Origin of the sequence: Algoriphagus antarcticus, from assembly GCF_002150685.1 — a bacterium.
Lineage (GTDB): Bacteria > Bacteroidota > Bacteroidia > Cytophagales > Cyclobacteriaceae > Algoriphagus > Algoriphagus antarcticus.
Genome location: NZ_MSSW01000065.1, coordinates 1 through 41,445 on the forward strand (window position 1 = coordinate 1; position 41,445 = coordinate 41,445).

Annotated in this window: 30 protein-coding genes, 1 tRNA gene and 3 pseudogenes; 10 read left to right on the top strand and 24 right to left on the bottom strand. The window is 39.4% G+C overall.

The genetic code is table 11. The annotated features are described in order from the left end of the window. Positions 1-337 precede the first annotated feature (337 nt). On the bottom strand, positions 338-1,135 hold the full coding sequence (locus tag BVH04_RS19875) for a hypothetical protein (RefSeq protein WP_086543222.1): 798 nt from the start codon (positions 1,133-1,135) through the stop codon (positions 338-340). Positions 1,136-1,189: 54 nt separating this feature from the next. Between BVH04_RS19875 and BVH04_RS19880 the strand changes: the two genes are divergently transcribed. Beyond that, complete coding sequence (locus tag BVH04_RS19880) at positions 1,190-2,314, top strand: hypothetical protein (RefSeq protein WP_086543223.1); 1,125 nt, start codon at positions 1,190-1,192, stop codon at positions 2,312-2,314. Next, positions 2,268-3,371 carry a T9SS type A sorting domain-containing protein gene (locus BVH04_RS19885; protein WP_086543224.1) on the top strand — a complete coding sequence of 368 codons (1,104 nt, stop codon included), beginning with the start codon at positions 2,268-2,270 and terminating at the stop codon, positions 3,369-3,371. Before BVH04_RS19880 ends, BVH04_RS19885 begins: the two co-directional genes overlap by 47 nt. A 123-nt stretch (positions 3,372-3,494) precedes the next feature. On the opposite strand, the gene BVH04_RS19890 is transcribed toward BVH04_RS19885, so the two are convergent. The 4 genes from BVH04_RS19890 to BVH04_RS19905 form a co-directional block, all read right to left on the bottom strand. Further along, entirely contained in the window at positions 3,495-3,686 is a 192-nt protein-coding gene (locus tag BVH04_RS19890; RefSeq protein ID WP_086543225.1) for a hypothetical protein, read from the bottom strand. Positions 3,687-3,929: 243 nt separating this feature from the next. Next, positions 3,930-4,901 (bottom strand): RhuM family protein, encoded by a 972-nt coding sequence (gene rhuM / locus BVH04_RS19895; protein WP_086543226.1) that lies wholly within the window; start codon positions 4,899-4,901, stop codon positions 3,930-3,932. A gap of 107 nt (positions 4,902-5,008) precedes the next feature. Beyond that, positions 5,009-6,223, bottom strand: a complete 1,215-nt coding sequence (locus BVH04_RS19900; protein ID WP_086543227.1) for a site-specific integrase — start codon at positions 6,221-6,223, stop codon at positions 5,009-5,011. A gap of 364 nt (positions 6,224-6,587) precedes the next feature. Then, positions 6,588-6,676: transfer RNA gene (locus tag BVH04_RS19905), tRNA-Ser, on the bottom strand. Between the two features lie 303 nt (positions 6,677-6,979). On the opposite strand from BVH04_RS19905, the gene BVH04_RS19910 reads away from it, so the two are divergent. After that, the gene (locus BVH04_RS19910) at positions 6,980-7,234 is read left to right on the top strand and encodes a hypothetical protein (protein ID WP_086543228.1); all 255 of its coding nucleotides are present in this window, start codon (positions 6,980-6,982) and stop codon (positions 7,232-7,234) included. A gap of 55 nt (positions 7,235-7,289) precedes the next feature. On the opposite strand, the gene BVH04_RS19915 is transcribed toward BVH04_RS19910, so the two are convergent. Continuing rightward, positions 7,290-8,501: an S-adenosylmethionine:tRNA ribosyltransferase-isomerase gene (locus BVH04_RS19915; RefSeq protein WP_086543229.1), complete on the bottom strand. Its 1,212-nt coding sequence runs from the start codon at positions 8,499-8,501 to the stop codon at positions 7,290-7,292. Between the two features lie 70 nt (positions 8,502-8,571). Between BVH04_RS19915 and BVH04_RS19920 the strand changes: the two genes are divergently transcribed. Next, the gene (locus BVH04_RS19920) at positions 8,572-9,654 is read left to right on the top strand and encodes an o-succinylbenzoate synthase (protein WP_086543230.1); all 1,083 of its coding nucleotides are present in this window, start codon (positions 8,572-8,574) and stop codon (positions 9,652-9,654) included. Here the strand turns inward: BVH04_RS19920 and BVH04_RS19925 are convergent. Continuing rightward, positions 9,651-10,790, bottom strand: a complete 1,140-nt coding sequence (locus BVH04_RS19925) for a lactonase family protein (protein WP_086543231.1) — start codon at positions 10,788-10,790, stop codon at positions 9,651-9,653. The genes BVH04_RS19920 and BVH04_RS19925 overlap by 4 nt on opposite strands. Before the next feature lie 174 nt (positions 10,791-10,964). Here BVH04_RS19925 and BVH04_RS19930 point away from each other — a divergent pair, with 174 nt between their 5' ends. Next, a complete protein-coding gene (locus BVH04_RS19930) occupies positions 10,965-13,502 on the top strand; it encodes a phosphoenolpyruvate carboxylase (RefSeq protein WP_086543232.1) in 2,538 nt (845 codons plus the stop codon). Between the two features lie 430 nt (positions 13,503-13,932). Here BVH04_RS19930 and BVH04_RS19935 read toward each other — a convergent pair whose 3' ends face one another. From BVH04_RS19935 to BVH04_RS19950, 4 genes are all read right to left on the bottom strand, one after another. Beyond that, a complete protein-coding gene (locus BVH04_RS19935; protein WP_086543247.1) occupies positions 13,933-16,566 on the bottom strand; it encodes a valine--tRNA ligase in 2,634 nt (877 codons plus the stop codon). Positions 16,567-17,049: 483 nt separating this feature from the next. Next, on the bottom strand, positions 17,050-18,195 hold the full coding sequence (locus BVH04_RS19940) for an ATP-binding protein (RefSeq protein WP_086543248.1): 1,146 nt from the start codon (positions 18,193-18,195) through the stop codon (positions 17,050-17,052). A gap of 187 nt (positions 18,196-18,382) precedes the next feature. Continuing rightward, positions 18,383-18,883: a GreA/GreB family elongation factor gene (locus BVH04_RS19945; protein WP_086543233.1), complete on the bottom strand. Its 501-nt coding sequence runs from the start codon at positions 18,881-18,883 to the stop codon at positions 18,383-18,385. 118 nt (positions 18,884-19,001) lie between these two features. Further along, positions 19,002-19,547, bottom strand: coding sequence for a DUF2867 domain-containing protein (locus BVH04_RS19950; RefSeq protein ID WP_086543234.1), 546 nt, complete (start codon positions 19,545-19,547; stop codon positions 19,002-19,004). Between the two features lie 541 nt (positions 19,548-20,088). Between BVH04_RS19950 and BVH04_RS19955 the strand changes: the two genes are divergently transcribed. Further along, a complete protein-coding gene (locus BVH04_RS19955) occupies positions 20,089-20,919 on the top strand; it encodes an alpha/beta fold hydrolase (RefSeq protein ID WP_086543235.1) in 831 nt (276 codons plus the stop codon). Positions 20,920-21,718: 799 nt separating this feature from the next. Here BVH04_RS19955 and BVH04_RS19960 read toward each other — a convergent pair. The 4 genes and pseudogenes from BVH04_RS19960 to BVH04_RS25225 all read right to left on the bottom strand — a co-directional run. Next, positions 21,719-22,642 carry a cation diffusion facilitator family transporter gene (locus BVH04_RS19960; RefSeq protein WP_086543236.1) on the bottom strand — a complete coding sequence of 308 codons (924 nt, stop codon included), beginning with the start codon at positions 22,640-22,642 and terminating at the stop codon, positions 21,719-21,721. 154 nt (positions 22,643-22,796) lie between these two features. Then, positions 22,797-23,678 carry a DUF1206 domain-containing protein gene (locus BVH04_RS19965; protein WP_086543237.1) on the bottom strand — a complete coding sequence of 294 codons (882 nt, stop codon included), beginning with the start codon at positions 23,676-23,678 and terminating at the stop codon, positions 22,797-22,799. A gap of 27 nt (positions 23,679-23,705) precedes the next feature. Then, positions 23,706-23,813: pseudogene (locus tag BVH04_RS25220) on the bottom strand (IS1595 family transposase); the annotation flags it as partial. A 26-nt stretch (positions 23,814-23,839) separates the two neighbouring features. Further along, positions 23,840-24,057, bottom strand: a pseudogene (locus tag BVH04_RS25225) (IS1595 family transposase); the annotation flags it as partial. Positions 24,058-24,440: 383 nt separating this feature from the next. Between BVH04_RS25225 and BVH04_RS19970 the strand changes: the two are divergent. The 3 genes from BVH04_RS19970 (at position 24,441) to BVH04_RS19980 (ending at position 27,140) form a co-directional block, all read left to right on the top strand. Beyond that, positions 24,441-26,297, top strand: coding sequence for a right-handed parallel beta-helix repeat-containing protein (locus tag BVH04_RS19970; RefSeq protein WP_140160626.1), 1,857 nt, complete (start codon positions 24,441-24,443; stop codon positions 26,295-26,297). Positions 26,298-26,494: 197 nt separating this feature from the next. Further along, positions 26,495-26,719: a hypothetical protein gene (locus BVH04_RS19975; RefSeq protein WP_086543239.1), complete on the top strand. Its 225-nt coding sequence runs from the start codon at positions 26,495-26,497 to the stop codon at positions 26,717-26,719. Positions 26,720-26,723: 4 nt separating this feature from the next. Next, on the top strand, positions 26,724-27,140 hold the full coding sequence (locus tag BVH04_RS19980) for a hypothetical protein (RefSeq protein WP_086543240.1): 417 nt from the start codon (positions 26,724-26,726) through the stop codon (positions 27,138-27,140). Between the two features lie 338 nt (positions 27,141-27,478). Here BVH04_RS19980 and BVH04_RS19985 read toward each other — a convergent pair whose 3' ends face one another. The 3 genes from BVH04_RS19985 to BVH04_RS19995 form a co-directional block, all read right to left on the bottom strand. Continuing rightward, complete coding sequence (locus BVH04_RS19985) at positions 27,479-28,906, bottom strand: serine hydrolase (RefSeq protein WP_086543241.1); 1,428 nt, start codon at positions 28,904-28,906, stop codon at positions 27,479-27,481. Positions 28,907-29,886: 980 nt separating this feature from the next. After that, positions 29,887-30,501: a DNA-3-methyladenine glycosylase family protein gene (locus tag BVH04_RS19990; RefSeq protein ID WP_086543242.1), complete on the bottom strand. Its 615-nt coding sequence runs from the start codon at positions 30,499-30,501 to the stop codon at positions 29,887-29,889. Between the two features lie 669 nt (positions 30,502-31,170). Further along, positions 31,171-31,641, bottom strand: a complete 471-nt coding sequence (locus BVH04_RS19995) for a hypothetical protein (protein WP_086543243.1) — start codon at positions 31,639-31,641, stop codon at positions 31,171-31,173. A 528-nt stretch (positions 31,642-32,169) separates the two neighbouring features. Between BVH04_RS19995 and BVH04_RS20000 the strand changes: the two genes are divergently transcribed. Then, complete coding sequence (locus tag BVH04_RS20000; protein WP_086543244.1) at positions 32,170-34,413, top strand: zinc metalloprotease; 2,244 nt, start codon at positions 32,170-32,172, stop codon at positions 34,411-34,413. A gap of 805 nt (positions 34,414-35,218) precedes the next feature. Here the strand turns inward: BVH04_RS20000 and BVH04_RS20005 are convergent. From BVH04_RS20005 to BVH04_RS20020, 6 genes and pseudogenes are all read right to left on the bottom strand, one after another. After that, the gene (locus tag BVH04_RS20005) at positions 35,219-36,490 is read right to left on the bottom strand and encodes an MFS transporter (protein ID WP_240510992.1); all 1,272 of its coding nucleotides are present in this window, start codon (positions 36,488-36,490) and stop codon (positions 35,219-35,221) included. A gap of 410 nt (positions 36,491-36,900) precedes the next feature. Then, positions 36,901-37,338, bottom strand: a complete 438-nt coding sequence (locus BVH04_RS26220) for a hypothetical protein (RefSeq protein ID WP_240510994.1) — start codon at positions 37,336-37,338, stop codon at positions 36,901-36,903. Between the two features lie 6 nt (positions 37,339-37,344). After that, a pseudogene (rhuM, locus tag BVH04_RS26225) lies at positions 37,345-37,458 on the bottom strand (RhuM family protein); the annotation flags it as partial. Next, complete coding sequence (locus BVH04_RS26230) at positions 37,430-37,708, bottom strand: hypothetical protein (protein ID WP_240510993.1); 279 nt, start codon at positions 37,706-37,708, stop codon at positions 37,430-37,432. The gene BVH04_RS26230 and the pseudogene rhuM (BVH04_RS26225), both read right to left, overlap by 29 nt. 230 nt (positions 37,709-37,938) lie before the next feature. After that, positions 37,939-38,433, bottom strand: coding sequence for a GNAT family N-acetyltransferase (locus tag BVH04_RS20015; RefSeq protein ID WP_086543245.1), 495 nt, complete (start codon positions 38,431-38,433; stop codon positions 37,939-37,941). A 274-nt stretch (positions 38,434-38,707) separates the two neighbouring features. Further along, positions 38,708-39,793 (bottom strand): Fic family protein, encoded by a 1,086-nt coding sequence (locus tag BVH04_RS20020; protein WP_086543246.1) that lies wholly within the window; start codon positions 39,791-39,793, stop codon positions 38,708-38,710. Between the last annotated feature and the right edge of the window lie 1,652 nt (positions 39,794-41,445).

Sequence of the window (41,445 nt, forward strand, 5' to 3'; positions counted from 1 at the left end):
TTGAGTACTTAAATATATGCATTTATCTGCTGACCACTGTAAATCTATATTTTAGGAACTTCATATTATCACGAAATGCCTATTCTTCAAAAGAAATATTTAAAGAATAGGCATTTGTGATTTTAGTCCAAATCGTGTTTCAAAAGAACGTGCTCAATTTTTTATAAACTTACAGCAAAATAAAAAACAAGATTTGCGCTGTACAAAAAACGTGTCGACTCATATCAACAACATATTTAACATCTACTATAGTGAATTGATGATATTCAAGTAACTATGTAAGTTTTTCTGATTCAATCGATGCTAAAATAAAACGAGTTAGTTACTTTTCTAAGTTCTATTGACCATCCCCATCTTTGTAATAATAAAATTCAGATCGATTCACTTGCTGAAATCCAAAATACGGATCGAATTCATCTTGTATCGAAAGCTTTCCTGATTGATCATAGTAATATCGAATTGCATCTTGAAAATCTCCTTCTAAGCTACCTCTTTCTCCTGATTTTTTTGCCGTTAATTTGTCTCCTGTATATTCATAAATCAAAAAATCTATTTTAGCGTCGTCTTGACCCAATGCTGATTTCCATTCGCTTCTTATTCGATTATTTTCATCGTATGTGTACACTTGTAATTCGGTATCGTTTTCGTTGGGGTATTCAATCCTTTCCAGTCTATTAAGAGAATCATAAACATAATTTGCTAATAACTTACGAGATTGGCTTGTAGTTTCTATAAAATGTTCTGTCAAAAGCCCCTTTGAATCATAAATATATTGCTGCGTTGATTGCCAAATCGGTTGTTGATTAGAGAAGTCGAAGTAATGGGAAATTTGAATTATTCCATTTTTAAAATGATTCAACCCAATTCCTACAGTGTCCTCATTTTGATCTTTAATAATGTGAATTGATAAATCACCTCCAGATGGATACACTATTTCTCTAGTCGAATGTATTTTATCAAAATCGCCCCCATAAGTTCTAACTAGGAATAGCTCACCTACTGGTTCATCATTAGGTTTACTAAGCAATTTTTCAAGTTCAAGCTCCAAATCATTAGGCAATGATTCATTTTCTTGAGCGATCTCACAACCCCAAAAAATAATGGCTATAACTAAAATTAAACTACAGTTTCTCATGGTTTTGGAAATTTTATTCTAAATTAGAAGAACTTACTTTTAAACGCAAATTTTATGAGAAAAACTTTACTTTCTGTATTTATTGTTTTGATAACAATATTTTCGGCATCCTCCCAGGTTAAAGTCGAAAAAGTAGAGGAATCTAGAATTCCTCAAAGATACTTTAGCGGGAAAATCACTTATACTCCTGAATTCCCTAACAAAGATGAAGCCCTTGATGAACTCTATGAAGGGATTCAAAAAGTTTCAGATATCGAGCAATCTGTTAACATTGGTAAAAACCTTGTCTTTAATGTTAATTTTGATACAATTCCTGGGATCCCCTCAAACGGGAAGATTTATAAGGAAATAGAAGTGCATTCTCCTAATTCAAATACTTTGAGTGTTACATTTTCGAAAATTGAATTATCGGGAGGAGCGGAGATACTCATTATAAATGATGAAGAATCATATATTCTTGGCCCAATAACTAAAGAAAATATTTCAAAAAAAGAAAATTTTGACCCAGGATTTATTCCGGGAGATAAAATCAGAATTTTGTTTTCCGAAAATGCTGATTCCTCTGAGAAAAGTAAGGTTACTATTTCAAGGATAGGGCATATTATCTTCGATTATTTTGAAGTTTCAAAATTTCAAAGTTCTAGAACTGAAGGAATTAATTGTACTGGATTTGGATGTTCAGCTTCTTGTCATTTAAACATACTTTGTAACTCAGGATTAACTGTAGAATCTCGTGCGGTTGCATTAATCACATATACTGATCCGTTAGACCCTTTCCAAAATATTTCTCATCAAGGGACTGGGTACTTAGTTAACAATGGTGCTCAAAATAAGCGGGCTCTATTCCTAGCAATGATTCATGGTATTGGTGGATATATGGTTCCAGATTTGAAATTCATTTTTCATTACCAAAGTCCGCAATGTTCACCCACTACGAATGGAAATAAGGCTTATTTTATTAATGGAGCAACTGGTTTATCTTTAGATGCAGGAAATGATCTAAGGCTAATGGAACTTAGTGCTAATCCTGGCACCAGTCCAATATTTTCAAGTAATCCTGTTTCTTATTTAGGATGGAGTATTATAGACGAGACTGTTTCTTCAATTAATGTAATTCACCATCCGCTTGGAGATGTTAAAAAAATATTTCACTGGAGGGATTGCAACTCCTGTAATTGAACCAGGAACCAGCTATGGAGTTTGGAAATATGTTCCTACAAATGGTTTTCCTGAAACTGTAAGTTCTGGTAGTCCAACGTTAAATTCTTCAAAGAGAGTAATTGGTTCCTTGAGAAGTGGCTCCTTTGCTCCAAATTGCTCTAATTATGGCAGTGCTGATATTTATTCAGTTCGACTGAGTAGGTCATGGGCTATGTTATGCCAATATCTTGATCCAAATAATGAAGGGTTAGTTGCGATAAATACATATTCAGGCACTACAGCTTCCAAGGTTTTTCCTAGTGTTTTGGGTACTTCACAAGTTTGCTCATCTTCTACATTTACCCTAAATAATGCGCCAATTGATTTGTCAGTAAATTGGTCAATTATACAGGGTTCTTCTTTATTATCCTCCCCTTCCTCTGGAACAGGCAAAAATGCGTTAGTTTCTGTTCTTAATTCATCTGTTTCTGGAGAAGTTAAAATTAGATTTACAATTTCGGGTTTATGTACTTCTAAAACTTACGATAAGACGTTTAGAGTTGGAAAACCTCTCACTGCTGGTGCAATATCTGGTGGTACATATACTTATACAAATAGTATAATTTCTTATTCTGTTCCATCTGTTCCTGGAGCATCAAGTTATAATTGGCAATTACCAAGTGGTTGGACAGGAGGAGGATCTGGATTGGGTAACTCTATTACTGTTACAGTAGGCCCTTCAAGTGGAAATGTTACGGTTACCCCTGTTAATTCTTGTGGTCAAGGGCAATCCTCTTCTCTATATGTTACAGTTAATAACTGTCCTACTTGTAGGGAAATAAATATTACTCCTAACCCAGCTAGTGAGTCCATATCAATTATTCCAAAAAACAATAACTTAGATATAGATGAAAACTTTGAAATATTAGGGTATAATATATTTGATCTAAATGGAAGATTACTTAAATCATCAGATCAAAAAATTATTGGCTCTCCTAGAAGAATAGAAGTTAGGGATCTTCCGAAAGGGTTGTATGTTATACACCTCATTTTCAAAGAAGGAGTAGTCGCAGAAAAGATATTAGTTGATAGATAAAGATTAATTTCGATGACCATAGTTCATTAAAAAATGAACTATTTTCTAATTTCAGGTCATAACAAGAATCAAATTTTTAGAGGCTGTCATCATAAAGGAGGACAGCCTCTATTGGGGCGACAATTACCTCCCAAAACCTTTTCTAGAGGCTCTCACGGTTTTCTCTTCTTTTGGACCGTGGAATATATCTGGATTATCTTTTGTCCCATTAGAAGTCATTTTCTTGCCTTTTCCCTTGTTAATTTTTTTTAAAGTTCCTACGTTTTCAATCTGATAGCCTCTTTGTCTTTCTTTATAATAGAGAAGCTGTCTCAAAAAACGACCGTTTTATGAGACAGCTTCTCGCTGGGTAATATCTCTTTCTAAGGGCTTCCATTCTGTTCCAAAAACTCATCTTATAAATCAAAGTCTCAAAAAATAAGAATCCACCCTTTTATGAAACTTCTAAATCCTTATTTTTTATGATGGACAGGGTAATGCATAGAAGGAATGTGTTTTCTTACCAAAAAAAAGGGGTAGACTGAATCCACCCCACAATAATACTATGATTTTTAGAAATTAATAATTCCGATTCAATACACTGATCACTAGTTTCTTCACAGTTTCCATTTCTTCCGGCTTGCTGGAAGCAATGAACAAGGTTAAGCTGGCCAATGCATCATTGCTGATTATCGAAACACCTTCCTCATTATGCAATAGCTCATTTGACTGCAAAAAGAGAAGAAAGCAAGCTGCTGCTATCCTTTTGTTGCCATCAACGAATCCGTGATTCTTCACAATTAAGTATAGAAGTGTTGCGGCTTTTTCTTCTAGGGTAGGATAGAAATCTTCATCTCCAAAGCCTTTAGTGATTTGTGAAATAGCACTTTCAAAGCTTCCATCTTTTTCCCTCCCAAATACACTGGATTCAAAATCTGATCTCATTGCTAAAATCACCATTTTATAATCACTTAGTTCTGGAAAGTTGGCTTGTCTCTTATTTAAACCTTTTTTATCAAGGTTCTCATGATCATAATCGTCCAATAATTCTAAACCCTTTGCAAATTGGTTCAGCCAATCCAAGTTTTGATCCTGTGCTTTTTGCTCAATTGCACGACTTAAAATCCGAATTCCATCTTTCAGAGTTTGGACTTCTTGCTGCTTCTGCGATAGTCTCTTCTCATTGATAGCGTAGCCTTGGATCAGGAAATCTTTAAGTCGCTGGGTTGCCCATTGACGGAATTGAGTGCCTCTTTTGGAATTAACCCGGTAACCGACAGCGATTATTACATCCAGGTTATAATGTACTCTATCTCTTTCAACTGCTCTTTTACCTTCCATTTGAACTGTTCGGAAATCCCGAACAGTTGAGACTTTATCTAGTTCCTCAGATTCGAAGATGTTTTTGATATGTTCGCTAATGTTTGCTTTACTGGATTTAAATAGCTCTACTAATTGGCTGTTTGTTAACCAGGTAGTTTCATTCTCAAACTTTACTTCAATTTGAGTTTGGCCATCATTGCCCTGATATATTTCGATTTGATTTTCCATTAGTAACGTTCAATTTAAAATTCATTAATGAGTTTCCGACTTCTTATAAGATGGCAGAATCAATTTTTTGGAATATTTATTTAGATCCACTTATGAAATCTTGGCAGTTAAGAGAGTTTATCCCTCAATGCCTTCATGTCAAAACTTATTTTTGTATCTAGAATTTTAGCATAATGCTGCGTTTGTTTCAGCGATTTGTGTCCAAGCATTTTTGACACAGTCTCAATAGGAACACCATTTGCCAAAGTGATCGTTGTTGCAAAAGTGTGCCTAGCAATATGGAATGTTAGCGACTTGTTGATTTCACAGACATCAGCGATTTCTTTTAAATAAGAATTCATTTTTTGATTGCTCAATACCGGTAAAACATGAGTTCCATCTTGACATAGTGGATGTGATCGGTATTTTTCTATCAGTTCAAGTGCCTTCGGCAATAAGGGGATTCTGGTAGGAGAGTTAGTTTTTTGTCGATGAGTGAAAATCCATTGCTCATTATCAATTCCCGTTGAGATTTGCTTCCGATTAAGATTTTTCACATCAATATATGCTAATCCTGTATAGCAGCTGAAGAGAAATATATCCCTAACGTGATTTAGCCGATCTGTTACAAATCGTTTGTTTGATATTGTTTGAATTTCATGCCAAGTCAAAAAAACGCGGTTTATTTCTTTCTTGACCATTTTAAACTGAATGAATGGATTTCGTTGGAGCCATCCATTTTTAATACAGATCAAAACGATTTTCTTAAAATTGGCGAGGTATTTAACTGTGGTGTTATGACTACAGTTTTGAATTGACCGCAGCCAAAATGAATAGGCAGATATAAATTCATAATCCAAAGACTGGATATCCATATCGTCTTTATTGTACTTCCACTGGATAAAACTTCGAGTGTGATCCAATGAAGTCCTATATCGCTGCAGTGTTCCGAAAGCGAATTCTTTATCTAAAAGTGCTTCTACTTGGAGATTATGATCTTGAAAAATTTCCAGAATCATTTTTTTCTTTTCACCGATACCAAGTAGCATATTTTTCAATGCTTCTGCTGTTACTTCTTTATCTGAATCAATAAGCTGTTTTTTTGCCTGGAGTACTTTATGGTAAATAGAATCCAGATATGCATTCAGGTTTCTGTCTTCTTCTTTATTTCCATTCGCACGACCTATCGTGGTATTCCAGCGTGCAGGTGACCATAATCTTTTGGTTGACAATTCTTTGGGTGTTCCGTCAACTGTGATTCTCAGGTATACATACCTGTCTTCTTTAGTGTTTTTTTTCGATTGTTTCAAAAAGAAGAGCAATCCGAAGCTTTTTTCTAACATGATAAGATTAGTTAGGTTGAACAAAATTCGGAATACAAGTTCTAAATCACAAGATGCTCACTTATTGAACATGTTGAAAATCAATTATCTATAACATTATCAGTGCGTCTTTTTTTGTAGAGTTGGTGAACTACACGAATGACGCACTGGAATTACAGGCATTTATGAAAATTATAGGGGTTTAGACCACAAAAAAAGCCTGTAAAGAATTTCTTTACAGGCTTTTGTCTCATTAATTAAATCTTATCCTTTTTGTTGATTAAAACACTGTTAATCAAGTGATTAAGACTAATTTTAGCTTTGAAATCAGTTGGTATTCGAACCTTTTTGGTTCGTAAATAACTGATTTTCAATGCTTTACTAGTAGAGAGTGGGGGATTCGAACCCCCGGTACGCTTTGACGCGTACGACAGTTTAGCAAACTGCTGGTTTAAGCCGCTCACCCAACTCTCTAGATATTGATATGTGGCTTAGTTTTCGCTTTACTAAATCATCCTTTCGATGATTTTATGGAATTTTGGCTGATTTCTCCGCCTTATCCATCTTGTAAATCGATGCAAATATAAGTCAAATGATCAGATTTAAACAAATCATTAGCAGTTAGGAATTCAATGATTGGATCTTTTTGCCTAATAGTCTGAAAATCAAATAAAATACTTTGACACTTAGCTTCTCAGAATATGAAAAATACCCTGTATAGGGTATAAATATTCGATATGTTGATGCTAATTTTGATTCTTATTAAAGCCGACTACTATGATAATCCAAACAGCTTCTGCGAAATTCTTGATTGAGAAATGTGACTTTAACAATGGATGCGTTTCTATCCGATCTAATTCCCAACAGGAACTCTATCGATTTTTCGGGTCTTTAGAAATCAAGAAAACTGATAACCTTTTTTATACTTTCGAGGTTTGGGCATGCAAGCAGGAATTTGCAAATGCCATGATCTTAATGGTGAAGGAGATTGACTATTCTGAGTTCTCCGAATTCAGCCTTAAAATGGCCTAAAACAGAGGAATGTATTATTTCTTTTCCACAGTTTTGATTTTTTTTTGAAGCCAGATTACTTAAGCCAGAGTAAGCTGCTGTCTCCGTAACTCAAGAATCTATACTCATTTGCCAAGGCTTCATCATAAACGCGCTTCCAATCTTCGCCAAGGATAGTAGCAATCAGAAGAATTAATGAGGAGCCCGGCTGGTGGAAATTGGTGATTAGACCTTTGACAATCTTGAATTCATATCCTGGGAAAATAAAAATCTCCGTAGTACCCATGATGGTTTCAAGACTTTTTTCATTCATATAAGTAAGTATTGCCGCATAGGATTCTTTAGCAGCAGGCAAGCTTCTCCTGTTTTCGTAGGGAAATAGCTTTTCAATTTTCAAATCCTCGCCTTTTCCCTCCAGCAATTTTACTCCGTACCAATACAAGCTTTCCAAAGTGCGCACAGAGGTTGTTCCCACAGTAACTACTTTGCCCAAATGTGATATGATTAGCTCTATTGTTTTTCGGCTTATGTGGATTTGTTCGCTGTGCATGGGGTGTTCAGTGACTTGACTTGCCTTGATAGGCTGGAAAGTACCCGCGCTCACATGCAATGTAACCTGAGCTTCCATGATCCCTTTTAATCTTAACTGCTCAAAAATCTCTGGAGTGAAATGCAAACCAGCTGTAGGAGCAGCTACAGCACCTTCTTTCTCTGAGTAAACTGTCTGATATCGTGATTTGTCTTCCTCGACAGGCTTGCGGTTCAAATAGGGAGGAAGCGGCACCTCGCCTCTTGCTTCCACCACATCCACAAATGCAACTTCAGCATTGTCCCATGAGAATTCCACCTGACGAGTCGCTCGGTCAATTAATCTGGCTTGAAGCGTGATCGTACCGTCGTTGAAAGGAATTAGCCCTTTCAGGATCTCTCCATCTTTCCACTTCTTGGCATTTCCGATCATGGTTTCCCAAACTACGGGATGCTTGGCTAGCATAATCTCAGGAATCACTGTAGTAGGCAAAACAGGCTGCAGTAAGAAAATCTCTATGCGTGCACCGGTTTCCCTTTGAAAAATCAATCTTGCAGGAATGACTTTGGTGTCATTGTACACAAGCAACGTATCAGCGGGAAGTAAATCAGGAATGTTGCTAAAGTTCAAATGCGAAATCTCCCCATCTTTGTAATGCAAAAGTTTAGAAGCATCTCGCTTTGCCAAAGGGAATTTCGCGATTTTTTCCTCGGGTAATGTATATTCGTAAGCTGTTAAATCAATTGCTGAGATCTTCATAATGGGTGTGATTCTGACCGCAAATATAGCCTAACTCATTTCAAGTACCTTCCAAAACCTTTCATAATCCATGTCAAACTCCTCCAAAATCACCTTTGACTATTTAAAGAGAATCTTGATTTTTAAGTTTGATGCAGGTACTTCCAGAGGAGTTTTAAAGACAAAGGAGGTGTTCTGGATTAAAGCTTTTCACTCAGATTGTCCTGAAATAGTAGGTTGGGGTGAAGCTGCGCCTCTGGTCAAATTGAGCTTGGATGATAGAGAAGATTTTGAAGAAATTCTGCGGAAAACATTGAAAGAGTTGACTGAAGTAAGCTGGAAAGATGATGAAGTGAGCATTTTTAAACAGCTGGAAATCCTTATCCCTTTCGATTTTCCAAGTATTCGATTTGCCTTAGAAACTGCTATTCTTGATCTAAAGAATGGTGGAAAGAAAAAGATTCTTGGAAACGATTTTCACGCTGGGAAAAAGGCTATATCGATCAACGGTTTGATCTGGATGGGGGAAAAGGAATTTATGCTGGAGCAAATCAGGGAAAAGCTAGCCCAAGGATTTGACTGTATCAAAATGAAAATCGGGGCGATTGACTTTCAGCAGGAATTGGATCTTCTCGATTATATCAGAACTCGCTTTTCCAAAGATCAAATTACACTTCGCGTAGATGCAAACGGAGCTTTTTCTAGGGAAGATGCACCCAGCAAACTTCAGCAATTGGCCAAGTATGATCTGCACAGCATAGAGCAGCCAATTGCCGCGGGTAATTGGGGATCGATGAAGGAGCTTTGCGCTGCGACTCCTCTGCCCATCGCCCTCGATGAGGAATTGATTGGTGTGAAAAATAAGGCGGAACTTCTTGATGAAATTCAGCCTCAACATATTATTCTCAAACCGACTTTGCTGGGCGGCATCTTAGAAACCAAAGAGTGGATTGAGCTGGCTGAGGCTCGAAAGATAGGCTGGTGGATGACCTCAGCCTTAGAAAGCAATATTGGACTAAATGCCATTGCGCAGCTTGCTGATAGCTTAAATGCCACTATTCCGCAAGGTTTGGGCACAGGCAAGTTGTACCAGAATAATTTAGAGTCTCCTTTGGAAATAGAACTTGGTGAGATTCATTACAATCCGCGCATCAACTGGGAGCTGCCATCTTAGTCACCAAGTCTGAATAGATAAACAGGTTTGTTTATTTCAACTTTCCAGGAAGTCTGGGTTAGTTTGCCTGTTTCTACGTCCCGTTCAAAAACCACAATATCATTGCTTGCTTGATTGGCAGAGAGCAGATACTTGCCGTCAGCGGTGAGGTTGAAATTACGTGGAATTGAGCCTCCAGAAGTTGTCTGCTGGATCAGCAAGTAATTTCCGTCATCTTTCTTTGCGAAAACCGAAAGGCTATTTGCGTCACCTCGATTGGAAACGTAGATATTTGTTCCGTCAGGAGAAAGTCGAACTTCAGCAGCTCCGACTTTACCTTCATAATTATCTGCAATTAAGGAAATCCGCTGCTTAGGAGTGAGCTCTCCGTCCTTAAAATCAAATACCGATAATACAGCCGTCATTTCTTCCACCACAAATACTTCAGATCCATCATTTGAAAAAACCAAATGTCTTGGTCCATCTCCAGGAGTCACTTTATAAGTATTGTTTAATGTCAAAGGCTCGGAAGCATTCTGGTCAAAATCATAAACATAAACCTGATCTGTGCCCAGGTCTGATACAAGCAAGAATTTTCCATCTGGACTGAACACGGTGCTGTGAACGTGCGGCGAGCTTTGTCGGGATTGATTGATGCTGCTTCCTTCATGTTGAATAGTCTGAAGGTGAGTTAACCCTGCGTTCTCTCCAACTTTATAGGCACTAAAACTCCCGCCACTGTAATTGGCAACAGTCAAAAACTCCTCATTGGGTGAGAGAGCAAGATAGCAGGGGTGATCCCCGAAGCTTGGCAATTCACTTAATTTGGAAAGCGTTTGATCTTTCAAAGAACGACCCAGGCTCACCACATTTCCGCCTGGAACTGTGTCTATTTCTTCTAAAGTAAAGACCTTATCACCTTCTGAATTGGCCACTACAAAGGAAGGATTTTGTATACCGGGGAAAATTGTCCGAACTTCTAATTTGTTTTCTGAAGGAGTGAAATCCAATTGATTGAGTCCCTGACTTTCATTGTCTGTATAAGTGCCTACCAAAAAAGAGTAGGTGATAGGTGTTGTGGTCATTTTGGTAGTTTTTTCTTTGGTGCAAGCAAAAGAGATAGCCAGAAGTCCAGCCAGTAAAAGTGATTGTTTCATGACAGAAAGATATCGAAATATCCTGAATGTTGAATTTGTGTTTTTATCGAAAAATCACACATTTGGTTAATAAAAAGGAAGAGAATGAGATTATTTATTAATGAATAGTCAATAGTTATTTCAGTTTTTAGAATTTTTACTAATTTGCTTAACCATTAAAACGGAAGACGAATAATGTATGAAACCTATGATACCCAAGTAGCCAAGCGCTTCACGATTTACAACAGTTTATTTTTAGATCTTCCCTTCAATGACATCTACCGTACCGGAACTTTGCTTCCGATTTTAGGGACAGCATGTCAAAATGGTTTCCAAAAGGGATTAACACCGAAGGAAATTATTGCAGGGTTTTTCGATGAATTGATGCCTGACTCTACAGAAGCTCGGCGTTCAGATTTGCTTTTCCAGATGATTCAATATGTAGAGCGACAAGTCGTTCTGTTTGACTCGATTGAGGATGCTGCTTATGAGAAAATCCATGATCTGAAAGGTAAAGGGACGATCAAAGCCTTGATTGACCGTACTGACAATGATAACAAGCGAGCAGAATTAATCGAAAAGTTGAAGACTTTCTCTGTACGCCTCACGCTTACAGCTCACCCGACTCAGTTTTATCCTGGCAACGTTCTGGCGATCATCACCGATCTGGAGAATGCAATTCGTACGGATGATATTGGTAGAATTAATTCATTGCTGCAGCAGTTAGGGAAAACAGGTTTCACCAAACGCGAGAAACCAACTCCTTACGATGAAGCGGTGAGCTTGATCTGGTTTCTGGAGAATATTTTCTATGAAAGTATCTCAGATATCATGATCCGCTTGCTGGGATCTCTTAACATTCCACTTCATGATTGGGAAAATCCAGGCTTGTTAAAAGTTGGTTTTTGGCCAGGTGGAGACCGAGACGGTAATCCATTTGTCACACATACGACTACTAAGCAAGTAGCGCAGCGTCTGAAAAAGTGGATTTTGAAATGTTACTATAAAGATGTTCGTAAGGTGCGAAGAAGGTTGACTTTCAAGCATGTAGAGGAAATCCTTATTAACATTGAGCGTGGTCTTTACTCTACTTTATTTGAAAATGACCCAGTTTATAAGACCAAAGAACAATTGCTTGCTGATTTGCTTTCTGCCAGAGAAGGTTTGATCAAATATCATGAGGGGCTTTTCTTAGATGTTTTGGATCAGTTTATTCTGAAAGTGAAAATATTTGGTTTCCATTTCGCATGCATGGATATGCGTCAGGATAGTCGTAAGCACGATACGCTGATGGAGGAGATTTTCCAGCTTCAGGGTAAGGAACTTCAAGGTTCGGAGGATGAGCAAATCGATCAAATCATGAGTATTACTTCTCTTCCAGAAGTAGCTTCTTTCCAAGATCCATTTAATCAGGAGATGTTGCAGTCATTTGGTGTAATAGATTCAATCCAAAAGGAGGGTGGTGAGGAAGTTCTAAATCGCTACATCATTTCAAATTGCCAGTCGAGAAAGCATTTCCTTGAAGTCTTCAAATTAGCACAGCTGACTCTTGGTGTAGATAAGGAAAATCTACCTTTGGATATTGTGCCTCTTTTTGAGACTATCGATGATCTGGCAGAGGCTCCACAGATCATGACTAGCCTTTACAATCTTCCTGAGTACAAAAAGCATTTGTCATTCAGAGGGAATAAGCAGACGATCATGCTTGGCTTCTCTGACGGAACCAAGGATGGTGGATACCTTCAGGCAAACTGGTCTATCCTGCGTGCTAAAGAAGAGATGACCAGAGTCTCCAGAGAGAATGGTATTGAAGTCGTCTTCTTTGACGGTAGAGGTGGGCCTCCTGCACGTGGAGGAGGAAACATGCATAATTTCTACGCATCTCTTGGTGAGAAGGTAGAAAATTCTGAGATCCAGGTTACGATCCAGGGACAGACGATTTCAGCTAACTACGGTAAGCAGGCTTCCTGTACATACAACTTCGAACAACTTCTAAGTGCAGGTTTGGAAAACCATCTTTACGTTGGTGCCGACAAGAATCTAAATACCGAACAGCGAGCATTGATCAATGAGCTAGCAGGTGAAGCATATGAGTCCTATAAAAAATTCAAAAGTCACCCGAAGTTTGTTCCTTATTTGGAGCATGTGACGCCGCTGAAGTATTTTGGAATGACCAATATCGGTTCCAGGCCATTGAAAAGAGGCAAGGGTGACGAAGGTCTGAAATTTGAAGATCTTCGTGCTATTCCTTTTGTAGGCTCATGGGCGCAGATGAAGCAAAATATTCCAGGTTTCTACGGAGTAGGAGCTGCGATTGAGGTATTAGAAAAGAAAGGGAAATTGGGTGAATTGAAAGCCCTTTATAACAACAGTCTTTTCTTCAGAGCACTTCTTGGAAATTCTATGCAGTCGCTTACAAAGTGCTTTTATCCAGCCACCGCTTATTTGAAACAGGATGAGAACTATGGTGAGTTCTGGGAAATCATGTACGAGGAATATCTCAGGTCTATAGAAAAGCTAAAAGAAGTGTCTTCAATGGATGAATTGATGGGAGATAATAAGGTGATTAAAAAGTCAATCGAAATTCGTGAGCGGATCGTATTGCCTCTGATCACGGTGCAGCAATATGCCATTCAGCAAATCCTCGAAACAGGTAAGACCACAGAAGTGCTTCAAAGGTTGATCTTGAGAAGTATGTTTGGGATTATAAATGCAGCAAGAAACGCTGCGTAAATATTAATAACTGCTAAATGAAGAAGCCCGACTGATTTTGATTCAGACGGGCTTTTTTCGTTCCTATTTTTACCACAAAGAATGCCGAGCTTTTCGCGGAGGTCACCGAAAGTGATCCTACCTTTACGATGTCCTGCTTCTCCAGATACTGGAATAGAAAATAACAGGCGAAGAGCAAAGTCGAAGCCCAAATTGAATTGGTTATGTTTGATTTTTTTAGCCGCGAAGAGCACAAAGTAAGCGCGAAGAACGAATTAGTATTTCCTTGATTTTTGTTCTTTATGACGTCATTGAATCAAAGATATTGTAATTCAACTTGAGTTCTAAAGGTTCGTTGCTTCGGTCTTCGGTCTTCGGTCATCGGTCTTCGGTCGAGTTGAGAAATGGACATAAGGCTACTGACATCATTTCGGCCAAATCATAATAGGGCCTACCCCAGCTTCGCCAGACTCTCCTCCAAAGCCTTAATCTTGCCTTCAGAGTCAGCTTGTTTTTTGCGTTCCATTTCTATCACTTGAGGAGGTGCTCCAGCAACAAATCTCTCATTGCTGAGCTTTTTCATCACCGAATTCAGGAAGCCTTTCGTATAGTCAATCTCCCTTTGGATGTTTTCTTTTTCCTCTTCAATATTGATAGCAGCTCCCATTGGGATAAAGCACTCATCAGACTTCACTACAAAGCTGATCGCATTCTCCACTTTTTTACCAAAGTTCAACGAAGATAGATTTGCCAGTTTATTCAGTACAGCTTCAAATCGACGATAAAGATCTTCGTTTTTTGTATTGATGGTCAGATCCAATGCATCTTTTGGCGACATACCTTTAGATGCACGAAGGTTTCTCACCTGAGAAACCACCTCAAATACCTGATTGGCTTCCTCGATGATTCTTGTGTCAAAAGCTTTTGCCTCAGGCCAAGAAGCCAAGATCAAGGACTCTTCCACTGATCTTTCTTTGATCTGGTGCCAAAGTTCCTCAGAAATAAACGGCATGAAGGGATGCAAAATCTTCAGGATATCTTCGAAAAGCGCAATCGTCTTGTCATATGTTGCCTGATCGATTGGATGCTGATATTCTGGCTTGATCATCTCCAGGTACCAAGAGCAGAAGTCGCCCCAAACCAACTTGTAAGTAGTCATCAAAGCGTCAGAAATTCTGAATTTCTCGTAGTGCTCATTGATTTCTACCAAAGCTTGGTTGAATCGATTTTCAAACCATTCTATACTTGAGGCATTGGCCGAACCATCTAGGGTAGGATCGATTTCCCAGCCTTTTACCAGACGGAAAGCATTCCAGATTTTGTTCGCAAAGTTTCTTCCTTGCTCTACAAGTTTGTCATCGTAAGGCAAATCATTCCCCGCAGGAGAGGAGAAAAGCATTCCTGTGCGTACGCCATCAGCTCCGTTTTGAGCAATGAGAACCAAGGGATCAGGAGAGTTGCCCAGAGATTTGGACATTTTTCTTCCCAATTTATCACGGACAATTCCTGTCAGGTACACGTTCTTGAATGGCTTTTCACCCATGTATTCATAACCAGCAATGATCATACGCGCCACCCAGAAGAATAGAATCTCCGGTGCAGTCACCAAGTCATTGGTAGGGTAGTAGTATTTCAGTTCTTCATTCGGTTTGCCTGTGGTGAAAACCTCCGGATCAAAAACCGAAATAGGCCAAAGCCAGGCACTGAACCAAGTATCCAAGACATCCTCGTCCTGTTTTAAATCAGCTAAAGTATACTTGGCGTCAAATTGCTCATTGGCGATCTTCAAGGCTTCTTCAGCAGTTTTGGCTACTACAAATTCTCCGTTTGGAAGGTGGTAAGCCGGGATTCTATGTCCCCACCAAAGCTGACGGGAGATACACCAGTCACGCACATTTTCCATCCAAGAGCGGTACATGTTCTTGAACTTCGGTGGATACAACTGGATCACATCTTCCATCACCGCGCTTAGTGCCGGCTTGGTGATCTCATCCATTTTCATAAACCATTGCAAAGAAAGCCTTGGCTCGATTACCGCATCTGTTCTTTCCGAATGACCTACGTTGGATTTATAATCTTCGATTTTCTCTAATTGATCTACCTCCTTCAGTTTTTTGGCAATCATTTTTCTAGCCACAAAACGATCTTCTCCCACTAGAATCTGAGCTTTTTTATTGAGCGTTCCATCATCATTCAAGATGTCGATCACTTCAAGCTTATGCTTAAGTCCCAGTTCGTAATCGTTGATATCATGAGCAGGAGTCACTTTCAGACAACCCGTACCGAATTCCATATCTACATACTCATCGGCAATGATCGGGATGGCTTTGTTGATCAGAGGAACGATAGCTTTTCTGCCCTTCAAATGAGTGAATCGAGGATCATTTGGATTGACGCAGATCGCCACATCGGCCATGATTGTCTCAGGACGAGTTGTCGCGATGGTAAGGAATTCGTCTTCCGTTCCTTCGATCTGATACTTGATATAGTAGAGTTTGGAAGCAATTTCCTTGGTGATTACCTCATCGTCAGAAAGGGCCGTCTTTCCTTTAGGATCCCAGTTGACCATGCGGATGCCACGGTAGATTTTTCCTTTTTGGTGCAAATCCACAAAAACAGAAACGACCGCATCACTCAATCCTTCATCCATGGTGAAAGCAGTACGATCCCAATCACAGGAAGCGCCAAGCTTCTTCAGTTGCTCCAGGATAATTCCACCGTATTTTTCTTTCCATTCCCAAGCATGCTCCAGGAATTTCTCACGGGTTAGGGACTTCTTGTCTATCCCTTGCTCTTTCAGCAGGTTCACCACTTTGGTCTCCGTAGCGATCGAAGCATGATCGGTTCCAGGAACCCAAAGCGCATTTTTGCCCTGCATTCTAGCACGACGGATTAATACGTCCTGAATGGTATTGTTCAGCATATGCCCCATGTGCAAGACGCCCGTGACGTTTGGTGGAGGCATAGTGATCACGTAAGGCTCCTTGGTTGGATCTACTTTCGATGAAAAAAGCTTGTGCTCCATCCAGTAGGCATACCACTTGGCTTCGGTAGCTGCAGGATCGTATTTGCTGGCAATAGACATAATCGGATTAGTATTTAGAGGGGCAAAAATAGGGAAAAAGCCAATTGTGGAGGCATGATTGGGAGATGAATTACAGTTCATCAATATTTTAAGCGAAAAAGCATAGGTCACACGGAGCGAAGTCGAAGGGTTTAACCGCATAAGAGTCGCTGAGAACGCAGCTAGGTTTTTAACCGCAAAGTTCACGTAAGAGGCACAAAGGCACTGGAGTTTTCTCGTAGATCAGTGCACTTAATTTTGTCGCAGTAAATATGAAGAATATTTACACTCCATAAGATTGTCCCATCGGTACAACTGGTTTTTAGCTCAATAGAATTCAATATTGTTTTCTCATTCTAATAGGAACGATTGATGAGTGATTTTTATCTCCCTCTCCAGAAGATGAACTTGAATAGAATTCATAAAAAATTGGTGGTAAGGGTATCGACTTCGCTCGACCTGACAAGCTCGTGTCACCCTGAGCGAAGTCGAAGGGTTTTTATTTCACAAATTCCGATAATTACTGATCTGTATCCCGTCTCGTTCTTGGTTTAGACTTCCTGCATAGATCAGTTTGGTAGCGCTTTCTGGAGCGATTTTCCGGAAGTATTTCAAGCCTTTTAGGAAATCTGAATGATAGGTTTCCGAAGATTTGATCTCTATTGCGGTCAATTTCCCATCCTTTTCTTGTAGGAGATCTACTTCATTTTGATTACTCTCCCTCCAATAATACAGTGTCGGTTTATTTCCTTCATTGAGTTCCTTCTTCATGAGCTCTAGAATGACCATATTTTCGAACAAGGGGCCGCGTGCAAAATGTACATTCATGTCTTCCGTCTTTTTGATGCCCAATAAACTGCTCAGCACGCCAGTATCGTAGAAATAAACCTTAGAGGATTTTAGAATTCGCTTGTTAAAGTTGCGGTAGTATGAAGGCAGCCTGAAAGCGATAAAGGAAGTTTCTAAAACAGAAAGCCAAGCATTTACCGTTTTCTGATCGATTCCCAATTCGTTAGAAAAGTTGCTTTGATTGAAAATTTGCCCAACACGGCCAGCTAACAATTGAAGAAATTTTTGAAAATTTCCCAAATCCATCACATTCAAAATTTGTCTTACATCACGTTCGATGTAGGTCTGGATGTAGTTTGGATAGTAGTCGTTTGGTGATATATCAAACTGATATTTCCTGGGATATCCACCGTTTACGACCAGTTCTTCCCACGAAGAAATATTCACATGTGGAGACAGCTCATGCATCGAAAGTGGCAGCAAGTTTAGCATAGCTACCCGACCTGCCAAGGATTGAGTGATTTGATTTGACAAAAGGAAGTTTTGGGAACCCGTTAAAATATATTCGCCAGAGATATTTCTATCATCAGTCAATACTTGGAGATAGGAGAATAGTTCGGGCACCCATTGTACTTCATCTAGAATGACCCCATTTTGATATGATCTGAGAAAGGCCAAAGGGTCTGCTTTGGCAAAGTTTCGCGTTTCAGGCAATTCTAGATTTACATAGGTATAGTCAGGTTTCAGTCTTCTTGCAAAAGTTGTTTTTCCTGATTGACGAGGACCAGTAATCGCTAGCAAGGGGAATTTGCTCAGAAGAGACAAAGCTTTGTCATTTATATTTCGATCAAAATAATCCATTTTATGTAAATTAGGAATATGATTCCAAAAATACATAATAAATTTTGTATCTAAACTATTATTGGAAAGCGAGTTTGTTGAGACTAAAAGACTTCGGGTCTCAGCTTTTCAGGATTTATTATCTCAAAATCATAAGCCTGCCCTCTGCATTTCTACTAAAACCTCCGTGTACACCGTGGTAAAAATATCAATACCTGATCTCCATCACTTCAAAAATTCTGTCCTCTTTAGCTAACTTCAAGATTGCCTTCTCGCCAATTTTTTTACCGATCAATATCTTGGCAATCGGAGAGATAAACGAGATTTTGTTTTTTGCGATATCTGCTTCATCCACGCCGACAATCTGATAAGTTTGAAAATTTGAACTGTTTCCGATTTTGAGGGTTACGGTTGCTCCAAAGCGGACTTCATCAGTCGGCTGTTCGCTTAGGTCTACTATTTTGGCAGTAGCGATCCGCTCCTCCAGCAAATGTATTTTTGCATTGATGAAATTCGTAGCGATGCGTTTTTCCTGTTCAGTCGCAGCTTCTATAGCACCCTTCTCATCGATCAACTCTTGTTTTTCGGCAAGTAATTCATCCATTCCGTTTTTCGTAATGTAATTGGTCACGCCATTTGGTACCTCTGCTCTTGGTGGTATAAGAGGAGTCTCTTCCTGATCATCTTCTTTTACAAATCCTCTACTCATGGTATGGTTAGTTTATATTCCAACCTAAATAAGGTCTAGAAGGGTAATAAAGTTTCATGAGCTTGAAGAGGGCTGCGTATCGGCATGACGAAAAACCCTCGTCAGTGATTCCAGGTATTTATTTTCTCGGTTGTTCCAGTTCTTTAATCATTCCTTTCAACATTTCAGGAACAATTAGTTTGTGGAAAGGTCTTACGGGTAAAAAATAAAGTTTTCCAAACCTATTGTTAAAACTTACTGTGGTTGAGATGATTAATGATTTTTTGTGGATATTATTTACCTTTTGGTCAACAAACAAAGACACTCTGAAATTCAAGTGTTTGTCATCTTCTCCAATTACTATTTCATTATTCGTTTTATTAAAAACCCTAAAAAGTCCCAGTTGTTCTCCTGGCTCACATTTGAAATTGTCAAGTTGTTTTTGTCTGTCAATGATTTTGTCAGGAGTTTTTAGGCCAAAAAGCTTAACGATTTTATTTCTAATGGTAAAAAGACTTTCTACCCACTTTGGGCCACTTGTAAAAAACGATCTTCCAATTTCAGTCAGTCCAATTGTTTGATCTTTGTCCACAAATTCTCCCTGAAAACTGTCAATGAAATCATAGACTTTTCCATCTGCATTTAGAATTGATGTGCTTGGTAAGTGTGATTTGTTTATTGTCATATCTGCCTGTCAATTGATTTTGATTACTGATATTTTGTAATGGCATCGTGTGTAACCAACTACCCCATCTATCTGGCCGAAGAGTGGGTTTCTTCCTGATTTTCTTGTTTTGAAAAATCTTCCGCTCATGGGATAGTTTGTTTTTTTTGACCTAAATAATATCTAGGCTGGCAAATGTTCATGAAATTAAGAGTTTAAGTTGATTATTTATAGAACTAAAGTTAGAACCCAACAACTTCTCAAATGCGAGGTCGCTAAGAAATAATCCCTTTCCTAAAAATCATACTCATTAGATCCAGCAAAAAAGTGAGATTGTGAAAGTATGATACTATTCAAGAATGGTATGCTTTGCTGTGCTATTTCTCTTCCAATGCCCTATTTGCTCATTTTAATCAAGCGTGAAAGGCTTTCAACCATTTAAGAAATCAGTATTAAGCTTCCAAACGGGCAACAAAAAGATGCTACCCTCAGTCTAATACTACTAGGCATGTCACTTTAGATTCTGCCTATTTTATAAACCACTAACCTAAAATTAACTACTATGCCATTTTTGAAGAACAGTAAAGGAAAAGAATCTGTAGAGATTTTCTATCAGGATTATGGAAAAGGGAAACCTGTCATTTTGATTCATGGCTGGCCATTGAGCCATCAGAGTTGGGAAGGTCAGATTTTTACATTAGTTGAAGAGGGATTCCGTGTGATTGCTTACGATAGACGTGGCTTCGGCAAATCCTCTCAGCCATGGGGAGATTACGATTACACCACTTTGGCAGGTGACTTGAATGAATTGATTCTTCATCTTGATCTCAAGGATGTGACTTTAGTAGGCTTCAGCATGGGCGGGGGAGAAGTGGTCAGGTATATGACTGAATTTGGAACTGATCGTATTTCAAAAGCTGCGTTGATATCATCGATTATCCCGATCGTAGCTCAGAAAGATGACAATCCAGACGGCGTGCCTCAAAAGGCATTGGATGAGATTTTAGGAGCTTTGAAAACAGATAGAGTAGGGTTCTTGAAAGATTTTCATAAGAATTTCTACAATTTCAAGGAGGGTGCAGCGGGTGTAACTGAAGCAAACTTGGACTTTGATTTCTCCGTCGCTTCTCATGCATCTCCTAACGCTACGATTAAGTCAGCGGAGGCTTGGGCTGGGACGGATTTCAGACCGGAGCTGAAAAATGTCACGGTTCCTACATTGATCGTTCATGGAGATGATGACAATATTGTGCCTTATAAAACTGCTGGAGAACAGGCGGCAAGCGGAATTGCCGATAACACCTATCATCTGATCAAAGGTGCTCCGCATGCGCTAAATCTCACGCATGGAAAAGAATTAAATAAGCTTTTGCTGGATTTTCTGAAAAAGTAAGTAGCGTAAGTTGTTGCATAAATATGAAAGCCGGGTCTCTGTAGAAGATTCCCGGCTTTTTTTTCGTTACAAGGGATGACACGGGGTTTTCGCAGACGGCGGAGATGTCCTGCTTTTCCAGATGCTGGAATTACTAATAGGCATGAGATTCGAATTGCAAATTCATTTTACAAGAAGATGTTATTACTCCCGATTACTGTACCAAAGCTGTCAGGCTAACTAAATTTTTTTTGGGCCAAGCTAAATATAAAAAATGGTAAAGCATCCCCTTGGAATACCTAGTGTTCATTCCATAATAATATAAGAATGTTTTAACTAAAAAACAGGCTATTCAACAAACGGTTGTGTTTCCTGATTTTGTTTATTTAATTTAAGCATACCAAGGAAATTCAAAATTCTAAAAATCAGTAATTTATCAACAGATTCTTATATAAATTCAATTTTTTTTTTATCAATCGTTTGATGCTGATTCCTTGAAATAACAAGGAAGGAAAACCAGTGAAACTCTGCGTGTGGAAATTCTCCAAAGTAGTTATGAGACTATCTTCTGGAATATGAAAAGCTATACCTTACCGTCAAAAACTCGATACATAGCTCCATGAACTAGTTATAATTGCTCGAAAAATGTGTAAAGCAGAGACCAAAAAAGGCAATTATAGCAAGTTGTAAACCTTAAATAAATTCTTAGCCTGAAGGCTACTTATAATTGTCTGGAGCAAAGCTGGTATATCCCCACCAAGTCCAAACAGCGATTTGACTACACTCACCTATAATAAAGTGCATCAGCTAAACAGAAATATTACACTGTTTTATTCTCTGTAAAACTACTCGTCTCGAGAAAAATTCTTTTTACAATGGGATGTTTTAGTCGAATATCTTTTTCAAGCCTGCATACAGCTTTCTCGATATCGAGCGAAGATTGGTTTTTCTCAAACCGAATATCAATAGCCAAAAAAACATCGCGCGGACCAAAATACATGGTTAACGGTTTTTTAGCTTTATCTACCGACTCATCCTCCAGCACAATTTTCAGAATACTATCAGACATTTTGGGATTCGCACCTTCTCCTATAAGTAATCCTTTACTTTCTATTGCCAATATCACCGCTATTACTGCAAGTAAAAGCCCGATGAGTATTGAAGCGTATGCATCATACCGGGCATCGTTGAAATAGTGTCCAAGAAATAAGCCTGCAAAAGCTACCAGCAATCCTAACAGTGCACCTGCATCTTCCAAAATCACGGCAAAGCTCCCGGGATCCTTACTTAATTTAATGGCCCTCCACCAACTATTGTCCCCTTTTTGCTTTTTGAAATTTTTTAATGCAAAAAACAGCGCTGCTCCTTCAAATAAAAAAGCTAATCCTAACACAACGTAACTCCAGAATGGGTCGGTCAGAGGAGCAGGATCAGATATGTGAGAAATACCTTTGTATAAAGACATTCCGCCACCAATTGAAAAAATAAGTATGGCAACAATCAATGACCAGAAATAAAGCTCTTTTCCATGTCCAAATGGGTGATTATCATCAGCAGGTTTTTTACTCTTATGGATTCCAAATAAAAGTAAACCCCCGTTTCCAGTATCTACTAAGGAGTGAATTCCCTCCGAGATCATAGCCGAACTTCCGCTAATACTTGCTGCCACAAATTTGGCAATGGCTATTGCAAAGTTTGCTACAATTGCAGCATATATGGGTAATTTACTTCCCGATGTATCCATTTTTGAAATTGAAATAATTTAAGTAATCGAAATATGTACTATTCACTATATAGAAAGACACTTTATTTACCATGCTTACTTGCTGAGATCCTTCGAGATTTTCAGCAGTTAAAGATGAAATCATGATGGTTGTTTTCAGACTTGAAAGATTGGCCTAATCTAAATCGCTAATATCAGAATGGCGGGCGATCATGAAACAAAAGATTCCAAAACCCAGCATTCCTAACGCCACTGCTCCCATAAGGAAACTACCATAGGGCAAACTCAATAAATATTGTAAAGCACCTTCTGTACCTTTGAGGGCATCGGCATTGTGAGCCAGGCTAACCCTGATTATAAAAAAAGAAATGATCCCAAAAACCACTCCTCTGGCTATATACCCAAATCTTCCGCTTTGTTTTACCATTTTGTACTCATTTTTACTGGCAGGATTTTCATCGATCTGCTTCATGAATTTGCCACTGATTCCCAAATAGAACTGCCATATGGCACTCAAAGCCATCCCTATTCCAATTATCCAGATCACCCAGATTCCCCATTCCTTTTCCAGCAACTGGCTTAGTGCTGCTTTTTTTGACTCATCGTCGTCTGATGAACCTCCATTACTTAACAGTGGTTTCGCAAACGAAAAAGCAATCACTGCATAAAGTAATCCTGAGTAGGCGTATTGGATTCTGGCACCAATCCTTTTTTCGTCTTCACCGCCGCTGGGGTCAACTGCGGCTTCGTAAAATCGCCATAAGCTATAGGCCAATAAACCTAAAGCGACAATCGTAGTAAGGATCACACCCGCGGGTAAAGCATGAAGGAATTGAACAATTCCAGATTTTCCTTTAATATCTCCCCCCAAGCCAAAAGCAACCATTGCGGATAGAATTCCCATCAAGGCATACACCAAACCTTTACTGTAAAAGCCAAATTGCTTTACCTTTTTTATTTTGTCTTTCTTTGAGTTCTCCATATGCTGATATCCCCAAATGGGGAATTTCTCTGTGGAATTAGTAACAGCACTAATATTTAACATAAGTAGTGCCATGGTTAAAAACCATAATTATCTATATGACTATTCGCTATGTTGCACGTATGGGTAAATTGCCGCAATAATTAACCTGACGAATAACTTTTTACCAAAATTCCTTCTGTTCAGTTTGTACACAAACTCATCGAGATAGAATATACTTCTCCTATACCATGTGGTAGATTCCTAGCAGATTCCTCTATCACCGTTCCTGCTTTGAGAAAAGTTCTTCTCCTGCACTTGCTGCATTCAAAAAACCTACTTTTGCTAAACCAATACTGTTTTGAAAAAAATTTGCAGGTTTTGCAGTGAATCCCACTGTTTTCACGATAGCTTTTTAGGTAGATCTCACAACTTTGCTCATCTGGAAATGGTGGATAAATTCAATGATATTCATGGCTTTGTGTATTTTTAACCAAGAAAAGGCATTGGAATAAACTATGGAAATAATTGACGTAGGCTGTCACATATTATTTGGCTACGTGCAGGATTCCGTAAAGTCATAAAAAACAATATGTATGTACGCTTTTCTGCCAGTAAGCGATTTCTCTTTGGTCAACGGGATAGAAAATTTATAGAAACGAAGGTCCAATGACACATTGAATTCTGGCTTACTTCGGTCATCGGTCTTCCAATTTTACCTGTAGCCGAATTTTATTCGCAATTTGGGAAAGAAGACCGAAGACCGAAACGCCCAATTATCGATTTTGAACCAAATTATATCTTTCGTTGTCTTTGCCTACTGGTAATAAAGCGGATAATCATAAAACATTAAAAGACATGACATTCAAGCAGATATTTCCAATTTTCCTTTTTGTCTTCCTGACTTTTTCAATCACTGCACAGGAGATTTATGTTGCTCCTGCTGGAAGCGATTCCAATGAGGGAACCAAAAAACTTCCACTGAAAACAATCTCCGCAGCCCAAAAGATGGCTGTTGCACTTTTGGAAAGTGGGAGAGAAACTGAAGTGATCGTTTGGCTGGATGGTGGAACTTACACAATTGCCGAGCCTTTGGAGTTTACCCCGCTCAATTCAGAGCGGCAAGATTTGAGGCTTGTGTTTAAAGCCCAAAAAGGAGAATCTCCTGTTATTTCCGGCGGTGCGGAAATTAATGGCTGGATCAAAAACGAAGATGGATTATGGGAAGCTTCATTACCTGATGCTTTGAAAGGGATGGATAATTTCCGAGAACTTTTTATTTCCGGAACCCGAGCAATCCGTGCCAGATTTCCAAATGAAGGGTTTCTCCATGTAAAAAAAGCCGGGGAAGATCGGCGTACTAATTTCTTTTTTGAAAAGGAGGATTTCCCCATTCCCGCAAACTTAGAAGGATTAGAACTGGTGTTCCTTCACGACTGGTCTATTTCCAGAATCGAAGTGAAAGAAATCGATGCCACCAATAGTCAGCTATTTACTGTGGATTCCATTGGAGCAAAAGCACCTGCCTTTTTTGCCATCGACAACTGGGAACCAAATCCCCGATACTTTTTGGAAAATGCTCCTGAATTTTTGGATGCTGATTATGAATGGATTTTTCTGAAGGGCCAGCAGAAATTTTTACTGAAACTTCCTGAATCCATAAATCCCTCCGATTTAAATCTGGTTGTTCCCATTTCCGAAGGCTTGATATCTATAATTGGGAAGGAAGATCAACAGGTGAAAAATATTCATTTTGAAGGCATTGTCTTCCAGTTCAGTAAATGGGGAATTCCCCAAAAAGGGTATTGTGGGGTGCAGGCTTGCCATTTTGATCCGCGTCCCTCCACTAAAGGATGGGCGGTAGTTCCTGCGGCCATTTCTTCGGTTTGGGCTGAAAACGTTTCGTTTACAAGATGCAGTTTCAAAAATTTAGGAGGATCGGGTATTTGGTTTGGTACCGGTTCTAAGAACTGTAAAGTCATAGACTCAGAACTGGTTGATATTTCCGGAAATGGGATCATGATTGGAGAAGGGCAAGATAGAATAGTCAACGGTGAACCTTGGTGGAAGTCGGCACCGCATCAGGTGGCATCAGGAAATACCATCGAAAATTGCACAATAACGCAGGTTGGAGCTCAGTTTTATGGAGCAATGGGAATATGGGCTGGATTGACAGCCGAAACTTCAATAAAGAAAAATCATCTATTCAGCTTTCCCTATACCGGTATTTCAGTAGGCTGGATGTGGAGTCCGGTGCCGACTCCCGCTCGGCAAAATACCATTGAAGGAAACCATATTCATGACATTATGAACATCTTGAGCGATGGTGGTGGAATCTATATGCTGGGTCTTCAGCCTGGGAGCAAAATTCTCTACAACAGGATTCACGATGTCGAAGTCAATGCTGGTAAAGCTGAAAGTAACGGTATGTTTCTGGACGAAGGCATCACCGATGTATTGGTGGAGGGCAATCTGGTGTACAGCATCGCTAAATCTCCGCTGAGGTTTCATCGCGCTACAGTCAACACGGTGAAGGAAAATTACTTTTTCTGTACAGATGGAAATCCTCCCATCCGGTACAATACAACCAAAGAAGAAGATATTCAGAAAGTGGACAATAAGGTTTTTAGCGAGGGAGAACCAAACTATCAGAAAGAATTGAAGAAACAAATTACCCGATGGGAAAAGAAAAGTATCAAGCCAGGCGGTCGTTGATACTGTCCAATTTTTCGCCCCAAACGATTAGTAATTTTTAAAGAATCCCCCAATCTCGCATTCCCAAGGCATTCAATCGGGCGGAGTCTTCACGTTTTCAACCAACCAAAAGGTTTTATGGACTTTTTAAGCATTTCAAATTGCCATAACTGGGCACTTTCTTCATGAGTAGGTACAACCAATTAAATTTAAGTAATATGAAAATCTATTTTTCTCTCAAAATTGGACTCGCATTTGGACTAGTTTTATTTCTCCTGTTCACATCCTTTCAGACGGATGATTTTAGTGAAAATTCTGTTGTTGAGGTGGATCCCGAAATGACTGAAGACGCTGAAGAATCAGGTCCAACCCTGCGAGTCAATAACTTTCTTATATTTCCAACCACAGCCCTTTGGAAAGAGTTACGAAGATTGGGCGATTGAATTTTTGAAAAAAATCTATACCCTTGATTGTGAGCAAGTTTTTCAACCAAAGATGCTTACTCTAAGTGATAAAGTGATGGCACCTTTCTCGTTGAGCCTAGAAAATACTTCAGAAGAACATACCATTAACAAAGATCAATATGTTTTGCTTTCACCATCAGCTGTATTGAATGATTATCCCTGTCCGGCCGAGTTTGAATTTGAACCAGCAGAAGGACAAAGTTTGGAGGATTTTTTAAAGGAAACTGCAACCGAATATATAGATCCTTTTGAAAAAATTGAAGTGTATATTGACGGTATTGAGATCTATGAATTAATGAAGTATAGATTAAGTACGGATCTGTTTTACTTTACAGGAAATCCCGATTTGGCAGAATGTTTTGATCCATGTGTTACCGGAGCTTCAACCGGCTGTAATTGATGGGTTTTTCTTGATGCTGAAGAAATTGAAAGTAGGTAAGCATAAAATTCTCGTCAGAGGTGAAGCTCCTTCACTAGATTACTTTTTTGAATGGAACTTTGTTCTCAACGTGACAAAATGAGCCATTTTTGAAAAACCGGATTGTTATTCATTGAACTAATAAAACCTTGGATTTGGCATCCAAGGTTTTATTGTGTGATTGCTTATTCTCCTGAGTATAGTCAAATCATGTCCTATCCTAAAATTCATCCTCCCACCATGTAAAAACTGCTGACCAAAGAGTAGTTGGGGTTATGTTTTAGAAAATCAACTTAAGTGGATTAATGAATTTTATTCTTTCAATTCAATTTTGTCCCCACAAGGTTTTGAACACGCAAACTTTTGACTTTACCTTCTTCAATTTTAAAGTAGAAGTATTCTCCGTGATTCGTCGTAAAAAATATCGAATCATTTTCTGACAATATAAACTGTGGCTCATCTGAGAAGTCAGCATTGATTTCCAGCCCATTTTTCCACATTGAAATTGTCGCATCTCCAAGTTCAGGAAACCGATATGTCCCGGTATAAATCTTTCTCTCTTCCTCCGTCATCGGTTGCACCTTTCTTCGATTTGGGGAAACTCCCGGCAGGTCATATTCCGCAGCGATACTCAAAAGTATTTCCTGGATGATACTTCCATTGTCCGAATTGACCATAATGACTACCGCATAAGGCAGGTCTTTCCAGACGATGAGATTGGCTCGAAAACCTTCGTCTGCTCCATTATGTCCGAAGCTATATTCAGAAATTGCTGGACCTAAACCATGATCGTTCATTCCTGCTGTAAGCATTTCATTTGCGGTATTAGCTTTTAGCAGGCCATCCTTTTTACTCAGGTAGATTAGCTGGATTTCCTTTGCCCAAAGGATCAATTGAGAAGGAGTGGTCCAAAGTCCGGCAGCTGCCATTTCGGGGTAGATTGGCCATTTTCCTTCCACCTCAACACCATTGCCACGGTATCCTGTAGCAGCGATAGCATGGTATTTTTGAGGAAGTGGATTTTCAAAAGTGCTGGAAATCATACCCAGCGGTCCCAATACGTTTTTTTGCATGATCTCAGGAAAGGATGAGCCTTCCAGATCCGTGATCATCAATTGCATGATGGTGTAGCCGCCCCCAGAATACATCCAACTTTCACCGGGTTTTTTATATACACGTACGGAATCCGTATTTCCTTTTCCATCCAAAACCTCTGGTACACTTGGTATGGTATCTCCCTTATCATAACCCGGAAAACCCCAAACGGTCAAGCCAGCAGTATGATTGAGGATTCTTCGAGTAGTGACTTTCTCTTCTTTGGTGAATTCATTTTCAGGTACTTTCCAAGACTTGAGGTATTCATTGACATCGGTGTCCAGATTGATCACGCCAGATTCCACGAGCTGATGCGCACGCAAAGCTGCGACAGGCTTACTGATCGAACCTGCAAGAAGCATGGTTTCAATCGTCATAGGCCTGTTTTCGCTGCTATCCGCCATGCCATAGGCCCGAGCCCATTCGATTCCCCCATTTGCTAAAAAGGCAATACTTATTCCCGGTATTCCGAGCTCCCGCAATCGCTCCTCGATATTGAATAATGTCAGGCTGTCTCCTTCGATTTGGAGATTAGGCTGTAGGCCATTCTCAATTCTACTAATCCGTTCGGCTAATGCGACTTGATCTGATTCTTTTTCGGTAGAGCAGGAGAGGAGTAAAAGGCAAAAAGCTGAAATAATAAAGTAGCGCATGGTTTTGGGGTTTTGATAAAAATAGAAAATTTAGAGGGAAAAGGATCAAAATCAAATAGTTTATTAGTTTGATAAAAAGTAGGTAGGGTTGATCGACTTAGTGATGGTTGATTCTGTTAAATAGTTTGGCTTGGAGCTTTTGACTTTGGATCGAAAGATTCTGGAGTATGTGGGAGGGAAGTTGTAACAGTGGTTTGATTCATTCTGAAAGGGGCTCTGATTTTTGATGGAGATTTAAAAAATCCTCAATTTTATTTTCATGTTGATAATGTAAGATTTCGACTTTTATGCCAGTCGGCTAATTTATAGTATATCTAGATGCATGGATATAATTCATTCAAAAATAGATCCGAAGGATTGAAACCATCCATACTTGTCTGCCGAGGCGGAACCCTCGGTGCCGAAAGCTATACGGGACGGGGGTTAGGAACTAAAACAAGATAGAAGCCTGAAAGGGCGAAACTTTGAAGTTCCGCCCTTTCAGGGCTAGAGGGCAGACATTTATCATCTTTCCTGCACTGCGTACAGGGTTATGAATGGTTTGCCACCTTCGGCGCTATTTAAAACTGAGATTTCAGGATTTTAAAGAAAGATCACGTTTCGCCAAATTTTATATTACTTCCATTTCTATATTGGATCGATTACGGATATACAGATAGAATTTAATGAGTGTTCGCTTTGTAGCACGTTCCGGAAAAAAGCAAAATCTTGATTCTAAATCGGATCAAATTCCCCCTTTCTCAAAGGGATTAAATTTGCCACTAGTCTTATTTTCTTTGCTTATCGGCTGGAAGACCGATGACAGAAGACCGAAGTGGCGCCTTTGTTAGTCCCGATGGCTATCTGGATCACCAAATTCTCTGTTGATTTTGCCTTTTACTTGCAGAAAAGCGGGTATACAGATAGAATTTTTAGTTTTTATCTGTGCAAGAAAATTATAACATAATTGTTTCCATTGTACAAATCGGAACACTTGAATTTTACTTTTCTTTTTTCTTACGCTTTTCTAAATAGTGATGCCAGAGAAAGTAAGTAGCAAGAGAGCGTAGTGGTCTCCATCTTTCCGCGAAAGAAATCATTTCTTCTTTTGTTTTTGCAGACGTTAGTTCCTTTATAGTATTGACGAGCGCGATATCGCCGATGGGCAGAATGTCCTTTGCTTGCAAACATAACATCAGGTAAACATCCACTGTCCAATTGCCGATGCCTTTGATGTTTGTCAGTTCCTTTCTTATTTCTTCTTCGCTCTTTATAGACATTTTTTCAAGATCCAAGGAATTGTCAATTATAGCTGATGATAATGCCCGGAGATAGGTAGATTTCTGACGGCTGATCTGGCAACTGCGCATTTCATCATCGGAAAGCTTCAACATAGCCGATGGCGTAAAATCGGTTACATACGTGCTTAGTTTTAGAAAATGTGCATTGGCAGAAGCCAAACTAACTTGCTGTTCCAAAATTATTTTTGATAATGTCACAAACCCCCGTGGCCTCGTCCAATTGGCTGGAGATTGATGTTTGCGATAGATGTCAGCAATGATCTTATCTTTCTTGATAAGGATTTTGATGTCTCTTTCGTTGACGATGCTATCCATGATGCTATTATTTGGTTAAGGTAATCGATTAAATAAAAATCTGTATGTACGCTATTCTGCCAGTTCGCGAATTCTCTTTGGTCAATGGGTTGGAAGACCGGTGACCGAAGACCGGATTAAACCAGAATTCAATGTGTATTTGGAGTTTCGATCCTATAATTTTCTACTGGCAAGATTCCGTACAATCATAAATAAAAAAATGGCCTATCAAAAGACCAAGCCATTTCGAAATTGTTGGGTGGAGGGCCTTCAAATACTTTTGAGGAGCGGTTGGCGGGGTGGGAGCAAAAGGTGGGATGCAACGTCACCCTTATATAAATGTCAATTTTAAATTGAAAGGATATATAGTTGTAATTACATCCGAATACTGTACGGATTACACCTAGACCAACGCCTAGTCTACGCTCAGAGGGTGAAAAGGGGGAGATGATTTTTCGGGAATATAGCTGAATTGCAAATTCCCGAAAAATGATAAAGCGTAGTGTTAAACTACGCTTAGGGTAGGATTCTACTCCTATGAGGGGGGGAGGTATTTCTCACTGCGGGAGCATTTGCTGCGGTAATCGCCTTGCTGACGATCAGCTACCAATCCATTAAAACGGCTACTAGTAATCCTGTGAATTCTCTGAAGAGTGAGTGATGGGAGTATCAAGTATCAAGACGTAAGTATCAAGTAACTAGAACCAAGTATCTAGTAAACCTTTGAGGTTTGTAGAACCTCGAAGGTTTTTTAATCGACTTTTTCTTTTTTTTGAATTGAGTAATGGTGCCGTTAGGATGGAAGATCATTTTGTTTCCCCGGTTTTTGACGAAAAGGGTTTGAGACCCTGAATTCGGATGAACCAGCACTTGAAGAAATTTGCCCTGTGTATTTAGGATGGAATGAGTTCCGTTTGGATTTATAATGATTTTGGAGTTTCCAACACCAAAAATCTGGGAGTGAGTGCCGTTGGGATTTATCATAATTTTGTTGGTATCCGAACCTAGGATAACAGAGTGGGTTCCATTGGGATTAACCACCACTTTGGTGTCACCAAGATCATGAACCACCGAATGAGTTCCATCCGGATTGACAATCACCGTCTGAGCATACAGCCCAGAACTCAACATGACGAAAAAAAGTATTACGAAAGCTTTCATATGAATTTTTTACTCGACCGCTGAAAAAAGGTTCAGAAATTGTCGGAGAGGTTTTTCAAACCCGTTACAAATAGGTTGGAATATCTGGGGTTTGCATTGCAGATTCCTAAAAAATAATAAAGCGTAGTTTTAAACTACGCTTAGGCTAGCATTCTACTCCCAGAAGGGGTCCTGTACAAGCTGAAGCAACTCCGATTAATCCTCTAGAGTTGCGTCGCATTTCATTCATCGGCCGAATACGCAATTTGCTTATAATGATCTAGCATATCTTCCAGCTGCTGGTGTCTATTCTTCACCCGCAGCATTTGTTTGTCTTGTTTGCAGGTGATGAAGCCTGCAAAGTCGAATGATTTAATTTCTAATCAGAAAGCGAATTAGTGATTTATAGTATAACCATTAAAAAGGACATTAATTTTTTTAGGCAACATCACCTTAAGTAAATGAAAAATATCGCTATGTATTGCTGCTTAATTTTTATTTTTATTAGTGCACTTGTAAATCCTAATCTTCATCCAAAAAACTACTGTTATGAAATTTGATAAAGCACTTTCCACCATAATCAAGGCCATCGAAAAAAATCCCAGTAGATCGGCATTATTGAAGGATAGCATTGATGCTCTAAAACCTGTCCCCAGCCTTTTTTATATCAACATCAACGGAGTTGAAGTTACACAGGCAATCCAATACAGGCAATCCAGCAAGCATCTAACTGATCCTGCTGATCAGGGGCCGGACAACTCAATCAGACTGGTGGCGGATAAACCCGCGTATGTTAGAGTGTACGTTCAAAGTGGACTTGAAAGAGTTAATAATGTGAGAGGTGTTGTCACCATTCAAAAACGCCGATATGGTGTATGGGTAGATACAGTAGCACTCGAACAACAATGGCCTTTTTCAATAGCTGCCTTGCCAGATCCTAATTATGCTAATGAGAGAAGATCACTTGCTAATTCGCTTAACTTCATTATTCCATCTTCTCTTATGAAGGGTAAAATGCGACTTAAGGTACATGTAGAGGTACCAGGGGAAGCAAGATACTCTGACGATTCAGATGTTGATATTGACGCCTATCTAAAACAGACTTTTCATTTAAGAGGTATTCCTGTTCAATATTTCGGTCCTGATACTGCCGGTAATCAGGTAAGACTTACAGCACCCACAGTTGCTGATTTTCAACGAACGCTTGCCACTACCTTACTCATGTTTCCGGTTTCACAAACTCCTGAAATAAGTCTGGCAGGCACATTCACCTTTAGTGAACCACTAACCGGAGCTATAGCTAACGGAGCATGCCCAACAAGTTGGAATAATTTGTTGTTTTGGTTAGGTATCGCAAAAGCTGTCGATGGCAACAAAAGCAATACGGTTTATTATGGTTTGTTGCCTAATGGAATTCCTCTAGGTGGTGCGGCGGGCTGCGGCGGTGGTGGTGGTACTGCTGCAGGTTTTGTGGATGATGGAATAACGATGGCTCATGAGATCGGGCACTATTTTAATTTCCCTCATGCCCCAGGCTGTTTACCTCCAGATGATTTAACTTTTGACACCAACTATCCGGCATACGAACCTTATAATACAGCTGCAAACGGAATGGCGTCAATTGGTGAGTATGGAACAGATCCTACAACAGGTACCATTTATTCCCCTAATTCCTCTAGGGATATAATGTCTTATTGCGGTTCCCGATGGATATCACTCTATCATTACCAAGCGTTAATGGAGCATCCTATGCTCGATCCAAAAATTGTTCCCGGTGACAGGGAGGAGTTGCCTCCGTACGTTTACGAAAAGTTCCGGGATCCAAGGCGTATTCCCGATCCTACACCACCTTGGGAAGGGATTCGGCTTTTCGACCGAAAAGAAGCAGATCTGCAGCGATACCTAGTTATAACTGGTTTTATACGACAAGACCAAGTTGAAATTAAAAGCGTACTTAAGATTGAAACCCGCCAAAGTTTTTCGGGCCGCAAGCTTGAAGGATTTACAGTAGAATTGCTTAACGCTAACAACCAGGTAATACAACGAAGCCCCTTACTGAACCTCGTTGCTCACGCCTGTGGCTGTGGCTGCAGTGGCGAAGGTTCACACGAACCTTCGGGGGTAATACAGGCAATGCTTGGAGATTCAGATGAAGGCATAACTCTTTGCATACGCCGCAATAAAGAAGAGTTGTGGACACGACGTATCCCTGAGCAGAATATTACGATAGATGAGGTTACTTCATCGATAGAAGAAGAGGAATTGATCATAACCTGGTACACTTCCGCATCAGATCAATATCCTATTGAACGGGTAGTGAGATACTCCTCCAACAGCGGCCTCGATTGGCAAACGCTTGCAGTTAACTTACCGGAAGATAGAGCAGTAGTGCCTATTGCCTCTTTAAGATCTGGATACAATTTGATTGAGGTGATTGTTTCAGACGGATTTAACAGTTCATCCGGAAGAACCGAAATCGATATTCCTTTACGAGAGCCCACAGTAACGATTTTATGGCCTACAGAAGGAAGCACCGTAAGAACAGATTTGGTAGCGCGGTTTTGGGGTACTGCAAGAGGCAGCAATGGAGAAATTATCCCTGACAGCAACTTATGCTGGGAACTGGATGGCAGACCAATAGGCGAAGGATCGGAGTGTTGGAAGGATCTTCCCGAATGGGAGGGTGAACACCGGGTGACACTTAAAGTTTGCAATTGCAGACAACAAGCCGAAACATCAGTGATATTTATGGCAACATGTACTGGTCAACGCCCTTATATGATTAATAGGTAGATGGAAGGTTGAGCTAGATGAACCGCTTAAGATCTCCGGCAAATTGGTTTGCGTACCAGCATTTGCAATAATCTACATTCTCCAGGCAATAGTGGGTGCTTTTTGTAGTGATGACAGATTTCAGCCATCCAAACATTTTTTTTTAATTGTTGAATGAGTATCGGCAATCGTAGCCTTGAACTCTAGGACAGTAGTCAGATGAAATTACGCCTTTTCTATCAAAATGAATTTGCAATTCGATATTTGAGAACAAGTATGGATTTAGGCTACTTAACCAATTAATCCCGACAATTGTCGGGATGATAAGAATATTAGGGTATGACAAGGCGTAAAAATGTAATCCCAAGGTTTATTTTAGCCTTGGGCCGGATGGCAGGGCTGGCAAATTCGACCGGGTCCTAACAATGATTTGATTTCACTCTGTTAAGTTGATTTTCATAAATGGGGATTTCGGCACCAAGTGGAATTTAAGCCGCCAATCGGAGTCTTCAAATAATTTTTGAGGAGCGGTTAGTGGGGGTGGGAGGAAAGGTGGGGTTTTTGAAAAAAATCTGTTTGAATTGCAACTTCCTGAAAAATAATAAAGCGTAGTTTTAAACTAGGCTTAGGTTAGCATTCTACTCCCAGAGGGGGTGGAATTGCGAATTCCTGAAAAATAATAAAGCGTAATTTAAACTACGCTTAGGCTAGGATTCTACTCCCAGAGGGGAATTTATTAAGCAATGTCAAAAATCAGTAATTGCAATTTGGCTTCTTTAACATGAAAATGAAGGTGCTGAATAATCGTTCCAAGGCTTGCTTCACTTCAATCTTTGGTGATTTTGATTTGTTCGGGCATACGGAATTTTATTATAATTGAAGACATAATTGTCAGTCCACCAATGAGAAAAATGGCATATTCAATACCGAATATGTCGGCTGTTATACCTGAAATAATTGCCCCCAATGCATAACCTAAATCTCTCCAAAGCCTAAAAGTGCCAATACTTTCTGCTCTTTGTTTTGGACTTGTGGCCTGCGCAATAGTGGATAAAAATGTCGGATAAACTAATGCAGTCCCTAAACCTAATATTGCAGAAATGGAAGCCAAAACATAAAAGTCACTGCTGAATGGTATAAGCAAAATGGCTATTCCTTGTATTAGCATTCCCCAAAAAAGCATTTTCTTTTTAGAGTAATGATCTGACATTTTTCCTGTAAAAAGCTGCCCGATGCCCCATACGGTTGGATAAATGGCGGTGATGATGCCAATACTTTCATTGTTGTAATTCAACGATAGTAGAACTATTGGAAGCAATCCCCACATCATACCGTCATTCAGATTGTTTATAAGCCCAGCTTGTGTAACGGCACTTAGCGTCTTGTTTTTGAAAGTGGTTTCCAAAAACACATTATCTAAATGAGCCGTGGTGTCAGTCGTGCTCTCTATGTGAACAAAAGCTCTGGTGTCTTTCGCCCACAGCGCTGTTAAAATAAAACCAAAGACAGAAATGAATATTCCAATGTAAAACGGATAGGGTGTAATACCGTATTTGTTGGCAATATACCCTGTTAGAAATGCAACAAGCCCGACAGCAAAGTAACCTGCAAATTCATTCAAGCCCATTGCAAACCCACGGTTTTTCTCACCTACAAGGTCAATTTTCATTACTACAGTGCTACTCCAAGTTAAACCTTGGCTTACTCCTAAAAGGACATTTGCAAAAATTACCCAATTCCAACTTGATGCGTAAATGAGTATAAACGGAATAGGTATGGCTACTATCCAACCCAATAACAGTAAATTTCTTCGCCCGAATTTATTGGCAAGCCTGCCTGTGTAGTAGTTGGAAATTGCTTTTGAGAAACCGAATGCAGTTATGAAGGAAAGAATGGCTGTCTTTGAGGCAATTCCAAATTCCAACTCAGCAAACTGCGGGAAAATACTGCGCTCCATACCAATCATTCCGCCTACAAACGCGTTTATGATCACCAAAACGGTAAATTGTTTCCAATTTTCCCTAAGTCCAACTTTTAGGTTCTCTGTCAATTCACAAAGATCATTTTTTAGGCTTTCTTGCTTTGTGACAAAATACACAGATTTGTTTATTGGCTCTGTCCTTTGCTGAAATTGTAGGATTTAATTGCGGGTGAACTAGTGTTTTTAGGAATCTAAAAATCTTAGTGACTTGAATTATAAATTCGAAGGTATATCACGTGTTGATACTTTCTTCAACTTTTCGGGATTATGCCTAGTTTCGAATTTCAGTACAAAGTGGAATTTAAGCAGATTAGCGGAGTCGAGCGGTGGGGGTGGGAGATTAAATTCTCTAAAAATGATACGATATGATTCGAAATTCTGCGATCGCAATATGGTTCTAGCGGTCATTTATGTGGAAAGCTGGCGGGTAATCTATCAAGTCCAACTATAGATTTGACTACACCGAGAAGAGTAGTCTATTCCATCTGTTCCTTTATTTTAGTCATAATGCTGCTTACACTTTCTTTTCAAGCCTGGAAAAAGGCAAACCACTTTTTGCCCAAGTCTTTGAGTGATGCGCCCAAATGATACACTTCTGCGGTATCAACAATTAAAAAGCGGTCGTGGCTTTGAGCAAAGGGTTTGAGTGTAAAGTTGCCGTAATGCTCGTGGGCTTTTTGGATGTCTAAGCTCAGCTGTTTGCTAATGGTTTTGGTGAGCAGTAGCACGTTTACTGCTTTTTGTTTTTTCGATAAATGGGTCAAAGTACTTTCGTCAATGTAGTTATCTATCAATACGATGCTTTGCTTGTCAGAGCGGATAATTTTAGAAGTTAAGGCATAGGCATCAAACACTTGACCGTTAAAAAACACACCTTGCTTGGGAATGAGCTGAGTACTTATCTGCAAATCAATATCGTTTACCTTGTTTTTCAAGGTTTCTAAGTTGTCTTCTAATCTAGTCATTCGGTTGTTTATGGCATAACCTTTCAAAAGGTAGTCTTTCAAAACTCTGTTAGCCCAAATCCGAAATTGTGTGCCTTGTTTGGACTTTACTCTATAGCCTACTGAGATAACTACATCCAAATTGTAGTATTCGATCTTGCGCTTTATCGTTCGCTTCTTTTTGAACTGTCAAGGATTCCTTGACAGTTGCTTCTCTTTCCAACTCATTCTCCTGAAAACAATTATTGATGTGTAAACTAATGTTTTGTTTAGTTTGATCGAATAATGCTGCCATTTGTTGCTGTGACAGCCAAACAGTTTCATCCTCAATTCTCACCTCAATATGCTCGGCAAGTTCATCGGGTCGATATAAAATGATTTCATTTTTCATATCAATTCAAAAATTGGGTTTAGGATCTCAGTACTTTATTCATCTAATACTTGTATTTCGTGAAAAATTTCGGGGCAAAGTGGAATTTAAGTATAACCACCGTTTTCAAATACTTTTGGAGGATCGGTTGAAGGAGGCATAGGGTGGAATTGTAAATTCCTGAAAAATAATAAAGCCTAGTTTTTCCCGATGGCTATCGCGGACTATGCCTAGGCTAGAGCAGCAGTTCATCATATCACAGATTTCTCCAGGACATAATCATCCATTACATAGCCATTGCCAATATCTTGAACAATCGAGTCAATCGTAATAAACCCCATTTTTTCGTAGACCTGAATAGAACTGGAATTATACTTATTGACCGTCAATTCTATTTTCTTTAACTGAAGTTCTATTGCTTGGGCTTCTATAAAGGTGAGTGCCAAACGACCCATTCCCATTCCTCTCATAGAATCCAGGACATAGAGCTTACTTAAAAACAGGGATTCTTCCTTCCTGCTGAAAGCGAAATAACCCACGGGAACAGCTTGATGGAGTAATAGATAATACCTCATTCCTTTTTCTACCTGATCTTCACTGGCCAATACTGATTGAAATTTTTGGAGCATATAAGAAACCTGTTCTTCTCCGATTATGGGGCCAAAATGCTCGAACCAAATCCGATTTGCCAAGTCGGCAATTGTGGTATACTCAGCTGTAGTTCGCGCAGGCAGGATAGTTTTCATAGAGTTTCAAATTCACCATACTTGCAAATAATTAAGCAGGATCAAAGTAGATAAAATTGGAGTGAATCGAGTTGATAGCACAAAAATATAAAGCAGTGTAATTCCATCATTGAATCTATGATGAGGGAGCTTTTGAAAAAGATGGGTTTGAATTGGAAATTCCCGGGAAATAGTAAAGTGTAGTTTTAAACTACGCTTAGGCTAGCATTTTACTCCCAGATGAGATTCTTGGAGTTTATGAGTCGGTGGAGGAATTGAGTCACGGCTGTGCTTTTCAGCTTTTTTCCAATATTTTCATGAGTTCATGGTTCAGGTAAAGTTTTTCTTTACCAATCTTAATTGATCGTAAAAAACCACTCTCTTCTAAATCACGAAGGTAATTACCTACTGTTTTTGCTGAGCCTAAGCCTGCATCGATCAAAAATTGTCTTTTAGTGTAGGGTAGGTTGAATAGTATCTCTACTAACTCCTTCGAATAAACCTTTGGTAACTCCGCTTTGATTTTTTGAGAAATTGTATCCATCAGCGAAATGATTTCTTCTAATCTTTTCAGTCCATTTATGGCATTCACCTCTACCATGTCTAGCATATATAGCACATAATCCTCCCACGAATCATGCTCAGTTACATTCCGCAAACTCTGGTAATATTCCGCTTTGTTTTTGATGATATACTCACTCAAATAAATTACAGGGATATCCAATAGCTTACTCATCTTTAGATACAATAGAAGCAGTATTCTCCCCGTCCTGCCATTACCATCTGAGAATGGGTGAATAGCTTCGAATTGGTAATGCATTAAGGCCATTTTTATCAAGGGGTCCAATGACTCGTCTTCGTTGATAAACTTTTCTAGGTTGGCAAGTTTTTCCCGAATAATGTTTTCCCCTGATGGAGGAGTATAGATTACTTCGCCTGATGTATTCGAAAGGGTTGTTCCAGGCATTGCTCTAATCCCAGCTGTATTTTGTTTGATACATTGAACAATCTCAATACAAAGATTAGTTGTTATGAATGGCTTACTTTCAAGTTGGTTCAATCCCAACCAAAGGGCTTCTTTGTAGCTCAGAACTTCCTTAGTTGCGGAGTCGCCAAATTTCTTGTCTGCTACAATTGACTTATACAAGTCATCATTAGTCGTGATAATATTTTCAATTTCCGAACTGGCTTTTGCTTCCTGTAAATGGATGGTATCTAGAAAAAGTCTAGGATTAGGCAGATTTTTCAATGTGCCGTTCAACTGAGCTAATGCTCTACTTGCTGAGATCGTCTTTAAAAGCACTTTTTTAGTCTCCAATTCAAACTTCGGAGGCAATGGAGGCAACTGATTAAATGGTTTTTTCCGATCAAAACTAGACATAGAAAAAGGGTAGCATTTACACTCGATAAGATAACACGGGTAAATATATCGATAATTTACCCGTGTTTACAACACAAGGGTAATTGTTACGGGTGTATTTAGGTGTAGTTGCATCCGACCACTGTACGGATTACACCTAGCCATGGCAGATTACACCTAGGCTAGCATTCTACACCTGGTGGGGGACAAACGATATGACTACATCAAACTTGGGAATAAGGATGAATTATAAATTCTTAAAAATAGGAAAGCGTAGTTGCATCCGACCACTGTACGGATTGCGCTTAGAAAAACGCTCTACGCCTATCGGGGGCTGTGAATGAGTTCGACACCCTACGGGGTCGTTTAAATATTGGTATTCGTTTTACCACGGGTTTCACCCATGGCTATTCATGGTTTGATCCTTTCAGGATCATTTACTGTATTTCAACCTCGCATTTTTTATTGAACATCAAGACCACGAAGTGGTCAAACCATGAATAGCCCCCGGTAAAACCGGGGGTTAAATAATGAAGTAAAAAGCTACGACGACTGCGAAGCTGTCGAACTTTTGGTTAACTGATAAACAAATTCCTGAAAAATAGTAAAGCTTAGTTTAAACAACGCTTAGGCTAGCATTCTACACCTGGTGGGGGACAAACGATATGACTACATCAAACTTGGGAATAAGGATGAATCATAAATTCCCAAAAAATAATAATGCGTAGTTGCATCCGACCACTGTACGGATTACGCTTAGAAAAACGCTCTACGCCTATCGGGGGCTGTGAATGAGTTCGACGCCCTTCGGGGTCGTTTAGATGTTGCTATTGATTTTACCACGGGTTTCACCCATGGCTATTCATGGTTTGATCATTTCAGGATCATTTACTGTATTTCAACCTCACATTTTTTATTGAACATCAAGACCACGAAGTGGTCAAACCATGAATAGCCCCCGGTAAAACCGGGGGTTTAGAATGGCGACGAAAAATGTCAACCCTGACAGGGGTTGAACTAGTGGGAAATGGAATGCTTCCAAAATCTATAGAAATCCACCAAGTCATCAAGATGATTTGACTATATCTCTCCCATAAAATGAAAATAAATCTTATCCCCCGAATTGCTCACGACTGCTGTACGGGATTCCCAACAATATAAAAGGGTAGTTGCATCCGACCACTGTACGGATTACGCTTAGTCAAGTGCTCTACTCCAGAGGGGGATTGCAAATCCCTAGATCAAGGTTCGAGATTGCAAATCTCGAACAGCAAGGACAGCAAGGATCATAGGTAAATAGCGATGATATTTTTGTAGCCTAGGGTTTTAACCCTAGGTAACTAATCAAAAATGATTTCCAGGTTTTGGCCGGGTAGATTTCAATCGAGAAAATGACGGTTCGCCGAAACAAGGGAAGGTTTGTTTGTGGGATTAATCCCGATAATCATCGGGACCCAGGATAAAATTTCGAGATTACAAATCTCGAGCAGCAGGGTTACAAATCTCGAACAGCAGGTGTAATCGAAAATCAAACATTAAAACGTTAATCCTATTTATTTTTTATCGTGTACTTTTAGTATTCATCAAATCCAAAAAGATCAATGAACCTAGCTGCCATCGATATCGGTACCAATTCCATTCATATGATAATCGTCAAAGTCACCTCGAGACAG

Coding starts and splice junctions, on each gene's coding strand:
- BVH04_RS19940 (WP_086543248.1), bottom strand. CDS start 18,195: ATGGATTATTTTGATCGAAATATAAATGACAAAGCTTTGTCTCTTCTG.
- BVH04_RS19925 (WP_086543231.1), bottom strand. CDS start 10,790: ATGAAACAATCACTTTTACTGGCTGGACTTCTGGCTATCTCTTTTGCT.
- BVH04_RS19990 (WP_086543242.1), bottom strand. CDS start 30,501: ATGGATAGCATCGTCAACGAAAGAGACATCAAAATCCTTATCAAGAAA.
- BVH04_RS19950 (WP_086543234.1), bottom strand. CDS start 19,547: ATGACAATAAACAAATCACACTTACCAAGCACATCAATTCTAAATGCA.
- BVH04_RS19970 (WP_140160626.1), top strand. CDS start 24,441: ATGACATTCAAGCAGATATTTCCAATTTTCCTTTTTGTCTTCCTGACT.
- BVH04_RS19875 (WP_086543222.1), bottom strand. CDS start 1,135: ATGAGAAACTGTAGTTTAATTTTAGTTATAGCCATTATTTTTTGGGGT.
- BVH04_RS20000 (WP_086543244.1), top strand. CDS start 32,170: ATGAAATTTGATAAAGCACTTTCCACCATAATCAAGGCCATCGAAAAA.
- BVH04_RS19885 (WP_086543224.1), top strand. CDS start 2,268: ATGTTAAAAAAATATTTCACTGGAGGGATTGCAACTCCTGTAATTGAA.
- BVH04_RS19995 (WP_086543243.1), bottom strand. CDS start 31,641: ATGAAAGCTTTCGTAATACTTTTTTTCGTCATGTTGAGTTCTGGGCTG.
- BVH04_RS26230 (WP_240510993.1), bottom strand. CDS start 37,708: ATGAAAAATGAAATCATTTTATATCGACCCGATGAACTTGCCGAGCAT.
- BVH04_RS19920 (WP_086543230.1), top strand. CDS start 8,572: ATGTCAAACTCCTCCAAAATCACCTTTGACTATTTAAAGAGAATCTTG.
- BVH04_RS26220 (WP_240510994.1), bottom strand. CDS start 37,338: ATGACTAGATTAGAAGACAACTTAGAAACCTTGAAAAACAAGGTAAAC.
- BVH04_RS19910 (WP_086543228.1), top strand. CDS start 6,980: ATGATAATCCAAACAGCTTCTGCGAAATTCTTGATTGAGAAATGTGAC.
- BVH04_RS19985 (WP_086543241.1), bottom strand. CDS start 28,906: ATGCGCTACTTTATTATTTCAGCTTTTTGCCTTTTACTCCTCTCCTGC.
- BVH04_RS19930 (WP_086543232.1), top strand. CDS start 10,965: ATGTATGAAACCTATGATACCCAAGTAGCCAAGCGCTTCACGATTTAC.
- BVH04_RS20015 (WP_086543245.1), bottom strand. CDS start 38,433: ATGAAAACTATCCTGCCTGCGCGAACTACAGCTGAGTATACCACAATT.
- BVH04_RS19900 (WP_086543227.1), bottom strand. CDS start 6,223: ATGTTAGAAAAAAGCTTCGGATTGCTCTTCTTTTTGAAACAATCGAAA.
- BVH04_RS19945 (WP_086543233.1), bottom strand. CDS start 18,883: ATGAGTAGAGGATTTGTAAAAGAAGATGATCAGGAAGAGACTCCTCTT.
- BVH04_RS19955 (WP_086543235.1), top strand. CDS start 20,089: ATGCCATTTTTGAAGAACAGTAAAGGAAAAGAATCTGTAGAGATTTTC.
- BVH04_RS19975 (WP_086543239.1), top strand. CDS start 26,495: ATGAAAATCTATTTTTCTCTCAAAATTGGACTCGCATTTGGACTAGTT.
- BVH04_RS19880 (WP_086543223.1), top strand. CDS start 1,190: ATGAGAAAAACTTTACTTTCTGTATTTATTGTTTTGATAACAATATTT.
- BVH04_RS19915 (WP_086543229.1), bottom strand. CDS start 8,501: ATGAAGATCTCAGCAATTGATTTAACAGCTTACGAATATACATTACCC.
- BVH04_RS19965 (WP_086543237.1), bottom strand. CDS start 23,678: ATGGCACTACTTATGTTAAATATTAGTGCTGTTACTAATTCCACAGAG.
- BVH04_RS20020 (WP_086543246.1), bottom strand. CDS start 39,793: ATGTCTAGTTTTGATCGGAAAAAACCATTTAATCAGTTGCCTCCATTG.
- BVH04_RS19960 (WP_086543236.1), bottom strand. CDS start 22,642: ATGGATACATCGGGAAGTAAATTACCCATATATGCTGCAATTGTAGCA.
- BVH04_RS19935 (WP_086543247.1), bottom strand. CDS start 16,566: ATGTCTATTGCCAGCAAATACGATCCTGCAGCTACCGAAGCCAAGTGG.
- rhuM (WP_086543226.1), bottom strand. CDS start 4,901: ATGGAAAATCAAATCGAAATATATCAGGGCAATGATGGCCAAACTCAA.